The sequence below is a fragment of the Pseudomonas fluorescens genome (assembly GCF_000802965.1).
In the GTDB taxonomy this organism is placed as follows: Bacteria; Pseudomonadota; Gammaproteobacteria; order Pseudomonadales; family Pseudomonadaceae; genus Aquipseudomonas; species Aquipseudomonas fluorescens_A.
Genome location: NZ_JSAK01000015.1, coordinates 56,423 through 113,580 on the forward strand (window position 1 = coordinate 56,423; position 57,158 = coordinate 113,580).

Consider the following 57,158-nt stretch of genomic DNA (forward strand, 5'->3'; position numbering starts at 1 on the left):
ATTGCTCAAGGGTGTGCAGTTCGGTCGGTTGAAAGCCCAAGACCGAAAATTTCATAAGCAGTTTTGGGCTGCTTCCAGTCTGGATTCGGCGGCTGAGCTAGCCGAAACCCAGCCCGGCGCTGCAGCGCGGGTGGCACAGGCCGGTTATGCGGCGATCCAGGTGGGCGAGGCGCCACAGGCTGCGGACTTGAGCCAGGCGATCAATCATCAGGATCGCCTTGAGCGGGCCTTGCGCCAGCAGATCGTGCGCGAACGCCGCTCGCTGGAAACCGGGCTGGCGGTGGTCGCGAGTATTGGCAGTACGTCGCCGTTCATTGGTTTGTTCGGCACGGTGTGGGGAATCATGGAGGCGTTGAAAGGCATCAGCGCAGCGGGCTCGGCGAGCCTGGAAACAGTCGCCGGGCCGATTGGCGCGGCGTTGGTCGCCACCGGTGTGGGTATCGCCGTCGCGGTGCCGGCAGTGCTGGTTTACAACTACTTTTTGCGCCGTTTGAAGTTGACGGCGGCGGACCTGGATGACTTCGCCCACGACTTCTACAGCCTGGCACAGAAGAGTTCGTTCCGCGTGTTGATCCACCCGACGGCGCACAAAGTCACGGCATCGGGCAGCGCGCAGAAAGTGAAGGAGGCGTCCTGATATGGCCTTCTCCACGCAAGACAGTGATGAGGTGCTGAGCGAGATCAACGTGACACCGCTGGTGGACGTGATGCTGGTGCTGTTGGTGGTGTTCATCGTCACCGCGCCGCTGCTGACCAATGCGATCCCGATCAACCTGCCCAAGACCGAAGCGGTGGCGCCGGTGGAGCAGAAGGACCCGCTGGTGGTGAGCATCGACGGGGCTGGCAAGCTGTTTATCAACAAGGATGAAATCCAGCCGGATTTGCTGGAATTCAATCTACAGGCGGCCAAGGCCAAGGACCCGGAAGTGCGGGTGCAGTTGCAGGCCGATGACGGAGTGAATTACGGCGAAGTGGCGCGGGCCATGGCGTCCATTGAGCGGGCAGGGATTACCAAATTGTCGGTGATCACCGCGCGCTGACAAGTTTTCGATTTTCCGGGGCCGTCTCCTTGGCAGGGTGCGGCCCCTTTTTTATTCCGGCCAGACACAAAACCTGTAGGAGCTGCCGCAGGCTGCGATCTTTTGATCTTTTTAAAAGCAAGATCAAAAGATCGCAGCCTGCGGCAGCTCCTACATTGTTATTCGATATAGATCTTAATAAATAGCTTCTTATTCCTTAACGAATATAAATCCCGTCCCTATACTCGATCAGGAACAGACACGCAGCAGGAGAGCTCACCCATGCGCAACGAATCAATTCGCTACCTGATCGTGCCGGGCTGGCAAGGATCGCCGGAAGATCATTGGCAAAGCCACTGGCAGAACAGCCTGCCGAACAGCGCACGGGTGGAGCAGGACGACTGGCTGACGCCGCGTCGTGAAGACTGGGTGGCGGCATTGGCCGAGGCGATTGCCGCCGACAGCACCCCCGTCATCCTGATTGCCCACAGCTTGGGTTGCATCACCGTCGCGCATTGGGCGGCTACCGCGCCTGTGCAGTTTTTGCGTCAGGTACGCGGTGCGTTGCTGGTCGCTCCGGCGGACGTCGAACGCCCGGCCTGCGCGCCAGCCCTGCGCAATTTCGCACCGATTCCTACGGATCTGCTGCCATTCCCCAGCCAGGTCGTCAGCTCCGACAACGACGCCGCCATCAGCGCGCCGCGGGCTCTGGAGCTGGCACGTAACTGGGGTGCGGAAGCGGGGATCCTGGCGGGTGCCGGGCATATCAATGTGAAGTCGGGTCATCAGCGTTGGGAGCAGGGTTTTGCCTATCTCTATCGTCTGCAAAACCGCATGGAACACCACGCCCTGCGCCGCGCCTGAATCTATTATTTCTTTCAACGCCCCCGTCGTTCGGCGGTTTAGGGCGGGAGCCTGCCATGAGTTTTGAAACCTTCGGCCAGCCACTGCTGACCTTTCCCGACGCTGAAAAAAGCCCCCTGAGCATCCGCGCCAAGGCGCTGGTTTTCGTAGATCCGCGCTCGCGGCAATTGCGTCAGGAGCTGGAGCAACTGGCGCCGCGTTCGATCTCGGTGCTGATCCGTGGTGAAACCGGCAGCGGCAAGGAACTGTTGGCGCGGCACATCCATCGCGCCAGCGATCGCGGCGGATTGTTCGTCTCGGTCAATTGCGGCGCGATCAGCCCGACCTACGCCGATGCCGAATTGTTCGGCTATGCCGCCGGCAGTTACAGCGGCTCGGCCAGCAGTCGCGCCGGCTGGTTCGGTTCGGCCAACGGCGGCACGTTGTACCTGGATGAGATCGGCGACCTGCCGCTGCCGATCCAGATCAAATTGCTTGCCGCTCTGGAAAACCACGAAGTGACGCGCGTCGGTGCGCATCAGCCGAGCCCGGTGGATGTGCGGCTTGTCGCGGCCACCAGCATCGACCTGGCCCAGGCTGTCGCTGCCGGCAAATTCCATGAGCGGCTCTATCACTACCTCAGCGAAGGCCAGCTCGAACTGCCGGCCCTGCGCGAGCGGGTGGGCGACATCCTGTCGCTGGCCGAATACTTCCTCGGCATCTACAGCCAGCGACTGGATCTGCCAGTGCCGCTGATCAGCGAGGCTGCGCAAGCAGTGCTGGAGCGACACAGCTGGCCGGGCAATACCCGCGAGCTGGAAAATGTCATTCATTTTGCGTTGCTGGTGAGTACCGGCGACGAGATCCTGCCGGAGCATTTGAATTTGCCGGATGAAGGTCTGGCGCAGATCGAACAGCAGCTCAAGCGGATTCTCGACAAGGGTTCCGTCGCCGAAAAAGACGCCCTGAAACAAATCCTTAAAAACGCCGGCCTCCTGTAGGAGCAAGCTTGCTCGCGATTGGGCCTCCGCGGTTTTTCTGTTCAGACGCCATCTCTGGCAAGCCAGCTCCTACAGGGAATGCGCGAGCTAGAGCGGAATGAACAAAATGGAATATGAGAGTGAATAAAAGATATTGTTCGGGAATATAAAATCCCGGTATTGTCCGCTCCACGCCGGCGATAGCACTTCGCTGGCACTTAATATCTAGCCGTCGCCACAAGCGACTGTGATTTTCGATAAGGACACTGCATGAAAAAGGTTCTGTTGTTCACCGCACTGGCGGCTGCCCTGACTGCGGGCCTGGCCCAGGCTGGCGAGAAACTGGTGGTCGCGGCGACCCCGGTTCCACACGCCGAGATTCTTGAACTGATCAAGCCAACCCTCGCCAAAGAAGGCGTGGACCTGGAAATCAAAGTCTTCACCGACTACGTTCAGCCTAACGTGCAGGTCGACCAGAAGCGTCTGGACGCCAACTACTTCCAGACCCTGCCGTACCTGAAAAGCTTCAACGAAGGTAAAGGCACTAATCTGGTGACCGTGATCGGCGTTCACGTTGAACCGTTCGGTGGCTACTCGAAGAAAGTCAAAACCCTGGCCGAGCTGAAAGACGGCGCGACCATTGCCATTCCTAACGAAGGCAGCAACAGCGGCCGTGCCCTGATCCTGCTGCAGAAGGCTGGCCTGATCGAGTTGAAAGACCCGAAAAACGCGTTGGCTACGCCGAAAGACATCGCCAAGAACCCGCACAACTTCAAGTTCAAGGAACTGGAATCGGCCATGCTGCCGCGCGTGCTGGATCAAGTTGACCTGGACATGATCAACACCAACTACGCGCTGGAAGCGGGTCTGAACCCGGCTAAAGACGCGCTGGTGATCGAAGGTGCAGATTCGCCTTACGTGAACTTCCTGGTGGCTCGCCCTGACAACAAGGACAGCGCCGCCATCCAGAAACTGGCCAAAGCCTTGACCAGCCCGGAAGTGAAAGCATTCATCGAGAAGAAGTACAGCGGCGCGGTACTGCCGGCGTTCTGATTCGCGAGGTAAACCCCTTCAAGGTTTCCAACGCCGACGGCTGATGCAGCGTCGGCGTTTTTTTGTGTATCGATAATCTGTGGCGAGCGAGCTTTTTGTGGCGAGCGAGCTTGCTCGCGCTGGGTTGCGAAGCAACCCCAAAAACCTGTGCATGCGGTCGATCATGCACACCGCGTTGCCCAGGTTTGCGACTGCTGCGCAGCCGAGCGGGAGCAAGCTCCCTCGCCACAAAAAACCGACCTCATTCACTGATGAAATTCAGGCCACCCTGGCCTTCAACGCCCGGCGCAGCGCCACCAATAACTTCACGATGTCCTGCGGATTCATCGGTTGCAGCACTTTTGCATCTGCCATGTTCTCGTCCTTGTGAGTGATCGGCCGGGGGAGTCTGGCCAAAAGCGGTCCGTCCTTGGAGGGGCAAATCGAAAAAAAGATCCTTCCTACGGCGCAAAGGAAAATAGTCGTCTTCCGTCGCCTCGGCAAATGCCCGGGATAGTTTTTTGTGTGATATCAATATGCTTTATCGGTATTTAAATTATGATTTTTATACCTTTAAAGTTGGTGCTTGCCGGACCGTTATCCATGGCCCGTGGACTGCACCACCGTCGCTTACCGAGCGGCGTCCAGGATGTTCAATGAACTTCGATTACGCATTTATCCTCAGCACCCTGCCGGCGTTTCTCAAGGCCGTGGGCGTGACACTGCAGGTCGGATTTATCGCCATCGGCACCTCGTTGTTGGTGGCGCTGATCAACGCGACGATTCTGGTATTTCGTACGCCTTACTTGCAGCGGCTGGTTGGCCTCTATGTCGAATTGGCCCGCAACACACCGCTGCTGATCCAGTTATTCTTCGTCTATTTCGCCTTGCCTGCGTTGGGCATCAAGGTTTCGGGTTTTGCCGCGGCAATCATCACCATGACCTTCCTCGGCGGCGCTTATCTCACTGAAGTGCTGCGTGCCGGCGTGGACGCCGTGCCTCAGGCGCAACTCGAGTCCGGTCGTTCCATCGGCCTGTCCCACGGGCAATTGCTGCGTTACGTGATCATGCCGCAGGCCGGCATCCTCAGTTTGCCGTCGCTGTTTGCCAATTTCATTTTCCTGCTCAAGGAAACCACCGTGGTCTCGGCGGTGGCGGTGCCGGAAATTTTGTACACCACCAAGAGCTACATCGCCCTCTATTACAAAACCTACGAAATGCTCGCCGTGCTGACGCTGATTTGCGTGCTGCTGTTTTTGCCGCTGTCGCTGTTGCTCAGCCGTCTGGAAAGGAGGCTCCAGCATGGCCAGTTCGGGTCTTGAGTTGTTGTGGGTGTCGTTGCCGCAACTGGGCAGGGGCGCGGCGCAAACCCTGTCGATTTCATTTTTGAGCATCGCCATCAGCACCGTCGGTGGTGTGCTCTACGGCGTGTTGCGCACGCTGAATGTGACGTGGCTGAACGCAATCCTGCGGGTCTATCTGGAACTGTTTCGGGCGATCCCGGTGCTGGTCTGGTTGTATTTGCTGTTCTTCGGTTTGCCGATTTTCTTTGGCCTGAGCATTCCGAGCTTCTGGTGCGCGGTGCTGGTGCTGTCGCTGTGGGGCGCCAGTGAAGTCGGCGAGGTGGTGCGCGGTGCGTTGCATTCGTTGCCGCGCGGGCAGCGTGAAGCCGGGCTGTCGATTGGTCTGAGCGACCCGCAACTCTACGGCTACGTGCTGCTGCCGCAAGCGCTGAAGCGCATGACGCCGCCGACCATCAACGTGTACACGCGGATCATCAAGACCAGCTCCCTGGCGGTGCTGATCGGTGTGGTGGACGTGATCAAGGTCGGCCAGCAGATCATCGAACGCACCTACGAATCTGTGCTGATCTACGGCGCGCTGTTCCTGTTTTTCTTTTTCATTTGCTACCCGTTGTCGGCCGCCTCGCGCGTGCTGGAACGGCGCTGGACGCAAGCATGAGCGCATTGATCGAGTTCAAGGGTTTCAACAAGTTTTTCGGTGAGCATCAGGTGCTCAAAGACATCGACCTGAGCGTGAAGCCGGGCGAAGTCATCGTCATCCTCGGCCCCAGCGGCTGCGGCAAAAGTACATTGCTGCGTTGCCTCAATGGTCTGGAAGTCGCCCACGGCGGCAGCCTGAAATTCATTGGCCGAGAGCTGCTGAACAAGTCCACCGATTGGCGCGAAGTGCGACAGCAGATCGGCATGGTGTTCCAGAGCTATCACCTGTTCCCGCACATGAGCGTGCTCGACAACTTGCTGCTCGGCCCAGTGAAAGTGCAGAAACGCGACCGCCGCGAAGCGCGCGATCAGGCTGAAGCGTTGTTGGCGCGGGTAGGTTTGCTGGACAAGCGCGATGCGTTTCCAAGACAGCTCTCCGGCGGCCAGCAACAACGTATCGCCATTGTCCGTTCGCTGTGCATGAACCCCAAGGTCATGCTCTTCGATGAAGTCACCGCCGCCCTCGACCCGGAAATGGTCAAGGACGTGCTGGAAGTGATTCAGGGTCTGGCCCGTGAGGGCATGACGCTGTTGATCGTCACCCACGAAATGGCCTTCGCCCGCGCCGTGGCTGACCGCATCGTGTTCATGGATGCCGGGCGAATCCTTGAGCAAAACCCTCCCGAGATTTTCTTTACGAACCCGCAAACCGCACGAGCGCAGCAGTTCCTGGAGAAGTTCTCCTACGTCGCCGCACTACCCAAAACGACTCAAACAAAGGAACTGGAACTGCCATGAAAACTGCCAAGTCTTCACTCTTGCTTCTGCCACTGCTGGGCCTTGCACTGCTGGCCGGCTGCAACAAAACCGAAGAGCCCGCCAAGCCGAAAGTTGCCAGCGAAAGCACGGCGCCAGCCAGCTATCTGGAAAAGATCAAGGCGCGGGACAAACTGATCGTGGGCGTCTTCACTGACAAGCCGCCGTTCGGTTTTGTCAATGAAGCCGGGCGCTACGTCGGTTTCGATACCGACATTGGCCGCCAGTTTGCCAAGGACCTGCTGGGCGATGAAAACAAGGTCGAGTTCGTTGCCGTGGAACCGGCAAGCCGTATTCCGTTCCTGCAAAGCGACAAGGTCGATCTGATCCTGGCCAACATGACTGTCACGCCGGAGCGCAAGGAAGCGGTGGAATTCACCAACCCTAACCTCAAGGTCGCCGTTCAGGCATTGGTGCCGCAGGACAGCGCGGTGAAAAACCTCGATGACCTGGCGACCCGCACGACCATCGTCACCACCGGCACCACCGCCGATATCTGGCTGACCAAGAATCATCCGGACTGGAAACTGCTGAAGTTCGAGAAAAACTCCGAGTCCCTGCAAGCCCTGGCCAACGGTCGTGGTGATGCCTATGCACAAGACAATCTGGTGCTGTTCAGCTGGGCCAAGCAGAACCCTGGCTACCGCGTGCTGAGCCAGACCCTGGGCGCTGAAGCGCCGATCGCGCCGGCGGTGAAAAAGGGCAACATCGAACTGCGCGACTGGGTGAACGCCGAGTTGGCGAAGTTGGGTGAAGAGAAATATCTGCTCAAGCTGTACGACCAATACGTGCGTAAAGAGCTGAGCGATGACACCAAGCCTGAGAGCGTGATTGTCGAGGGTGGGAAGTGGCAGGGGTGACTCTCTAGTTTTTGTATCGATTTTTCAGCCGTCATCGCCAGCAAGCCGGCTCCTGCAGGGATCACCTCAATCCTGTAGGCGCTGGCTTGCCAGCGATTGGATTTCTCGGGCACCGCCTAATCCGGCCAATACCACGCCGGCTCATCCAGCATCCGCTGCCCGACGATCCCGGTCTGGCCGAGGTTTTTCTCCAGCACAATGCAATTGCATTGCGGATCTTGCTGCAACGCCGAAATCAATCGCCGCGCGTGGGACACCACCCACACCTGACACTCTCCGGACGCGCGGATGATCAAGCGTGCCAGCGCCGGCAGCAGGTCCGGATGCAGGCTGGTTTCCGGTTCGTTCAGCACCATCAATGTCGGTGGTCGAGGCGTCAGCAGCGCCGCTATCAGCAGCAAGTAACGCAAGGTCCCGTCCGACAATTCCGCCGCCGACAACGGCCGCAACAATCCTTCCTGATAAAACTCGATTGCAAAGCGTCCACCCACCAGCGGCTCGATATGCAGTCGTGCACCAGGAAAAGCGTCGCTGATTGCGTTCTGCAATGCCTCGGGGTCGCCGATTTCGATAATGGTTTGCAACGCTGCCGCCAGGTCTCTGCCGTCGTGGTGCAGCACCGGCGTGCGCGTACCCAGTTGTGGCTGACGCACCGGTGCATCGGCGTCGCTGCGAAAGTGATCGTAGAAGCGCCAGCGGCGGATGAACTCACGCGTCTCCAGCACCTCCGGCGAGTTACGCAGGCTGCCGACCTGATCGAACAGGCTGTCGAAATTCGGCGTGTGTTGTGCCAGCACGTCCCAGCTACGGTTGGCGCGCGCACGGATCAGCGGGCCGTCACGGTCCACCAGCAGGCTCGCCGGACGATAGAACGGCCCAGCCCACAAACACTCGCGCTTGATTTGTGGGTCGAGGCTGAAACGTGACGGAATAGGGGCGCTGTACCCGGGCAACATGAAATGACCGTTGGAATCGGGGAGCCCAAGGCTGATCGAGTAACCGAAGTCTTCCCCGTTAAACCCTAACCGCAGGCGCTTAACCCCGTGTCGTACCGTCGCTTCGATTGGCACTTCACCGTTGCGCATGCGCCGGGTGATGGTTTCCGGACCGGCCCAGAAGGTCGAATCCAGTCCACCCTCACGGGCCAACGCATTGACCACGCCGCCCTGAGCGGTTTCTGCCAGCAGTCGCAAAGCACGGTAGAGATTGGATTTGCCGCTGCCATTGGGGCCAGTGATCAGGTTCAGCCGACCCAGCGGGATAACCAGTTTGTTGATTGAGCGATAATTGGCCACCGCGAGGGTTTTAAGCATGGAAGACGTTCTCTGTGACCCGCATAGATAGCGGAGCATTGTAGGAGCTGCCGCAGGCTGCGATCTTTTGATCTTGATCATTTAAATACAAAAGATTGCAGCCTTCGGCAGCGCATACAGAGGAAATGGCAAATTTGCGTGGGCGAAGGTTAAAGCCTGTTCTAAGCTGACAGACGAATCGCGCCCGTTAAACGCAAAGGAGTCTGCATGGCTGGTCCCGGATTGAAAATTGCGCTTGGCCTGAGCCTCCTGGCTTTGCTGAGTGCTTGTGAAAAAGAACAACCGGTCGAGAAGGACCGGCCACGGGTCTTCGTGCAAGAGGTCAAGCCGGCCGAGTACGCCGCCAACATCACGCTGACCGGCGATGTGCAGGCAAGGGTGCAGACCGAACTGTCGTTCCGCGTTGGCGGCAAGATCATCCAGCGTACGGTGGATGTCGGTGACCGGGTTTCGGCCAAGCAGGTGCTTGCCCGTCTTGATCCCAAGGACCTGCAAACCAACGTTGACTCGGCGCTGGCTCAGGTTGTCTCCGAGCAGGCCAAGGTCAAGCAGAACGCCGCCTCCTTCGTACGCCAGCAAAAACTGCTGCCCAAGGGCTATACCAGCCAAAGCGAATACGATTCCGCCCAAGCCGCATTGCGCAGCAGTCAAAGCTCGCTGGCGGCGGCCCAGGCGCAATTGGCCAACGCCCGTGAACAATTGAGTTACACCGCGTTGATCGCCGATGCGCCGGGTGTGATCACGGCGCGGCAGGCCGAGGTTGGCCAGGTCGTGCAGGCCACGGTGCCGATTTTCAGCCTGGCCCGGGACGGTGAGCGGGACGCAGTGTTTAACGTCTACGAATCGCTGTTGGCCGAGCCGCCGTCTGATAGAGCGGTGGTGGTCAGCCTGCTGGATAATCCGGCGATCAAGACTACCGGGACCGTTCGGGAAGTCACCCCGGCCGTCTCCGAGCAAACGGGTACGGTGCAGGTCAAAGTCACTCTCGACGGGTTGCCCCAAGGCATGCAGTTGGGCTCGGTGGTGAGTGCCACCGCCAATACCCGGGGTAAATCTGCCGTGGAACTGCCGTGGTCGGCGCTGACGAAAAATGTCAGCAAGCCGGCGGTGTGGATGGTGGACGGTGAGGGCAAGGCGCAATTGCACGACGTTACGGTGGGCCGCTACCTGACCGGTAAAGTCATCATCAGCGCCGGCCTGACGGGTGGCGAAAAAGTCGTCGTCGCTGGCGGCCAGTTGCTGCACCCCGGGGTGAAGGTGGAGATCGCCGAAAACACCTACAAGGAACTGTCCGAGGGGGCTCAGCCATGAAGCGTCTTTTACTGCTTTTGGCCGGTGTGATGCTGGTGGCCTGCTCGAAAAAAGAACCGCCGCCTGAGCCGATTCGTCCCGTGCTGTCGATCAAGGTCGAGGCGCTGGGCGAGCAAAACCTCGGGCGCTTCGCCGGTAGCATCCAGGCCCGATACGAATCCAACGTCGGTTTCCGGGTGCCGGGACGTATTGCCAGCCGCAGCGTGGATGTCGGTGCCGAAGTCGAGAAGGGTGCTTTGCTCGCTACGCTCGACCCCACCGACCAGCAGAACCAGTTGCGCTCTGCCGAGGGCGATCTGGCGAGTGTCCAGGCGCAATTAATCAATGCCCAGGCCACCGCCCGGCGCCAGCAACAATTGTTCGATCGTGGCGTGGGTTCGCAGGCGCAACTGGACGCCGCGCAGACGGACTTGAAAACCACTCAGGCCTCGCTCGATCAGGCCAAGGCTGCTGTCAGCCAGGCCAAGGACCAGCTCAACTATGTTGAATTGCGCTCCGATCACAAGGCCGTGGTGACGGCGTGGAATGCCGAAGCCGGGCAAGTCGTTACCGCCGGCCAGCAGGTGGTGACCCTGGCGCAACCGGACATCAAGGAAGCGGTGATCGACCTGCCCGACACCCTGGTCGATCAATTGCCCCCAGGCGTGGTCTTCCAGGTCGCCTCACAACTGAACCCGGACATCGCCACAACCGCCACCGTGCGTGAAATCGAACCCCAGGCCGAAAGCGCAACCCGCACCCGGCGCGCGCGCCTGACCCTGAGCGAAACACCGACCGCGTTTCGCCTCGGTACGGCAATCAGCGTGACCTTGAGCTCGGCGATCACGCCGCGTATCGAACTACCCTTGAGCGCATTGCAGGAGGTCGATGGCAAAGCGCGCATCTGGATCGTCGACACGCAGGCGCAAACCGTATCCCCGCGAGACGTCAGCATCGTCAGTCGCACCGACACTACGGTGGTGGTGGCCAATGGGGTGAAGTCCGGCGAACGAATTGTCAGTGCCGGTGTGAACAGCCTCAAACCGGGGCAAAAAGTGAAAGTCGATGAGGGCAGCCCGCAATGAAAGGGAGTTTCAACTTATCCGAATGGGCGCTCAAACATCAGTCGTTTGTCTGGTATTTGATGTTTGTCTCTCTGCTGATGGGCGTGTTCTCGTACATCAACCTGGGCCGCGAGGAAGACCCGTCGTTCACCATCAAGACCATGGTGATACAGACTCGCTGGCCCGGTGCGACTCAAGAGGAAACCCTCAAGCAGGTCACCGACCGTATCGAGAAAAAACTCGAAGAGCTTGATTCCCTCGATTACGTGAAAAGCTACACCCGCCCCGGCGAATCCACGGTCTACGTGTACCTGCGCGACACCACTAAGGCCAAGGACATTCCGGAAATCTGGTACCAGGTGCGCAAGAAGATCACCGACATTCGCTACTCGTTCCCCCAGGGTATTCAGGGGCCGTCGTTCAACGACGAGTTCGGCGACGTGTTCGGTTCTATCTATGCCTTTACCGCTGACGGCCTGTCGATGCGCCAGTTGCGAGACTACGTTGAGCAGGCACGTGCCGATATCCGGGGTGTGCCGGGGTTGGGCAAGATCGAGATGATCGGCCAGCAGGACGAAGTTCTCTACCTGAACTTCTCGACCCGCAAACTGGCGGCGCTGGGTATCGACGAACAGCAAGTCGTACAAAGCCTGCAAACCCAGAATGCCGTCACTCCGGCCGGGGTGATCGAGGCCGGTCCCGAGCGGATTTCCGTGCGCACTTCCGGGCAGTTCATCTCCGAGAAGGATCTGGCCAACGTCAACTTGCGGCTCAATGATCGCTTCTATCGTCTGGCCGACATTGCCGATATCCGCCGTGGCTACGTCGACCCGTCGACGCCGGAGTTTCGCTATAACGGCCAGCAAGCCATCGGTCTGGCCATTGCCATGCAAACGGGCGGCAACATCCAGGCCTTTGGCAAGGCACTGCATCAGCGCGTGAGCGAACTGACGGCCAATCTGCCGGTGGGCGTTGGCGTGCACAACGTGTCCGACCAGTCTGTCGTGGTGGAAGCAGCCGTCGGTGGCTTTACCAGCGCGCTGTTCGAAGCCGTGGTGATCGTGTTGGTGGTCAGCTTCATCAGCCTCGGCGTGCGCGCCGGGCTGGTGGTGGCGTGCTCGATCCCGCTGGTGCTGGCGATGGTCTTCGTCTTCATGGAATACAGCGGCATCACCATGCAGCGGATTTCCCTCGGCGCGTTGATCATCGCCCTCGGCCTGCTGGTGGATGACGCGATGATCACGGTCGAGATGATGGTCTCGCGGCTGGAACTGGGCGATACCAAGGAGCAGGCGGCAACTTTTGCCTATACCTCCACGGCGTTCCCGATGCTCACCGGGACCCTGGTGACTGTCGCCGGCTTCGTGCCGATTGGCCTGAACGCCAGCTCGGCCGGCGAGTACACCTTCACCCTGTTTGCGGTGATCGCCGTGGCCATGCTCGTTTCGTGGATTGTCGCGGTGTTGTTCGCCCCGGTGATCGGCGTGCACATCCTCAGCGCCAAAGTGAAGCCGCACTCGGCTGAGCCGGGGCGTCTGGGGCGCGCCTTCAACAGTGGCCTGCTGTGGAGCATGCGCAACCGCTGGTGGGCGATCGGCTTCACCGTGCTGCTGTTCGCGTTGTCGGTGGTCGGTATGCGTTTTGTGCAGAACCAGTTCTTCCCGTCCTCGGATCGCCCGGAAATCCTCGTGGACCTGAACCTGCCGCAGAACGCCTCCATAGATGAAACCCGCAAGGCCGTGGACAAGCTCGAAGCGACGCTCAAGGGTGACCCGGATATCGTGCGCTGGAGTACTTACGTCGGCCAGGGCGCGATTCGTTTTTATCTGCCTCTCGACCAGCAACTGCAGAACCCTTATTACGCGCAACTGGTGATCGTCGCCAAAGACTTTGAAACGCGTGCAGCGCTCAGCGATCGCTTGCGTGAGCGTTTGCGCAAAGACTTCGTCGGCATCGGCAGTTTCGTGCAAGCGCTGGAAATGGGTCCACCCGTGGGGCGGCCGATCCAGTACCGCGTCAGCGGCCCGGACATCGACCAGGTGCGTAAGCACGCCATCGATCTGGCCAGCCAACTGGACAAGAACCCGCACATCGGCGAAATCATTTTCGACTGGAACGAGCCAGGCAAGGTGCTGCGCATCGACATCGCCCAGGACAAGGCGCGGCAACTTGGTTTGTCGTCCGAAGACGTGGCAAACCTGATGAACAGCATCGTCAGCGGCTCGACGGTGACTCAGGTTGACGATGACATTTACCTGATCAACGTGGTCGGCCGCGCCGTGGATGCCGAGCGCGGTTCGCCGGAAACCCTGCAAAACCTGCAGATCCTCACCCCGGGCGGCACCTCGATTCCGCTGCTGGCGTTTGCTTCCGTGCGCTACGAACTGGAGCAACCGCTGGTGTGGCGCCGCGACCGCAAACCGACGATCACCATCAAGACCGCAGTGGTCGGTGATATTCAGCCGACCGATCTGGTGACACTGCTCAAGCCGGATATCGAAAAATTCGCCGCGGCGTTGCCGGCAGGGTACAAGGTCGCCACGGGCGGTACGGTGGAGGAAAGCGCCAAGGCCCAAGGGCCGATTAACCAGGTCGTGCCGTTGATGGTGTTCCTGATGGCCACCTTCCTGATGATTCAGTTGCACAGCGTGCAGAAGATGTTCCTGGTGGCCAGCGTCGCGCCGCTGGGCTTGATCGGCGTGGTGCTGGCGCTGGTGCCCACCGGAACGCCGATGGGCTTCGTGGCGATCCTCGGCATCCTCGCACTGATCGGCATCATCATCCGCAACTCGGTGATCCTGGTGACCCAGATCGAGGAGTTCGAGGCTCAAGGGTCTTCACCGTGGGATGCCGTGGTGGAAGCCACAGAACACCGTCGGCGACCGATTCTGCTGACGGCGGCAGCCGCGAGCCTGGGCATGATCCCGATTGCCCGGGAAGTGTTCTGGGGGCCGATGGCCTACGCGATGATCGGCGGGATCATCGTCGCGACCCTGCTGACGCTGCTGTTTTTGCCGGCGTTGTATGTGGCCTGGTACAGGATTCGCGAGCCTAAGAAAGAGTCGGCATAACCCAAAAGCAAAAGATCGCAGCCTCTGTAGGAGCTGCCGCAGGCTGCGATCTTTTGATCTTCAACCGATATCGGCGCGACGCCAGACACTCGCCAACCAAGGCTGCTGCTCCCGTGGCAGCCCCGCCGGCCGGTAGTAATGCTCCAGCTCCTCAAATCCCGCCTCGGTCAGCAACTGCTGCCACGCCTGAAGATCGTGATACGCCCCATAGCGCGGCCCGTTCCAGCCTTCCTGATTCTCGCCACGAGGATTGGAACTGAACAACGCACCGCCCGGTTTCAGCGCCTCGCGCAGCTCCTTCAACACCCGAGGCAATTCCTGGCGCGGGATGTGAAACAGCACCGCATTGGCGAAAATCCCGTCAAAGCGTTCGACCGGAAGATCGAGTTTCAAAAAGTCCTGCTGCCAGACCTCGCAACCGCTGTCCTCACGGGCCATCTGCGCAAACTTTTCCGAGCCGTCGAGGCCGACGGCCCTGTGGCCCATCCCGGTAAAAGTTTGCAGGTCACGCCCGGGACCGCAGCCAAAGTCGAGAATGTCGAACGGCGCCTCGCCCTGAATGTGTCGCAACAGCGCATCGATGTTCTGGCTGACATCGTGATCGCGCGTCCCTTCGCGAAAACCTTCTGCCACCGAGTTGTAATGGCCCAGGGTGGTGGAAGTGATTTGGTCGAGATCGGCGGGGGTTTGTTTCATGGTCGGCTGCGCAGGCAATTGGGATTTGCCGAATATACGCCATGAGAATTGTGGCAGTGCAATCTGTGGCGAGGGAGCTCGCTCCCGCTGGGCTGCGAAGCAGCCCCAAAACCATCAATGAGGTGTGTCAGAGAAATTTATGTGTCTGGTTTTGCGATTGCTGCGCAATCGAGCGGGAGCAAGCTCCCTCGCCACAAAGGCTCCTGACGCACCAAGGATCTAGCGCTTGTTCAATCCCCGAGCCAACCGATCCCCACCCAACTGAATCACCGCCACCAACGCCACCAGCAACACAATCACTGTCAGCATGATCTGGCTATCAAACCGCTGGTACCCATACCGATACGCAATGTCCCCCAGACCCCCGGCACCAATCGCCCCGGCCATCGCCGACGAGTTGATCATGGTGACCAAGGTGATGGTGAACCCACCGACAATCCCCGGCAGCGCTTCCGGCAACAGCACATGCCAAACGATATGCCCACGCCGGCAACCCATGGCTTGCGCCGCTTCGATAAGTCCGTGATCGACCTCGCGCAGACTGACTTCGGCAATGCGCGCAAAGAACGGCGTCGCCGCGATGGTCAATGGCACCACGGCGGCCCACACACCGTACGTGGTGCCGACAATCAACCGGGTGAAGGGAATCAACGCCACCATCAAAATCAGAAACGGAATCGAGCGGAACAGGTTCACGAACGCACCCAATACGCGGTTCAGCGCCGGCGCTTCATAGATGCCGCCCTTGGAGCTGGTGACCAGGATTACAGCCAACGGAATGCCCGCCAGCAGCGCGATCAGAGAAGACACACCAACCATCAAGAACGTATCGATGAAGCCTTGCAGCAAACGATCAAACCACATAACCCAGCACCTCCACTTGTTGCGCCCATTGCCCGGCGCGTTGACGCAACTCTTCGGCGCCAAGGGACGATCCCGTCACGGCCAGCAGCAGTTGCCCGAGGGCGTGGCCCTGAATCCGTTCGACGCCACCTTGCAGCAAGCGCACTCGGCCTCCGAGGGCGCTGAACAGGGCGGCGACGTCGGGTTCGTCGTGCGCTGTCCCGGTGAATTGCAGACGCAGCACGACGGCGTCATCCGGGGACTTGGGTTGAGCCTGCAAACGACTTTGCAGCTCTGACGGCAGCGCATGCTGCAACGGTGCGAGCAAGGTCTTGCTGACTTCATGCTGCGGGTTGCCAAAGACCTCCCACACTGGGCCTTGCTCGACGATTCGCCCATGTTCAAGGACAACGACGCGATCGCAGATTTCGCGGATCACCGCCATCTCGTGGGTGATCAAAATGATGGTCAGGCCCAGGCGTTGATTGATCTCGCGCAGCAGGCCGAGAATCGATTGCGTGGTTTCCGGATCCAGCGCCGAAGTGGCTTCGTCGCAAAGCAAAATCGCCGGGTCGTGGACCAGTGCGCGAGCGATGCCGACGCGCTGTTTCTGCCCGCCGGACAGTTGCGCCGGGTAAGCCTTGTGTTTGCCTTGCAGGCCGACCAGTTCCAGCAGTTCGCGGACTTTCTGCTCGCGCTTTTGCTTTGGGACACCGGCGACTTTCAGCGGCAATTCGACGTTTTGCCAAACCGTCTTGGCCGACATCAAATTGAAGTGCTGAAAGATCATGCCGATGCGCCGACGCAGCGCCACCAGGCGGTCTTCATCGAACTCGCCGATGTCGACCTGATCGATCAACACGCGCCCAGACGTCGGTTGTTCGAGACGGTTGATGGTGCGGATCAGCGACGACTTGCCCGCACCACTGCGGCCGATGATGCCGAACACTTCGCCACGCTGGATCGCCAGGTCGATGCCTTGCAGGGCGGCGACCGGACCTTGCTGGCCTTCGTAGGTTTTGCCCAGGCCGATGAAGCGCACGTGGGCACGATTGAGCTCTGGGTGCAGCTCGGTCTGTTCAGCATTCCTGTGCTCTGGAATGTCCAGTCGCCGTTGCGTGGCGGCCGTCATCCTCAGCTCTCCCAACCAGCTTGGTAGAGCTTGCCGTGGGCTTTATCCAGCGCGGCGCGAACGGCCGGCGAGTGTTGGTAGATGTCGACGAACTTGATCAGGCGCGGGTCGGTTTTGCTTTTCGGCTGGATCACGAACTGAATCACGTACTCCTTGTGATCAAGGCCGTCGAACAGCAGGGCAGAGCCGGCATCAAAGGTCTTCGCCAAGCGGATATAGGCCGGGTAGCCCTGGACCAGATCGGCATCGTCATAAGCGCGTACCAGTTGCACCGCTTCGACCTGCAGGATTTTGATTTTCTTCGGGTTGGCGATGATGTCTTCTTCGGTGGCTTTGTAGCCCACGCCCGGTTTGAGCGTGATCAGGCCAGCCTTGGCCAATAGCTGCAAACCACGACCGCTGTTGATCGGATCGTTGGCGATGGCGACGCTCGCGCCTTGCGGCAGTTCGTCGAAGCTTTTGTATTTCTTCGAGTAGAGGCCGACGTTGTTGATGATCCCCGGTGCGAAGGGCACCAGGTCAAACCCGGAGGCGTTCTTGGCGTTTTCCAGGAAGGGGATGTGCTGGAAGTAGTTCACGTCAATGTCGCCGGCGGCGAGGCTGACGTTGGGCGCGATCCAGTCGGTGAACTCGACGAGCTCGACTTTCAGGCCTTGTTTGCCGGCTTCTTCGACTGCCGCTTCCAGAGGAATGGCGAAGGCGGCGGTTGTGCCGATTTTCAGTGGCGCATCGGCGGCGAAAACCGCAGAGCTGAACAGGCCGAGGGCCAGGGCCAGTGCTTTGACTGGGTGAGAGAGGTAGTTCTTGGTCATGATGTTTATTCCAGTCAGTGCATAAATTTGGGGTGTTTGTTAGGGCCTCATCGCTGGCAAGCCAGCTCCCACAGTGATCTGGGGTGTTCACACAATTCGGGTGTTCACTCATTCCTGTGGGAGCTGGCTTGCCAGCGATGCTTTTAGCGGCGGTAAGCCGATCCGGTGTGTTGCTCAGGCAAATGCGCCTCACCGTGAAACAGCTTTTCCCGCAAGCTGCCATTGTCGTAAGCCGTCTTGTACGACCCGCGTCGCTGCAACTCCGGAATCACCAGTTCAATGAAATCCACATAGCTTTCCGGGGTGACGATCCGCGTCAGGTTGAAGCCATCCAGGCCTGTTTCGGCGATCCACGATTCCAGCTCGTCGGCCACTTGTTCAGGCGAGCCGACCACGGTGATGTAGCGCCCGCCAAGGGCGTGTTGCTCGAGCAATTTGCGCCGGGTCCAGTCGTTGTTTTGCAGGTTTTTGGTGGCCGACTGGATCGCGTTGCTCTTCACGTACTGGATCGGTTCGTCGATGGCGTACTCGGAAAAATCGATCCCGGTGGATGCCGAGAAATGCGCCACACCGGCTTCGGCGCTGGCGTAGCTCAGGTATTCGGCGTGCTTGGCCCAGGCGAGTTCTTCGGTCGCGCCAACAATCACGTTCAAGCCCATGAACACCTTGATGTCCTCGGGATTACGCCCGGCGTCGACGGCGCTGGCGCGGACCTTGTCCACTTGCACCTTGGTCGACGCTTTGGTCTGGCCGCTGATGAACACACACTCGGCGTGCCGACCGGCGAACAGCAAACCGCGATCCGAACTGCCGGCCTGGAACAGCACCGGCGTGCGCTGCGGCGAGGGTTCGCACAGGTGATAACCCTCGACTTGATAGAACTCGCCCTTGTGCTCGACCTTGTGCACTTTCTCAGGCTGCGCGTAGATCCGTTGTTGCGGATCGTTGAGCACCGCGCCGTTTTCCCAGCTACCTTCCCAGAGCTTGTAAAGCACCTCCAGGTACTCGTCGGCCTGGTCGTAACGGCGGTCGTGCTCGACCTGCTCGCTCAGGCCCATGGCCTTGGCGGCGCTGTCGAGGTAGCCGGTGACGATGTTCCAGCCGACCCGTCCGCGACTCAAATGATCCAGCGTCGACATGCGTCGGGCGAACAGGTACGGCGGTTCGTAGGTGAGGTTGGCGGTGAGGCCGAAACCGAGGTTTCTGGTGACGGCGGCCATGGCCGAGACCAGCAGCAGCGGGTCGTTGACCGGCAACTGGATCGACTCTTTCAGCGGCACGTCGACCGAGTTCTGGTAGACGTCGTAGACACCGACAATGTCGGCGATGAACAAGCCGTCGAACAGTCCGCGCTCCAGCAGTTGCGCCAGTTCGGTCCAGTACTCAAGGGTCTTGTACTGGGTCGAGGTGTCCCGTGGATGCGTCCACAGGCCATGGTTGATGTGCCCGATGCAGTTCATGTTGAACGCGTTAAGCAGGATCTTCTTTTTCGCGTCGGCCATCAGATGGTCCCCCGCAGTGGCGGGTTTTCATCGTTGAGGTAGTAGTTGCCGACCGCGTGGTACTTCCAGCGCACCGGGTCGTGCAGGGTATGCACCCGGGCGTTGCGCCAGTGGCGATCCAGACCGTGTTCGATCAGGGTAGCCTGGCTGCCGGCCAGTTCGAACAGCGTGGTGCCGGCGGCGAGGGATATTTCGGTGCTGATGGCACGTGCTTCGGCGACGGCAATCGACGCGGCGGCAACGGTCTCGGCGTTGGTATTGGCCTGGGCCTTGTCGAGGAATTCGCCGGCGCGTTCCAGCAGCGCCTCGGTAGCGTGCAAACGGATGCTCAAGTAGCCGAAACTCTTGATCGTCAGCGGGTCATCGGTGGCTTTTTCATGGGTGGCGTCGATCCACGGCCGGGTTTTGGTGCGCACGAAATGCAGTGCATCTTCATAGGCCGCGCGAGCGATGCCGGTGTCGATGGCGGCGTGGAGAATCTGCGCCAACGGACCGACCGGAGTCGGGCGCTCGAAAGCGCTCTGGAACGGGATCACATCCTCGGCTGCGACGTAGACATCTTCGAACACCACCGAACCGCTGCCGGTGGTGCGCTGGCCAAAGCCGCTCCAATCGTCGATGACGGTCAGGCCTTTGCTCTTGCGCGGGACGAACGCCAGTTGCTGCACGCCGTTTTCATCCACCACCGAGGTCGGGATGCGTTGTGCGTAAATCGCGCCGGTGGCGTAGAACTTGCGACCGTTGATGCGATAGCCGTCGCCATCGCGCGTCAGGCTTGTGACGCGGTCGTGGGCGGTTTTGGTGCCAAGTTCCGCCAACGCGTTACCGAAGCGCTGACCGGCCAGCACTTCGGCGTACAGACGTTTTTTCTGCTCTTCGCTGCCGTTTACCCGCAGTACTTCGAGGGCGTAGAAATGGTTCTGCGGGATTTGCCCAAGCGAGCCATCCGCTTGGGAAATCAGTGCGATGACCTTGGCCAGGGTGACGTTGGAAACGCCAGCGCCGCCGTATTCCTTTGGCACGCTGATGCCCCACAGGCCCGAGCGGGAAAACACTTCCAGCTCCGGGTGTGGCAAACGGCGTTCGCGGTCGCGCACGGCGCTGTCGCGTTTGAAATCTTCGGCCAGGTCGCTGGCGACGATCAGGGCTTGCTCATCGCTGGTGATGACCGCGACGTGTTGAGAAATTGTCATGTGTTTCTCCAGATGTCTGGTCGTCAGATCCAGGAATGGCGTGCCGGCAAAGTACCGTTCAAGCGGTAGGTACCGACCGCGTGATATTTCCAGCGCACCGGGTCGTGCAGGGTGTGCACGCGGGCGTTGCGCCAGTGGCGATCGAGGTTGAATTCGGCGAGGGTGGCGCGGCTGCCGGCCAGTTCGAACAGCTTTTCGCTGGCCAGCAGCGAGATTTCGGTGGTCAGCACTTTGGCTTCGGCCACGGCAATCGAAGCGCGGGCGGCGGACTCGGCGGTCAGCGGCGCGGCGTTGACCTGATCGAGCACCTGCCCGGCCTTGCGCAGCAGCGCTTCGGCGGCATGCAGTTCGATTTTCAGTTTGCCGATGTCAGCGATCACGTACAGGTCATCGCTGGCCCGTTCGACGTTGGCGTCGATCCACGGGCGAGCGCGGGTTTTCACGAAATCGATGGCGTCGTCGATGGCACCACGGGCGATGCCGGCATCGATGGCGGCTTGAATCAATTGCGAGACGGCGCCCTGAATGTTGGGCTTGTCGTTGATCTTCCAGTTATCCACCACCAGCTCGGCGTCGACCCGCACGTTGTTGAGTAAAATGGTGCCGCTGGCGGTGGTGCGCTGGCCGAAACCGGACCAGTCATCGACGATGCGCAAACCCGGCGTGCCGCGACGCACGAAAGCCAGCACTTGCTTGCCGTCGTCATTGAGCGCCTTGACCGCGACCCAGTGCGCGAACAGCGCGCCGGTGGAGTAAAACTTCTGCCCGTTGAGGACATAACCATCGCCATCGGCGGTGATCCGGGCCTTGAGCTCCAGGGTGTTTTTGCTGCCGCGCTCCGGCCCGGCATTACCGATGCGCCAGCCTTCCAGAACGCTTTTGAACAGTTGTTTTTTCTGCGCCTCGGTAGCGCTGCCGAGCACCAGGTTGAGGATGCCGAACTGGTTCTGCGGGATCTGCCCCAGCGCCGGGTCCGCCGCGGAAATGATCGCGAAAACCTCTGCCAGGGTGACGAACGAAACCTGCGGGCCACCGTACTCGCGCGGGATGGCAATGCTGCCCAGGCCGCTGCGGGTGAACTGTTCTATTTCTGACCACGGCAGCTTGCGCTGCTGGTCACGTTTGGCCGCTTGCAGGCGGGCGACTTGCGCCAGCTCATGGGCGGCTTTAATGGCTTGTGCGTCGTTGCGCAGCACTTGCGCGGGCAACAACAACGGGGCGACGTCCAAATCACTGTGGACGATTGCATCTGCCAGACTGGACATCAGCGCCACTCCTTGGCTGCACTCAATGCCCTGGCGATCTGCACTGGGGTGATTGTGTTCCGGACCATACCTACCTCACATCTCATGGAAGCACCGCGGTGTGCGGCGTACGAAAACAAGAAGGTCCGGTGGTCCGGTGCATATACCCTAAGCGTTTATAAATAAGTTATGAACTAACTTTTAGGAATATGAATAGAAGTGTGTCTTTATGAACTGTTCATGGGGCAACAGTTGTTTCTGGGGCAACAGTTCAGGGCAGCATTGTTGCAGCCGCAAAAAAGATCGCAGCCTTCGGCAGCGCCTACAGGGTTTCGGCGTACATCCTGCAGGAGCTGCCGAAGGCTGCGATCTTTTCAGGCATCAGCGGATTTTTTGTTCGGCTGCCTTGAGCGTTTTCTTCGGCGGCACCCTGAGATAGGGATTGGCACAACTAATCTTCAACGTTCGCGCCGGCGCCCAGCGCGAGTTGTTACCCACGCGGTCGAGGATGCAGTAAGTCACTTCCAGCCGCAGGTCTTCGCCGGCCTCGATGATGATCGCCGGCGGCACCCAAACCTGAATCGGCTGGCCTAAATCGCTGGCCTTTAGCCGGGGCAGATCCATCCGCACATCGCCCCAGCGCAAGGTGATTTCGTCATCGATGGCCATGTTCAGGTAAGGCTCGATGGTCAAGGGCACGCCGCGCTTGATCTGGTTCGGATTCACCCCCTGACGGCGAATCGTCTCCGGGATACTGACCGGTGCAAGGGACTGGTTTTCGTCGCCACACAGGGCTGACGGCTGGCCACCGGGGCAATCGAGCTTGATCTGTACGTGTCTGGCGTGGGATACCGACTGCCCCTGGCCAATCTGCATGACCCGGTAGTGAAGGCGCGAGGTGCCATTGGTAATGAAACTTTCGGGGACACGAAGCTGAACGGCTTGGCCAACATCCTTGGCTGTCAGCGCTCGGGAGGCGATGTAGCAGTTGTCCCAGAACAGCTCGATCAGGTCGCCTTCGTCCATCGCGGGGTAGGGCGGCACATCGATCAGCAGATGGGCCGCCGAGGTGATGTTGATGCCGGTTTTGTGGGATTGCGCCAGGGTCGGGGCCGCAAGTTCGGTTTTATTCGAGGTACTGGTCATGGTTTCTCTCCTTGAAGCCTTGCAGTGAAGTCCGTTTCTGAAAGTTCAAAAGGCGTGGTTGAAAAGTAACAAAGCGGAAAGTTATTCCGGCTCTTAGACAGTATTTAGCGTCTGTTGTGAGCTAGATAAGAGTGCGGTCGAATAAGTGTCAATGGAAATTATTAGTTGGACGTCAGTTATTGCGTTATTCAGAAAGTTCCTACGGACTTACGTTAATAAACTGTACTGGGCTGTCGAACTAGACTGCGGGGTATTGTGGTTTTTATGCCGAAACGCCCGCAGGCGCTGTAGCAGGCTTCTGTCGGGGATTCTTGGATTTTAGGCAGGATAAATCTGATGCGGGACGTACATATGTACCGCTAGTAATAGTAAAAATTCCTGTAGCCATGGTCAGAGTGATAGTAGTGAAAAGTTGTTTTTACCGGATTGGAGCGGCTGTGGTGTAACTTCCATCCATGGAAGTTAACAGTTGTTGCGAGGGGTCGAGGGGTGTTAGTTGTGCGCGTTATTCAGAAACTTGCTAAGAAACTGTTTCGTGCGTTCTTCTTTCGGGTTGGCAAACAGGGCCTTCGCTTCGCCTTGTTCGACGATAACGCCCTTGTCGAAAAACACCACCCGATTGGCCACGTCGCGGGCAAAGCCCATTTCGTGGGTGACGATGACCATGGTGCGATTCTCTTCGGCCAGGCTGCGAATCGTCGACAGCACTTCGCCCACCAACTCCGGGTCGAGCGCTGAAGTCGGTTCGTCGAACAGGATCACTTCCGGCTCCATCGCCAGCGCGCGGGCAATCGCCACACGTTGTTGCTGACCACCGGAGAGGCGGCGCGGGTAAGCGTCCTCCTTGCCTGCCAGGCCAACCCTGGCCAACAGCTTTTTACCCAGGGCAACGGCTTCGGCATGCGGGATCTTCTTCACGATGATCGGGCCTTCGATGACGTTTTCCAGGGCAGTGCGATGGGGGAACAGGTTGAAGTTCTGGAACACGAAACCCACGTGCTGGCGCAAACGCCGCACCAGGCTTTGCTGCTGGTTCAGCGGGCGGCTGGTATCGATTTCGATATCGCCGACCTTGATCCGGCCGCTGGTGGGTTCTTCGAGGAAGTTCAGACAGCGCAGGAAGGTGGTTTTACCCGAGCCGCTCGGCCCGATGATCGCCACAACCTCGCCTTCCTTCACTTGCAGATCGATGCCGTTGAGCACGACTTGACCCTTGAACTGCTTTGTCAGTTTTTCCACGACAATCATGGGGTCAGGACTCCTGGTCGTGCCGATTGACCCGCTCTTCCAACTTGTTCTGCAGGTGCGAAAGCACCGTGGCAAGAATCCAGTAGATCAGCGCGGCGGCAAGATACATGGTGAAAACTTCGAAGGTGCGGGCGGTAATCAGCTGTGCCTGACGGAACAGCTCCGGCACCTGGATGGTGGCCGCCAGCGCGGTGTCCTTGACCAGCGAAATGAAGCTGTTGCCCAGCGGTGGCAACGCGGTGCGCATCGCCTGCGGCAGGATGGCCCGGCGCAGAGTCTGCGCACGGGTCATGCCGATGCTGGCAGCCGCTTCCCATTGGCCGCGTTCGATCGAGCTGATCGCGGCACGCAGGATTTCACAGGCGTAAGCGGCCATGTTCAGCGAGAAACCAATCATGGCCGCCGGAATTGGATCGAGTTCCATGCCCAATTGCGGCAAGCCGTAATAGATCACGAACAGTTGCACCAGCAACGGCGTGCCGCGAAAGAACGACACGTAGATGCGGGCGATCCAGCTCACCAGCTTGAAGCGCGACAGGCGCATCAGTGCCAGGCCGAAGCCCAGGATGAGGCCGAAGAACATCCCGCCGAGGCTCAAGATGACCGTGTAGTACGCGCCCTTGAGCAGAAAGGGCGCGGAATCCAGTGCGAGTTGGAAAGCTTCTTCCATTATTGAGTGACGTCAGCGCTGAAGTATTTTTCCGAAAGCTTTTTCAGCGTACCGTCGGCACGCAGCTTGTCGATGGCCTTGTTCACCGCAGCCAGCAGTTCCGGCTCGCCTTTGCGCAGGGCAATACCGGCTTCCTGGCGGGAGAACGCTGCGCCGGCGGCAACAGTGTCGGTTGCCTTCTTGGCGTATTCCAGTGCGGCGAGGCGGTCGATCAGAATGGCGTCGATGCGGCCTACACGCAGATCCTGGAACTTGGTCGGATCATCGTCATAAGTCTTGATGATGGCTTTCGGCTGATTGTCCTTGAGCCATTGTTCGTAGTTGGTGCCCAGGCCCACACCGACTTTCTTGCCGGCCAGGTCATCGGCGGACTTGATGGAGCCTTCGTTCTTTTTCAGAACCAGCGCTTGAATCCCGGAAACGGTGTAAGGCTCGGAGAAGTCGTACTTCTTCTTGCGCTCTTCGGAGATGGTCACCTGGTTGATCACAGCGTCCAGACGCTTGGACTCCAGGGCGGCGAGGATGCCGTCCCATTTGGTCGGTTGCAGTTTGACCTTGACGCCCAGCTCTTTGGCCAGGGCTTCGGAGAACTCGACTTCGAAGCCGGCCAGTTTGCCGTCGGCATCGACGAAACTGAACGGAGGGTAAGTGCCTTCCAGGCCGACGTTGATCACGCCTTTGTCCTTGATTTGTTGCAGTTGCTCACCGGCCACTGCCTGGCCGATCAGGCCGGCGCTCAGTGCCAGGCCCAGCGAACCCACCAGCAGATTTCGACGTAGTGCGGAAAAATTCATGACAAGCCCCTGTGTTTTCTTATGGAAGACGCTTAAGGAAAGTTGGCAAATTCGGGATTTCAACGTCAGCGATATCCTGCCCTAAAGCAGCGTATGCGTCTCGCTGCAAATTCGCCTGCGGCGTGACTATAAGACGACGCTTTTAGATTAGAAAATAATAAATTCTATTTTTGTTATGCAATTAGTGAATATGTGTTGAGCCCTGAAAAGATTGCAGCCTTCGGCAGCTCCTACAGGGTCGGCGTACACCTGTAGGAGCTGTCGAAGGCTACGATCTTTTGATCCTCAGTCCTTCAAAAAGCTCGTATAGGCAAACAACGCCGGCGCCCCACCGGTGTGCAGGAAGATGATCGGGCCTTCATCGAAACGCTGACGCCCAATCCCGTCGAGCAACCCGGCCATCGCCTTGCCAGTGTAGACCGGGTCAAGCAACAGGCCTTCCTGCCCCGCCAGCAACTTGACCGCCGCCAGCGTCCCGGCATTCGGCTCGCCATAGCGCGGCGCGAAATACTCGTCCCACAGTTCGATCTTGAAACTCGCCGGCAACGTCACGCCCAACAATTCGGCCGTTCGCTCAGCCAGGCCCTGGACTTTCGGGCGCTGGTCCTCGTCACTGCGGGACACCGTGACGCCAATCACTGGCAAATCCGGCAGTGCTTCACTCAACGCCAACGACAGACCGCTATGGGTACCGGCGCTGCCGGAGGCCAGAACCACAGCGGCGAAATTCAGCCCGGTGTCCTTGATCTGTTCGGCCAGTTCCAAGCCTGCACGCACATAACCCAAAGCACCCAACGCGTTGGAACCCCCGATCGGCACGAGATACGGTTTCTTGCCATTGCTGCGCAGGCGTTGCGCCAAGGCATGCAGTTGATCGTCAGCGTTGTCGAGGTTTTCCACCAACTCGACTTTGGCATCAAACAAGTCGAGCAACAGTCGATTGCCGTTGCCAACATAGTTGGCGTCATCGGTGCCCAGGGGATTTTCCAGCAGGGCTACACAACCAAGGCCGAGCTTGGCGGCGATGGCGGCGGTCTGGCGCACGTGGTTGGACTGAATTGCGCCAGCAGTGATCAAGGTGTCGGCACCTTGCGCCAAGGCATCGGCGGCCAGGTATTCGAGTTTGCGCAGTTTGTTGCCGCCCATGGCCAGCGGTGTCAGGTCATCGCGTTTGACGTACACGTCACGGCCCAGCCAGGTCGACAGGCGTTCGAGTTTTTCCAGGGCGGTGGGCTGATTGAGCAGGTCGAGACGGTTGAAGCGGGCAAGCTGCTGTTTGATCGGCTCTTGATTGGACATAGTTCCGTACTGGCGGTGGAAGATGAAGGGACTATAGGCACGCAAAAAAGCCTGGGCAACCGCCAATCGCTTATAGCCAATGATACTTACCACAGCACAATTGGTTCTTAATTTGGCCCGCGGACCATGCCGTAAAGTATTCGCCGTTGACGCGGCCAGACTCTCGGGCCGCTCGTGAGGAGTTTTTACCGTGAGTGAGCGTTCCAGCCATTGGCAATTGCAGACCATCGTCAGCCAACTGCGCACGGCGCGTGACCAGTGGCGTGCGCAAAACGGCCGCGCCAGCACCGAACAGGGCGGTCGCGAGTTGCCTTCCCGAGCCGCCATGGCGGAGATTCTCGAAGCCCTCTGCGGTGCGCTTTTCCCGATGCGTCTGGGACCTGTGGACCTGCGTGAAGAGAGTGAAGACTTCTACGTCGGTCACACGCTCGACGTCGCGTTGAATGCGTTGCTGGCGCAGGCGCGACTCGAATTGCGCTACGCCGCTCGCCACAGCACCCAGGCCGACACTGAAGTTGAAGCCAAGACCATTCAGATCATCCAGGACTTCGCCCTCGCGTTGCCGGGGCTGCGCAGCCTGTTGGACACCGACGTTCTGGCGGCCTATCACGGCGATCCGGCAGCACGCAGCGTCGATGAAGTGCTGCTCTGCTATCCGGGCATTCTGGCGGTGATTCACCATCGCCTGGCTCACCATTTGTACCGCGCCGGGTTGCCGTTGCTGGCCCGAATCAGCGCGGAAATCGCCCACTCGGCCACCGGCATCGATATTCACCCGGGCGCGCAGATCGGCCGCAGTTTCTTCATCGACCACGGGACTGGCGTGGTGATCGGCGAGACGGCGATCATTGGCGAACGGGTGCGGATTTATCAGGCCGTAACCTTGGGCGCCAAGCGCTTCCCGGCAGACGAAGACGGCCAGTTGCAGAAGGGCCAGCCGCGGCATCCGATTGTCGAAGATGACGTGGTGATTTATGCCGGTGCGACGATTCTGGGGCGGATCACCATCGGCCAGGGCTCGACCATCGGCGGTAACGTCTGGCTGACCCGCAGCGTGCCGGCGGGCAGCAACCTGACCCAGGCTAATTTGCAGCATGATGATGGGACGCAGAAATAGGTCCGGCGATGCGCAGTGCTTTTGTGGCGAGGGAGCTTGCTCCCGCTCGGTTGCGCAGCAGCCGCATAAGCCGGTCACCTGGACTTATCTGAAAAAAACGGGGTGCATGTTTTAAGGCTGCTTTGCAGCCCAGCGGGAGCAAGCTCCTTCGCCACATTTGATTTGTGCAGGTGCCGAATCAATCTTCCAAATTCCACCACATAGCTTTCCCTGAGCTAGCGTACAACCACGACCGCCGAGCCTTGGGATTAGTCCTTAGCGCCCTATCCATGTTTAACTTGAACGTTCATTCAAGTTAAACCGGTGGTTCGCCGCCCGCTCACAACAGGAGGCTTGCCTTTGCTGAGTCAGATTTCTACAGCCACGTTTTACCCCCTCGAGGTGCACCGATCATGAGTGCATCGTCCATTCCTTCAAGCGGCCTGGTCCGCATGAATCCGCCGGTGTTTTACTTTGCGGCGAGTTTCATTTTGTTGTTCGGCGTCGTTGTCATCGCCATGCCCGAGCAGGCCGGCGCGTGGTTGCTGGCGGCGCAAAACTGGGCGGCCAATACGGTCGGCTGGTATTACATGCTCGCGATGACGCTGTATCTGGTCTTCGTGGTGGTCACCGCCTTGTCCGGCTACGGCAAGATCAAGCTCGGTGCCGACCACGACGAGCCCGAGTTCAGTTACTTGTCCTGGGCCGGCATGCTGTTCGCCGCCGGGATCAGCATTACGCTGTTTTTCTTCTGCGTGTCCGAACCGCTGACCCACATGCTCCAGCCACCGCAAGGCGAGGCAGGCACGGCGGAGGCGGCGCGTCAGGCGATGCAGATTCTGTTTCTGCATTGGGGCCTGCATGGCTGGGGCGTGTTCGCCTTCGTCGGCATGGCGCTGGCTTATTTCGCCTATCGCCACAACCTGCCGCTGGCGTTGCGCTCGGCGCTGTACCCGCTGATCGGCAAGCGCATCAATGGCCCGATCGGTTACGCAGTGGACGGTTTCGGCATCATTGCCACGGTGTTCGGCCTCGGTGCCGACATGGGTTTCGGCGTGTTGCACCTCAACTCGGGCCTGGATTATCTGTTTGGCATCGCCCACACCCAGTGGATTCAGGTCGGTCTGATCACGCTGATGATGGGCGCGGCGATCATCGTCGCCGTATCCGGCGTCGACAAAGGCGTGCGGGTGATGTCCGACATCAACATGCTGCTGGCCTGCGCGTTGCTGCTGTTCGTGTTGTTCGCCGGCCCGACGCAGCACCTGCTCAACACCTTGATCCAAAACGTTGGTGACTACCTCGGCGCGTTGCCGATGAAGAGTTTCGACCTCTACGCCTACGACAAACCCAGCGACTGGTTGGGCGGCTGGACGGTGTTCTATTGGGCCTGGTGGATTGCGTGGTCGCCGTTCGTGGGCCTGTTCATCGCACGGATTTCCCGTGGGCGCACCATCCGTGAATTCGTCTTCGGCGTGCTGTTGATCCCGCTCGGTTTCACCCTGGCGTGGATGTCGATCTTCGGCAACAGCGCCATCGACCAGGTGCTCAATCACGGCATGAGTGCGCTGGGCATGTCGGCCATCGACAATCCATCGATGACCCTTTACCTGCTGCTGGAAACCTACCCGTGGAGCAAAACCGTTATCGCGGTCACGGTGTTCATCAGCTTTGTGTTCTTCGTCACCTCGGCCGACTCTGGCACGGTGGTGTTGTCGACCCTGTCCGCCAAGGGCGGCAACCCCGATGAAGACGGACCGAAATGGCTGCGGGTGTTCTGGGGCGCGATGACCGCGCTGGTGACCAGTGCGCTGCTGTTTTCCGGCAGCATCGATGCGCTGAAGTCCGCAGTGGTGCTGACCTCGTTGCCGTTCTCGCTGATTCTGCTGTTGATGATGTGGGGCCTGCACAAGGCGTTTTATCTGGAATCGCAAAAGCAGATCGCGCAACTGCATTCCCTCGCGCCGGTGTCAGGCTCGCGGCGCGGTGGCTGGCGTCAGCGTTTGAGTCAGGCCGTGCATTTTCCATCGCGGGACGAGGTTTATCGCTTCCTCGACTCGACGGTGCGTCCGGCCATCGAAGAGGTTTCGGCGGTGTTCGTTGAGAAGGGCTTGAGTGTCATCACTCACCCGGAGCCGGTGAATGACAGCGTCAGCCTGGAAGTTGGTCACGGTGAAGAGCATCCGTTCATCTATCAAGTGCAGATGCGCGGTTATTTCACGCCGTCATTCGCCCGTGGCGGCATGGGCTCCAAGGAGCTCAACAACCGTCGTTATTACCGGGCCGAAGTGCATTTGAGCGAGGGCAGTCAGGACTACGATCTGGTGGGCTACACCAAGGAGCAGGTAATCAACGACATCCTTGATCAGTACGAGCGACACATGCAGTTCTTGCATCTGGTGCGTTGATTCAGGTCTCGGTGGTCAGCACCATGAACAACACCAGCGCCGCCACCGGGATACCGAACACGGCGCTGCCAACGGCCAGCTCCGTGCCCAATGGCTGGCCGGCATGCACCATGCCGACGGCGCCGTTGATCAATGTCAGGGCCAGCCACAGCACGATAAAACTGTAGGCCAGGGTTTGGCGGGTGAAACCGATTTTCTCGCCGATGAACAGCATCAGCGCCAGGAGGATCAGGCCGAAGGTGATGATGATGGATGTGTGCATGGCGGATTTCCTCCAGTGGGGTGCTGCTTTTGAGGCCGCCTTCGCCGGCAAGCCAGCTCCTACAGGTTTTGTGTTCAACCCTTGTAGGAGCTGGCTTGCCAGCGATGGCGTCGAGCCTGCCTCCACAGCAGCTTAAACCAACCCGCCATTGACCCGCAGAATCTGCCCATTGACCCAAGCCGAATCCGGTCCCGCCAGAAACGACACAACGCGAGCAATATCTTCTGGCTGACCCAGACGCTCCAGCGGCGCCATCTTGGCGAACGTCTGGATCTGCTCTTCGCTCTTGCCGTGCAGAAACAGATCAGTCGCCACCGGCCCAGGTGCTACTGCATTGACGGTGATATTGCGCCCTCGCATCTCTTTGGCAAACACCTGGGTCAGCGATTCCACCGCCGCCTTGCTGGCGATGTACACCGCATAGCCCGGCAGGTTCAGGCCGACGGTGCTGCTGGAAAAATTAATGATCCGCCCACCATCGTTCAGGCGCGTGGCGGCTTCGCGCAGGGTGTTGAAGGTGCCACGTGCATGGATATTGAAAGTTTGCTCGAACAGTTCATCACTGTGCTGCGCCAACGGCAGCACCTTGAGAATGCCGGCGTTGTTGACCAGCACATCGACCTTGCCCAGTTGCGTTTCGGTCTCGTCGAACATCCGCCGCACGTCGTCGGCGTTGGCCACGTCAGCCTTGATCGCTAAAGCCTGATGACCCGCCTGACGCAGTTCCACCACCAGCTTCGAGGCTTCGGTGGCGCTGCTGGCGTAGTTGATGGCGACGGCGAAACCTTCGCTCGCCAGTTGTTTGGCAATGACTGCGCCGATGCCGCGGGCGGCGCCGGTCACGATGGCAACTTTCGAAGTTTGATGAGTCATGGCGGTGATCCTGTTGATTGGGTGTGAAGCCAATTTCACATGTTTACTCAGGCCGATAAATGCACCAGAGTTGCCTTGACTGTTCAAAAATCGCCAACAATCGAGTGCTCGCCGTGGATCAAGTCAAAGCGATGAAAGTGTTTGTGCGGATCTACGAGCGCTCGAGTTTCACCCTGGCGGCGGACGACCTGAACCTGCCACGAGCCACGCTGACCCACACGCTCAATCAATTTGAAGCCTGGCTCGGCACACGACTACTGGAGCGCAGCACACGCAAGGTACGTCCGACGCTGGATGGCGAGGCGTACTACCAGCGGTGTGTGCAGTTGCTGGCGGAACTGGAAGAAGCCGAACTGGCGTTTCGCAGCGTGGCGCCGAAAGGGCGCTTGCGGGTGGATTTGCATGGCACCCTGGCCCGGCATTTCGTAATCCCGGCCCTGCCGCAATTCATGGCGCGTTACCCGGACATCGAACTGTCCATCAGCGAGGCCGACCGCCAGGTCGACCTCATCAGCGAAGGCATCGATTGCGTGCTGCGCGCCGGCACCTTGAGCGATTCCACGCTGATCGGCAAACGCGTCGCCAACCTGCGCCAGATCACCTGTGCCAGCCCGGCCTACCTGCGCAAATACGGCGAACCGAAAAACCTCGACGACCTGAAAAACCATCGCGCGGTGAATTACGTTTCTCGCACCACCGCCAAGTTGTTCCCGTTCGAATTCATGGTCAATGGCGAGCTCAAGGAAGTCGCCATCGATGGCGCCGTTTCCGTATTCGGCGCGGAAATCTACGCCGCTTCGGCGATAGCCGGATTGGGCCTGATCCAGTGCCCGCATTACCGGATGGAAACGCAGATCGCCCAAGGCCTGATCAAGGAAATCCTCACCGAGACACCGCCACCGCCCATGCCTGTTTCAGTGCTGTACCCACACAACCGACACATGTCGCCACGGGTCCGGGTGTTCGTGGATTGGTTGGGGGAGGTGTTTGCTAAAGCGCGGTAGCCGCCGGTCCGAGAGAAAAAGTCGACTCCGTCCTGAGCGGCTATTATTTTGCCAAGTGTGTATTGTGTGTATTGTGTGTATTGCTATCGCTTCGACCTACCTAAAGTACGCAGCCATTGCTGTCGAAAAAGGGCGAAGGAAATGCGAAGTAGGGAAATGATCAGGATGATCGAGGAGGATGGTTGTATCCGGTGGCTGTAAAAGGCAGCCACCATCAATACAAGCATTTGCATAAGCCAGGCAGGGTGACAATCAATCACCCTGATTCTGATCTTCCAAAGGGAACGATCAACAGCATATTGAAACAGGCAGGTCTGTAATGAGGCCTGTCATCGGATACGAGAGTCCCGATGCGGACTTGTCTCAGGAAGGATTCATCTACATGAAATTTCCGGTTGTTCTGCACAAGGATGCCGACTCAGACTACGGAGTGATCGTCCCGGATGTACCGGGTTGCTTCTCCGCAGGCGGCACAGTTGCCGAGGCGTTCGAAAACGTGAAAGAGGCATTGTCCCTGCACTACGAAGGTCTGGTCGCCGATGGGGATCCGCTGCCTCAGGTACGCGAGATCGATGCCCATATCGAAAACCCCGAATATGCTGGCGGTGTGTGGGGCGTGGTGGATTTCGATATCACACCTTATTTCGGCAAGTCGATACGTTTCAATGCAACGTTGCCTGAGCAGCTGCTTGAGCGAATTGACCAGACCGTCAGACGGGACCAGCGTTACAGCTCAAGATCTGGTTTTTTGGCGGCGGCAGCTTTGCGCGAGTTATCAGCCTGACACCGAAGCTGGGCTGATCAATGAAGGTTGCTTATTGTTCAAGCACTCTCCCGCTCAATCACCCGGCACTCCAGCAGATTCAAACGCTGCACCTCATCCGCCACCGGCAACACCCCTAGGCTTTCCAGCACTCGGGTGGCGGCGAGGACGCCGATCTCCAGTGCCGGTGGCTTGATGGTGCTAAGGCTTGGCAGGAGCATTTCGGCGAAGGGGTAATCGCCAAACCCAAGTACCGCGCAGTCTTGCGGGATGTTCAGGCCGGCCCGTTGCCCGGCCAGCAAACCGCCGGCGGCGAGGTTGTCGTTGGCGAAGATGATGGCGTCGGGGCGTGGTGAGGTGTTCATCAGGGCTTGCATCGCTTGCTTGCCGGCTTCGAACGGTGGGCGATCGGCATTCGGGGCAAACACCCAGGGCTCCAGCCCCAACTCACGCACGGTGGCCGCGTAGCCGTCACGCCGCTCCAGCGCACTGAAGTCCCCCGGCGCGCTGTTCTGTACAAAAGCAATCCGCCGGTAACCCTTGCCGTGCAGGTAACGTGCGGCTGTTACGCCTACTTCAAAATGCGAAAACCCGATCTGCAGCGGTTCGCGCTCGGGTTGGTAGTCCCAGGTTTCGATCACTGGGATATCCGCTTCGGCAATCATCTTTTCGGTGCCAGCGCTGTGGAAGTGACTGGTCAGCACCAGCGCTGCCGGCGACCAGCCGAGAAACGCGCGCACGGCGCTTTCTTCCTGCACGGCATCGAAGTAACTCGACGCCAGCAACAGCTGATAACCATGGCGACTGAGGGTGTCGCTGAAACCCTGAATGGTGTTGGCGAAGATCGGCCCGGAGATGTTCGGGATCACCATGCCGACGATCTTGCCACGGGCCGACGCCAGCCCCCCGGCCACCAGGTTGGGGACATAACCCAGCGCTGCCACCACGGCGGCGATGCGCTCGCGTCGTTCCGGCGACACCTGGTCTGGCTGATTGAAGTAGCGCGACACCGTGATCGCCGACACACCCGCCTGCCGAGCCACGGTATTGAGGGTGACGCGGCCGGCACCACGGCGTTTGCGGGGCTTGTCTTCATTCAACGGGCGATTCCTCTTAAAAACCAAATGGCATATAAAAGTAATTTTTCAGTATTGGACGCTCTATGTGGGGGTTGCCAATACTGGCGATGTTAGCGCTAACAAAGCGTTCTGTCTGCTACTCGCTCGAGCGAATGCCCAAGACAACTTCACAGGCGCTGTCGACGCAGAACGGCAGCGGATCAGGGCAATTTTTCGAGCGGGCAGACCATGCATTTCATTCTTGGGGAATCACAAAAACTGGCGCAGTCGATTCGCGCCGCCACACCACGCCGCAAGCATCTGGGCTGGCTGCTCGCCGGATTGGCCGCGCTGCCCGTGCCGGGCGCTTTCGCCGCTGACAGCAGCGATCAAGAGCCCACCCTCAAATCCGTGACAGTCACTGCGACCCGCCGCGAAGAGTCGCTGCAGAAAATCCCGGTGGCGGTAACTGTGCTCGATGGCGAGCAACTTGAACGCGACAACCGCACCAGCGTATCTAGCATCGTCCAGGAAGTGCCATCGCTGAATTTCCGCACCGGCGCGTCGAACAAAGACACGTCGCTGTTCATCCGGGGCGTCGGCACCATTTCCACCTCGCCGGGCGTCGAGCCGACCGTGGCCACGGTGATCGACGGCGTGGTCTATGCCCGTCCGGGCCAATCGACCCTGGACCTGCTGGATCTGGAGCGCGTCGAAGTGCTGCGCGGCCCGCAAGGCACGCTGTTTGGCAAGAACGCTTCGGCCGGCGTGCTCAACATCACCAGCCGGGCCCCGACCGCAGAAACCCACGGCTACATCGATCAGTCGTTCTACAGCGGCAACGAAAGTCGCACCCGTTTCGGCCTCGGCGGCAGCCTGATTCCGGACACGCTCAAGGGCTCGATCACCACGCTGTTCGGCACCTACGACGGCAATGTCGACAACGAATACAACGGTCAGGAGGTCAACGGCTACAACCACAAAGGCGCGCGCGGCAAACTGGAGTTCACCCCGAATGACGACGTGACCTTCACCCTGATTGCCGACTACATGCAGTCCCACGACGACGCGCCCAATGGCGTGGTCAGCCAGTCCCTGACCCCGGCGTTCGCCAATGCCCTGAGCCCGGTGCGGGCTTCCAGCGACAACCGCGACATCAACACCGAGACCCGCACCCACGTCGATGACATCAACAAAGGCTTGTCCGGCCAACTCGACTGGCAACTGGGCGATTACACCCTGACCTCGATCACCGCATGGCGCGGCTGGGACAACACCCAGTATCAGGACGGCGACCGTTTGAGCACGGTGACCGCGGCGTTCCCCGGCACGGCCGACAAGGGTGACCTGGCCTTCGACCAATACTCGCAAGAGCTGCGCCTGGCTTCGCCGAAAGGTGAGTTCCTCGAATACGTCGGCGGTTTGTTCTACATGCACGGCAAGGACGACGAGACGTACCAGCGGACCTTGACCACGCCCACCAGCGTTAACCGTGGCGTCGCCGATTACAGCACCACCAGCGACAGCTACGCGGTGTTCGGTGAAAGCACGCTCAATTTCACTTCGGATTTTCGCGGCATCGCCGGCCTGCGCTACACCCACGACGAACTGGAATACGATCACCGCCGGGTCTCGACCTCGGCCGTCGCTGTCAGCGGTATTCAGCCGGGCACCAGCAGCTCGGGATCAGTGGATGAAGACGGCTGGTCCGGACGGCTCGGCGTGCAGTACGACTTGAGCGACGCCGTCACCACCTACCTGACCTACTCGCGTGGCTACAAAGGTCCGGCCTACAACGTGTTCTTCAACATGCAGCCCCGGGACACCGAGGCGCTGAAACCGGAAACCTCAAACACCTGGGAGGCTGGTATCAAGGCCACCAGCTGGAACAATCGCCTGACCACCAACCTGGCGGTGTTCCACAGCGACTACGACAACTACCAGGCGAACTTCTTCGACACCGTGGCAGGGCAAGTGGTGACCCGCCTGATCAACGCCGGCAGTGTCAGCACTGAAGGCGTCGAACTCGATTACGCGTTGCAGGCCACCCAGCAACTGAAGTTCTCCGGCGCCCTGGCCTACACCCGCGCACGCATCGACGAATTCGCCTGCCCGGCCGGTGCGGCGGCCTCGTGCAACGTCGACGGCAAGCCACTGCCGTACAGCCCGGACTGGAAAAGCTACGTGCGTGCCGATTACAGCATCCCGCTGGATAACGGCCTGGATATCGAGCTGGGTACCGATTTCAGCTGGCAGAGCGAAGTGCAGTACGACATCAGCCAGAACGTCGACACCAAACAAGGCGCCTACGGCATCTGGAACGCCAGCGTCGCCCTGGCCGACTACAACAACGGCTGGCGTGTGGCGCTGCTAGGCAAGAACCTCGCCGACAAGTCCTACTCACCGCTGCTGGCCAGTGGCGGCAACTACATCTACCGCGCCGTGCCCCGTGACGACGAGCGCTACTTCGGCGTGCAACTGCGCAAGGATTTCTGACCATGACTCGTCAGCTCAAGCTCGGCGCCTTCCTGATGGCGACCGGGCACCACGTCGCCGCCTGGCGTCATCCGCAAGTGCCGGCTGACGCTGGCCTGGATTTCGCCCACTACAAGCGCCTGGCGCAGATTGCCGAAGCGGCGAAATTCGACGCATTGTTCCTCGCTGACAGCATCGCCGCACCGACCGGGGACATTGCCAGCCGCATGGCCCGTTCCGACCACTTCGAGCCGCTGACGCTGCTCTCGGCGTTGAGCGTCGTGACCGAGCGTATCGGACTGATCGCCACGGCCACCACCAGCTACAACGAGCCGTACCACCTCGCACGCAAATTCGCTTCGCTGGATCATCTTTCAGGGGGGCGCGCGGGGTGGAATCTGGTGACGTCCGACAATGCTGCCGAAGCGCAAAATTTTGGTCGCGTCGAGCATCTCGGTCACGCTGAGCGCTACAGCCGGGCGCGGGAGTTTCATCAGGTGGTCACCGGGCTCTGGGACAGTTGGGAAGACGACGCTTTTGTCCGCGATAAAACCAGTGGTACGTACTACGATCCGGAAAAAGTCCACGCACTGGAGCATGTCGGCGAACATTTCCGGGTCAAAGGCCCGCTAAACGTGGCGCGCTCGCCGCAGGGGCAACCGGTGATCGTGCAGGCCGGTTCTTCTGAAACCGGTCGTGAACTGGCGGCGCAAACGGCCGAAGTGGTGTTCACCGCGCAGACGTCGCTGGCCAATGCCCAGGCGTTTTATAACGACTTGAAGGGACGTTTGAGTCGATACGGTCGCAGCGCCGACTCCCTGAAAATCATGCCCGGTGTTTTTGTGATCGTCGGTCAGTCCGAGAGCGAAGCGCAGGAAAAGTGTGAAACGTTTCAGCAATTAGTCGAACCCGAGGTTGGCGTGGCCTTGCTTGGGCGTATGCTGGGCAACTTCGATTTATCGAAGTACCCGCTGGACGGGCCGTTGCCCGACTTGCCGCTGACGGAAAGCGGGCAGCAAAGCCGTCAGAAACTGCTGACGGAACTGGCCGGCAAGGAGAACCTCAGCCTCGCCGAATTGGGTCGCAGGATTGCCGGTGGGCGCGGGCATTACAGCCTGGTGGGAACGCCGGTGCAGATTGCCGACCGTTTGCAGGAGTGGTTTGAGCAGGGCGCCGCGGATGGCTTCAACGTGCTGGTGCCGCACCTGCCTGGTGGCCTGGAGGACTTCGCCCAAGGCGTGGTGCCGGAACTGCAACGGCGTGGATTGTTCAGAACCGAATACGAAGGCCGGACCTTGCGCCAGAACCTCGGGTTGGCCAGGCCTTCCAACAGATTTGTGTGAAAAAGGTTTTTTGTGGCGAGGGAGCTTGCTCCCGCTGGGGCGCGAAGCGGCCCCCGAAAGTCGTTGGCACGCTCTGTCAAGACAGCGGCTGCTGCGCACCCGAACGGGAGCAAGCTCCCTCGCCACAGGATTAATGTCTGATTCCGGATAAAAGTAACCTCAACAAGAGAGGATTCGATGACTTACACCGCTGCCGAAAACCGCTACGACTCCATTCCTTACCGCCGCGTAGGTCGCAGCGGTCTGGTGCTGCCGGCGCTGTCCCTGGGCTTGTGGCACAACTTCGGCGACAGCACGCCGATCGATACCCAACGTGCATTGCTACGCACGGCTTTCGACCTGGGCATCAACCACTTCGACCTGGCCAACAACTATGGCCCGCCGTACGGCAGCGCCGAGATCAATTTCGGCCGTTTGCTGCGTGAAGATTTCAAGCAGTACCGCGACGAACTGATCATCTCCAGCAAGGCCGGTTGGGACATGTGGCCCGGTCCTTACGGCCAGGGCGGCGGTTCACGCAAGTATGTGCTCGCCAGCCTCGACCAGAGTTTGCAACGCCTGGGTCTGGACTACGTCGACATTTTCTACTCGCACCGATTCGACCCGGACACCCCGCTGGAAGAAACCGCCAGCGCACTGGCCACGGCCGTACAACAGGGCAAGGCGTTGTACATCGGCATCTCTTCGTACTCCGGCGTGAAAACCCGTGAAATAGCGGCGCTGCTCAAAGAGTGGAAAGTCCCGTTGTTGATCCATCAACCGGCCTACAACCTGCTCAATCGCTGGGTAGAAAAGGACCTGCTCGATACCACCGACGAGCTCGGCACCGGCGTCATTGCCTTCACGCCGCTGGCGCAGGGTTTGCTCACCGACAAGTACCTCAACGGCGTACCAGCGGATGCGCGGGTCAATCGTCCGGGCGGTGGTTCGTTGCAGGCTTCGCATTTGTCGGATGCCAACATTGCCCACGTGCGAGCGCTCAATGAGATCGCCAAACGTCGCGGCCAGAGCCTGGCGCAACTGGCGCTGGCCTGGACCCTGCGCGACCCGCGCGTGACCTCGGCGTTGATCGGCGCGAGCCGGCCGGAGCAGATCATCGAGAACGTCGGGGCGTTGAAGAATTTGAGCTTCAGTGCTGAAGAGCTGGCGGAGATTGACCGGTTCGCCCAAGAGGGCGGGATCAATCTGTGGGAGAAGCCTTCTACCGCTGAGTAACGCGATCCAGTCTCTGCAGGATCCGGCTTGCTGGCGATAGCGGTGAATCAGGCGCCATCATTGCCGATTGATCCACCGTCATGGCTTTAAAGCAAAAGATCGCAGCCTGCGGCAGCTCCTACAGGGATCGGATTTCCATGTAGGAGCTGCCGCAGGCTGCGATCTTTTGATCTTAAAAAAACGGCACATCCCCCAACACCGTCGCACGCTGCATCACCCGCCGCGCCGGGCGGTAATCGTCCACCGCGTAATGCTGAGTCACGCGGTTGTCCCAGAACGCGATGTCGTCTTGCTGCCAGCGCCAGCGAATGGTGAATTCCGGGCGCGTGGAATGGGCGAACAGAAATTTCAGAATCGCCTCGCTTTCGGTTTCCGACAGTTCGTTGATCTTCGAAGTGAAGCCTTCATTGACGAACAACGAACGGCGCCCGCTCACCGGATGCGTGCGGATCACCGGATGCGACAGTGGCGGATTCTTGCGTCGAGTCTCTTCCCACTGGGCCAACGCTTCAGGCGTATTGCCATAGCGCTCCAGCGGAAATGAACGGGTGAAGTCATGGGTGGCGGTCAGGCCTTCGAGCAAGGTTTTCATCGGTGCCGACAACGCTTCATACGCCGCAATCCCGCTGGCCCACAACGTATCGCCACCAAACGCCGGCAACAGCTTGGCGCTGAGCACCGCGCCCATGGCTGGGGTCGGCAGGAAGGTCACGTCGGTGTGCCAGATCGCGTTGTCGCGCACGTCGGTGACGGCGGTATCGAGGATCAGCACTTCCGGTTGTTCCGGCACGTTCGGGTAGATCGGATGAATGTGCAGGTCGCCGAAATTAGCGGCGAATCGCGCTTGCTGCTGCGGGGTGATTGGCTGGTCGCGGAAGAACAGCACCTGATGCTTGAGCAGGGCTTGTTCGATGGCGTCACGCTGTTCCAGGTTCAGCGGCTGGCTGACATCGACGCCGCTGATCTGGGCGCCGAGGGCAGAGCTTAGAGGGACGATGGTCAAGTTGCTCATGTTGGATCTCTTCAATTCTGGGTGTCGTACATCAATTTTGTGAACAACACTGCCCCTGTAGGAGCTGCCGCAGGCTGCGATCTTTTGATCTTGCTCTTCAACCGAAAAGCAAAAGATCGCAGCCTTCGGCAGCTCCTACAGGGTTGATTCAAAAAAGGGGGGCATCAAGGTAGCTGATCCCACATTGAAAAAAGCTTCAGTGTGCCTGGCCGTGCCATGGCACCAGTTTGCGCTGCAATTTACGCAAGCCCATCTCCATGGCGAAGGCAATCAGCGCGATTACCAGAATCCCCAGCACCACCACATCGGTGACCAGGAATTGCGCGGCCGACTGCACCATGAAACCCAGGCCGCTGGTGGCGGCGATCAATTCTGCGGCGACCAGTGTCGACCAACCGACGCCGAGGCCAATGCGCACGCCGGTCAAAATGTCCGGCAGGGCGCTGGGCAAAATTACGTGACGAATCAACTGCGCCCGGGTCGCACCCAGCGACTGCGCAGCGCGCAATTTCGCCGGGTCGACCGTGCGCACACCGGTAGCGGTAGCGATGGCAATCGGGGCGAAAATCGCCAGGTAGATCAGCAGCACTTTCGACAATTCACCGATGCCGCACCAGATCACGATCAGTGGCAGATAAGCCAGCGGTGGAATAGGACGGTAGAACTCGATCAGCGGATCGAGAACGCCGCGAGCGATGCGGTTGTGGCCGATGGCGATACCGACGGGAACGGCCGTCAGTACGGCGAAGCCAAGCCCCAAACCGATGCGGCTGAGGCTCGCGCCCAGGTGCTGCCACAGAGTCGAATCCATGTAGCCTGTGGTCACCAGCAGCCAGCCTTTTTGCAGAACGGCAGACGGTGGTGGCAGGAACAGCGGTTCAATGAGTCCGGTCGCCGTAACGGCCCACCAAAGGGACACGAGCGCGATGAGCGTCAGCACACTGATCCAGCGAGTGCTCAAACGGCGGCGCACCGGGATGACCGTAGAACCTGTTTTTACCGCTGTGGCAGGAATTTCGTAGCTGCTCATGCGCGCTCCTGCCGCTGGGCGGCGCTGCGTTGGGAGAACACTTTGGCGAGTACGTGTTCGCGGGTTTCGATAAAACGTGGGTCGGACTTGATCGAGCGCGCCGACTCACCGGCGGCGTAACGCTGACCGAAATCCAGGCTCAGCCGCTCGACGATCTGCCCCGGATTCGGTGCCAGCAAAATCAGATCCGTGGCAAGAAACACCGCTTCTTCAATGTCGTGGGTTATCAGGAACACCGGTTTGGCAGTGCGGCGCCAGACTTGCAGCAGCAGCTCTTGCATCTGTTCGCGGGTGAAGGCGTCGAGGGCGCCGAAGGGTTCGTCCATCAGCAAAACGCGAGGGTCGGCGGCGAGCGCACGGGCCAGGCCGACACGCTGCTTCTGTCCGCCAGAGAGTTGCCAGATGCGACGGTTTTCAAAACCGGAAAGGTCCACCAGTGCGAGCATTTCCCTTGCACGGATTTCGCGTTTGTCCCGAGCAATGCCAGCCAACTCCAGACCAAAACCAACGTTGGCCAGCACGTCTTGCCACGGTAGCAGGGCGTCGTCCTGGAACACTACGCCGCGTTCGGCGCTTGGGCCTTTGACCGGCACACCGTCGAGGGTAATGCGCCCGGCGCTGGGCTCGACGAAACCGGCAATCAGGTTCAACAGCGAAGTCTTGCCACTGCCGGACGGGCCAAGGGCGACCAGCAATTGCTGGGGCCCCAGGGTCAGGGAAATATCCGCCAGCACAGGTTCTGCTGCACCGGGGTACTGTGCGCTGATGCGCTCCAGCTGTAGCAAGGCCATCGCGGTTAACTCCCGATCAGTTGGTGATGAACTTGGCGCTGACGTAAGGGGCGTAGTCCGGCAGCACGGCTTCGACCTTGCCTTGTTCCTTGAGAAATACGGCGGTGTCGGTGATCGCTTTGGTGGTCGGTGCGCCGAGGGTGGTTACTTGATCAGCCGCCAGCGGGTAGACGTTGCCTTGTAGCAGCAGTGGAATGTCGCTGGCCTTGGCGCCGGACAGTTTTACCAATTTGTCGACGTTGCTTTGATCGGCGAGCCAGGCTTTCGGGTCTTTGCGGTAATCGGCGTAGGCATCCAGGGTCACTTTGGCGAACGCGGTGACGATGTCCGGGTGCTTCTCTGCGAAGTCTTTACGCACGATCCAGGCGTCGAAGGTCGGCGCACCGAACTTGGCCAGTTCGCCGGAGGTGATCAGCACTTTGCCGTTTTCCTTGGCCACACCGAGCGCCGGGTCCCAAACGTAGGTGGCGTCGATATCACCGCGTTTCCACGCAGCGATGATGGCTGGCGGGGCGAGGTTGAGGACGGTGACTTTCGATGGGTCGATGTTCCAGTGCTTCAGCGCGGCCAACAGGCTGTAGTGGCCGGTGGATACGAATGGCACGGCGATTTTCTTGCCGATCAGGTCTTGTGGCGTCTTGATCCCCGAACCGTCGCGAGCGACCAGCGCTTCGGCGGCGCCGATCTGGGTGGCGATGAGGAAGGTTTCCACCGGTACTTTTCGGGTGATTGCCGCTGTCAGGGGACTGGAACCGAGGTAGCCGATCTGCACGTCACCGGAGGCGATGGCGGCGATGATGTCGGCACCGTTGTCGAACTTGCGCCAGCTGATGTCGGCCTTGGTGGCTTTTTCGTAAGCGCCGTCGGCCTGGGCGACTTTCGCCGGGTCAACGGTGGTCTGGTAGGCGACAGTCACGTCAGCCGCCTGGGCAAACAAACTCGCCGCAGCCAAAGACGCGGCCGCCAGCAAGCGAAGAGGGAAATGCAGTTTCATTGGGAAGCTCCTTGTCAGGCGACCGAGAGTCGGCGTGAAAGGAGACTAAATGATCTAAGAATCCGAAAATAAATAACTTTTTCGAATGAGCTTATGAGCGGAAAATTCTAAGAACCAGATCGCTTTTGTGGCGAGGGAGCTTGCTCCCGCTGGAGGCCGAAGGACTCCCATTCCAGACAATCAAATTCTTCGGTCGTCTGATTTTGCGGCTGCTGCGCAGCCGAGCGGGAGCAAGCTCCCTCGCCACAGGGGATAGCAGCTAGTTACTGATCGCCAGAATGCTCGCCTGATACGACCCGACAAACACATCGAAGTCGCCGACTTCATTCTGTTCCAGCTCGGTCTGTTGAGCCAGCGACGAACGCGCCAGTTCTTCAAACTTGGCCTGTTCCTCGGCCGGCAACGGCTCGCTACGGAAAAACTCGGCATGGGCGCGGCTCTGGCGCAGGGAGAACTCGGCGAAGCTTTCCTTGTGCTCGGCCATCGCCGCCAACACTTGGGCCGAAGGCGTCAAAGACGGGTCCTTGACCTTGGCCAGCTGCGCATCCAGCGCTTTGCTGTGAGCATCACCACCGTGGCTCTGATCCAGCAACGCCGCCAGTGGCGCGATGTTTTCCAGCAATTCGCCTGCCCACTCTTTCAGGTCGACCGGTTGCCCGTTGCGTTGCAGTTGCAAGCCGGGACGACGACCTTCCTTGACCACGCTGAGGAAGTTGGAGGTCGCATTGTTGCAGCTGGTGTTGGTCAATAACGGGCTGTCGTTCAGCGCGCAATACAGCAAGAAGGCGTCGAGAAAACGCGATTCGGTGAGGTCGATGCCCGTCGGCAGGAACGGGTTGATGTCCAGGCAGCGTACTTCGACGTACTGGATGCCACGGGCCATCAGCGCCTGAATCGGCCGCTCGCCGGTGTAGGTCACGCGTTTCGGGCGGATGTTGGAGTAGTACTCGTTTTCGATCTGCAGGATGTTGGTGTTGAGCTGAACCCACTCACCGTCCTTGTGGGTGCCGACTTCGACGTAGGGCGCGTACGGCGTGGCCACCGCTTTGCGCAGGCTGTCGATGTAGCTGGTCAAGTCGTTGTAGCACGGCGTCAGGCCAGCCTGGGCGTTGCTCTGGTAACCCAGATCGCTCATGCGCAGGCTGGTGGCGTACGGCAAATACAGGGTGTGCGGATCGAGTTGTTCCAACTGATGCGAGCGACCGCGCAGGAAACCGGCGTCCAGCGCGGGCGACGCGCCGAACAGGTACATCAGCAGCCAGCTGTAGCGACGGAAGTTGCGGATCAGTGCGATGTAGGACACCGACTGGAAGTCGCGATCGGTGCCGACAAAGCCTTCGGCCTCTTTAAGCAACGGCCAGAGTTTTTCCGGCAGGGAAAAGTTGTAGTGAATCCCGGCGATGCACTGCATGGTCTTGCCATAACGCAGGGCCAGGCCCTTGCGGTAGACGTACTTGAGCTGACCGATGTTGGACGTGCCGTAATAGGCGATCGGGATATCTTCCTCGGCCGGCAACGGGCACGGCATCGATGGACTCCACAGGTACTCGTTGCCGAGCTTGCTGTAGGCAAAGCGGTGAATGCTGTCCAGGCTCGCCAGCGTATCGGCAGGATCGGGCAGGGCCGGGGTGATGAACTCCAGCAGCGACTCGGAATAGTCGGTGGTGATTTGTTCGTTGGTCAGCGCGGAACCCAAAGCTTCCGGGTGCGGCGTTTGCGCCAGGCGACCTTCATCGGTCACGCGCAGGCATTCACGTTCGATGCCGTGAAGGCACTGTTCGAGCAGAGAGAGGTTAGCGCGCTCGCCGAGCAGAGCCAGGCGGCGGTTGAGAAGTTCGCTCAAGTTGGATTCCTTCACGCGTCAGTCGCCCCAATATGGGGGTGGGCAAGACGGTCTACAAGGGTGAAGTTAAAACTGGCGTTTTCGCCTGGTTTTGGAGCCGCTCAGGCCATATGCCGGTCAGTCAATAACCGCACAATCCCTGTGGGAGCGAGCTTGCTCGCGATGAGGGAGTGTCAGGCAATATTTTTGCCGTCTGACACACCGCCATCGCGAGCAGGCTCGCTCCCACAGGATTCATTGCGCCGAAATTAACTCAAATCGGTGGCGACTAGCTACAGGACAGCGAACGTGCCTTGTGCTTTTGCGACCAGTTTGTCGCCTTGCATCACATCAGCTTCGACCACCAGCGTGCGACGGCCCGGGTGAATCACCCGCGCCGTGCACATCACCTCGCCGTCAGCGACGGCGCGGATGTAGTTGATCTTGCACTCGATAGTCGCGCTCTGCTGGTCAAAGCCGTGGGTGCTGGAACAGGCCAGCCCCATGGCAATGTCCACCAGACTGAACAAGGCCCCGCCGTGCATCTTGTTGGCGCGATTGCGCAGCTCCGGTTCCAGCGCCAGGGCGACTTGCGCCACCCCGGTTTCCAGGCTGTGCAGGCGACAGCCCAGCAGCTTGAAAAAAGCGCTTTCGGTATACCCGGCAGGGATCTCCATCAACGCTTCTTCAACTGCTTGGCGTTGGCGAACAGCGAAGCCATGGCATTGTTGGCCGGAGCCGCCGCCGTGGTTTCCATGCGCGGTGCAGTGTTTTGGGATTGGCGTGGCGCCGAACCCGGACGTGCACCGCGAGCGCCGTCGATTTTCTCGCCCGGGGTGTCGCTCATGCGCATCGACAGGCCCACGCGTTTACGCGGGATGTCGATTTCCATGACCTTCACTTTCACCACATCACCGGCCTTCACCGCTTCCCGTGGATCCTTGATGAATTTCTCCGAAAGCGCAGAGATGTGCACCAAACCGTCCTGATGCACGCCGATGTCGACGAACGCGCCAAAATTGGTCACGTTGGTCACCACGCCTTCGAGGATCATGCCCAGTTGCAGGTCCTTGAGGTCTTCGACGCCTTCCTGGAACTCGGCGGTCTTGAACTCGGGACGCGGGTCGCGACCCGGCTTTTCCAGCTCTTGCAGGATGTCGGTTACGGTCGGCAAACCGAACGTTTCGTCGGTGTATTTTTTCGGATCAAGGCGCTTGAGGAACGCGGCGTCACCAATCAGCGAGCGGATGTCGCGGTCGGTTTCAGCGGCAATGCGCTGCACCAGCGGATAGGCTTCCGGGTGAACCGCCGACGAATCCAGCGGGTTGTCACCGTTCATGACACGCAAGAAACCGGCAGCCTGTTCGAAGGTTTTTTCGCCCAGACGCGCGACTTTCTTCAACGCAGCGCGGGTTTTGAAAGCGCCGTGTTCGTCGCGGTGGCTGACGATGTTTTGCGCCAGGGTCGCGTTGAGGCCAGAGATCCGTGCCAGCAGCGCCACGGAAGCGGTGTTCACGTCCACGCCCACGGCGTTCACGCAATCCTCCACCACCGCATCCAGGCCGCGCGCCAGTTTCAATTGCGACACGTCGTGCTGGTACTGGCCGACACCGATGGATTTCGGATCGATTTTCACCAGTTCCGCCAACGGGTCTTGCAGGCGACGGGCAATCGACACCGCGCCACGGATCGACACGTCGAGGTCCGGAAATTCCTTGGAAGCCAGCTCCGATGCCGAGTAAACCGATGCGCCGGCCTCGGAAACCATGACCTTGGTCATCTTCATCGCTGGGTATTTTTTGATCAGCTCGGCAGCGAGCTTGTCGGTCTCACGGCTGGCGGTGCCGTTGCCGATGGCGATCAGGTCCACCGCATGCTTGGCGCACAGGGCGGCAAGAATCGCGAGGGTCTGATCCCACTTGTTGTGCGGTACGTGCGGGTAAACCGTGGCGTGATCCAGCAGTTTGCCGGTGGAATCGACCACGGCCACCTTGCAACCGGTGCGCAGGCCCGGGTCGAGGCCCAGGGTGGCGCGAGGGCCGGCCGGGGCGGACAGCAGCAGGTCGTGCAGGTTGTGGGCGAACACATTGATCGCTTCGGTTTCCGCGCCATCGCGCAGCTCGCCCAGCAGGTCGGTTTCGAGGTGGGTGTAGAGCTTGACCTTCCAGGTCCAGCGCACCACTTCACCCAGCCATTTGTCAGCGGCGCGATTCTGGTTCTGGATGCCGAATTGCTGGCCGATCATGCCTTCGCACGGGTGCATGGTGCCTGGCAGTTCATCGCCGACTTTCAGCGCGGAGCTGAGAATGCCTTCGTTGCGGCCACGGAAAATCGCCAGCGCACGGTGCGACGGCATGCTTTTCAGCGGTTCGTCGTGTTCGAAGTAGTCGCGGAACTTGGCGCCTTCCTCTTCCTTGCCGGCGATCACGCGGGCACTGAGGGTGGCTTCCTGCTTGAGGTAGTTGCGTAGTTTGTCGAGCAGGCCGGCGTCTTCGGCGAAGCGCTCCATGAGGATGTACTTGGCGCCTTCGAGGGCGGCCTTCACGTCAGCCACGCCTTTTTCGGCATCGACGAAGCGAGCGGCTTCGGATTCCGGGCTCAGGCTCGGGTCGTTGAACAAGCCGTCAGCCAAGTCGCCGAGGCCGGCTTCCAGGGCAATCTGGCCCTTGGTGCGGCGCTTCTGCTTGTACGGCAGGTACAAGTCTTCGAGGCGGGTCTTGGTGTCGGCGAGTTTGATGTCGCGTTCGAGTTGCGGGGTCAGCTTGCCTTGCTCCTGGATGCTGGCAAGGATGCTGATGCGCCGTTCGTCGAGTTCTCGCAGGTAGCGCAGACGCTCTTCCAGATGACGCAGCTGGGTGTCATCGAGGCTGCCGGTCACTTCTTTCCGGTAACGGGCGATGAAGGGAACGGTAGAGCCTTCATCGAGTAGCGCGACGGCCGCTTCGACCTGTTGTGGGCGTACACCGAGTTCCTCGGCGATGCGGCTGTTGATGCTGTCCATAAAACCACCTGACAAATTGTGAAAGCAGGCTCGCAGGCGCAGAGATAGAGGCTTGGCGAGTCTGGTTGAGCGGCCCGGGCTGCGCCGCTACCTGGGTCAACAGGCACTCCGTTGACCCGTGAAATCGAACAATTACTGCCGACGCCATGAAAATAAATGGCGCCTGTCTGTAGTACCTGTCTGATGTTGCCTGACACAAATGGCCGCGCATTATAACCAGCGTTCTGCCGTTCGGGGGCATCGCAGGCTGCGGGCACAATGGCCGGTTTTCTGGCGGTAAAGGAAAAATCTGCTAACAATGCACACGGTGCGTATAACGGCAGCTACGCCATAATGCGCGCCGAGATCAAAGGAGCATCCAATGAGCAGCACTGCAAACATTGCTGAAGGCGAAAAAATTCTAATTGTTGACGACGATCCGGGCCTCAGCAGCCTGCTGGAGCGTTTTTTCGTCAGCAAGGGCTACCGTGCCCGCGCCGTACCGAACACCGAGCAAATGGATCGCCTGCTGGCGCGCGAAGTGTTCAACCTGGTCGTCCTCGACCTGATGCTGCCCGGCGAAGACGGCCTGACCGCCTGCCGCCGCCTGCGCGGCGCGAATAATCAGATTCCGATCATCATGCTCACCGCCAAGGGCGACGAGCTGAGCCGCATCAAGGGCCTGGAGCTGGGCGCCGACGATTACCTGGCCAAGCCGTTCAACCCGGACGAGCTGATGGCTCGCGTCAAAGCGGTGTTGCGTCGTCAATCGGCCCCGGTGCCAGGCGCCCCGGGCAGCGAAGACGAAAGCGTGACCTTCGGTGATTACGAGCTGTCACTGGCCACCCGCGAGCTCAAGCGCGGCGAAGAAGTGCACATGCTCACCACCGGTGAGTTCGCGGTGCTCAAGGCCCTGGTGATGAACGCCCGTCAGCCATTGACCCGTGACAAGTTGATGAACCTGGCCCGTGGTCGCGAGTGGGATGCCCTGGAGCGTTCCATCGACGTGCAGATCTCCCGCCTGCGCCGGATGATCGAACCTGATCCGTCCAAGCCGCGTTACATCCAGACTGTCTGGGGCGTGGGTTACGTATTCGTGCCGGATGGCGCCGCCACCAAGTGATCGGCGATTTGTAGGAGCGGGTCGTGCGGATGACATTGTCCGCAGACTCGCGATCCGCAATATGCGAGCATCGCTCGCTCCTGCAAGTGTGTAGCGGTTATCCATGAAAACCCCGGTTTGGTTCCCCCAGAGCTTCTTCTCCCGCACCCTGTGGCTGGTGCTGATCGTCGTCCTGTTCTCCAAGGCACTGACGCTGGTTTATCTGCTGATGAACGAAGACGTGCTGGTGGACCGCCAGTACAGCCACGGCGTCGCCCTGACGCTGCGCGCCTATTGGGCCGCCGACGAACAGAACCGCGACAAGATTGCCGACTCCGTACCTTTGATACGCGTAGTAGGCGCCGGTGTGCCGGAAGGTGAACAACACTGGCCTTACAGCGAGATCTACCAACGGCAGATGCAGGCCGAGCTGGGCGCGGACACTGAGGTGCGATTGCGCATGCATGCACCGCCGGCGTTGTGGGTGCGAGCGCCAAGCCTGGGTGAAGGCTGGCTGAAAGTACCGCTATACCCGCACCCATTGCGCGGTCAGAAAATCTGGAATGTCCTCGGCTGGTTCCTCGCCATTGGCTTGCTGTCCACTGCCGCGGCATGGATCTTCGTCAGCCAGCTCAACCAACCATTGAAACGTCTGGTGTATGCCGCACGGCAACTCGGTCAGGGTCGCAGCGTGCGTCTGCCGATCAGCGATACGCCGAGTGAAATGACCGAGGTTTATCGCGCCTTCAACCAGATGGCCGAAGACGTCGAACAGGCCGGTCGCGAGCGTGAGTTGATGCTGGCCGGGGTTTCACATGATTTGCGTACGCCGCTGACCCGTTTGCGGTTGTCTTTGGAGTTGATGGGCGACCGCAACGACCTCACCGACGACATGGTCCGTGACATCGAAGACATGGATGCGATTCTCGACCAGTTCCTGGCGTTCATTCGCGATGGCCGCGATGAGACAGTGGAAGAGGTGGACCTGAGCGATCTTGTTCGTGAAGTCGCCGCGCCGTACAACCAGACCGAAGAAAAAGTGCACTTGCGTCTGGAGCCTATCCAGCCGTTTCCGCTGCGCCGGGTGTCGATGAAGCGACTGCTGAATAACCTGATCGGCAATGCGTTGCATCACGCAGGCAGTGGCGTGGAAGTGGCCGCCTATGTTTCGGGTGACACTGCCGCGCCGTACGTGGTGCTAAGCGTCATGGACCGCGGCGCCGGTATCGATCCGTCGGAGCTGGAAGCCATCTTCAACCCGTTTACCCGGGGTGATCGTGCCCGGGGCGGCAAGGGCACTGGATTGGGCTTGGCGATTGTGAAGCGGATTGCTTCGATGCACGGCGGCAACGTTGAGCTGCGCAACCGTACCGGTGGAGGTCTTGAAGCGCGGGTGCGCTTGCCACTGGGTCTGATGTTGCCTAGAGACGCGGTTTAGGAGTCGTCCTTGTGGCGAGGGAGCTTGCTCCCGCTCGGTTGCGTAGCAGCCGCGAGACCTGGCAACCGTATTTCAATGAAACAACACGGTTGCCGGAATCGGGAGTCCTTCGGCCTCCAGCGGGAGCAAGCTCCCTCGCCACAAAAGCTTTGCGTTAACCTTTCCCTTTGGTCCGGGTCATATTCGGCCCGCCATTCTTCTCCAGATGCTCGATGATGATCCCCGCCACGTTCTTGCCAGTGGTGGTCTCAATCCCTTCAAGTCCTGGTGACGAGTTCACTTCCATCACCAATGGCCCGTGATTGGAGCGCAGGATATCCACACCCGCCACCGCCAACCCCATGACCTTCGCCGCACGCAGTGCGGTCATGCGCTCTTCCGGTGTGATCTTGATCAGGCTGGCGCTGCCGCCGCGATGCAGGTTGGAGCGAAACTCCCCAGGTTTGGCCTGGCGCTTCATCGCTGCAATCACTTTGTCGCCCACCACGAAGCAACGAATGTCGGCGCCACCCGCTTCCTTGATGTATTCCTGAACCATGATGTTTTGCTTGAGGCCCATGAACGCCTCAATCACCGATTCTGCAGCCGTAGCGGTTTCGCACAGCACCACGCCGATACCCTGGGTGCCTTCCAGCACTTTGATCACCAGCGGCGCGCCGTTGACCATCGCAATCAGGTCGGGAATGTCGTCGGGGGAGTGGGCAAAACCGGTGACCGGCAAACCGATCCCGCGGCGAGACAACAATTGCAACGAGCGCAGTTTGTCCCGCGAACGGGCGATGGCCACTGATTCGTTGAGCGGAAATACCCCCATCATTTCAAACTGGCGCAATACCGCGCAGCCATAAAACGTCACTGATGCACCAATCCGCGGGATCACTGCATCGAAACCTTCCAGCGGTTTGCCGCGATAATGGATCTGAGGCTTGTGGCTGGCGATGTTCATATAGGCGCGCAGGGTATCGACCACCACCATTTCATGGCCGCGTTCGGTACCGGCTTCGACCAGGCGACGGGTGGAATACAGACGCGGGTTCCGCGACAGCACAGCGATCTTCATGCAACACCTGTGGAGGAGGTAGATACCGGGAACACCGGCTTGTCTTGTACATATTTAATGCCTGGATTGACCACCAACTGGCCGTCGATCAGGGCTTTGGAACCCAATAGCAGGCGATAACGCATGGACTTGCGGCAGGCGAGGGTGAACTCGACCCGAAAGACCCGGTCACCGAGGGCCAGGGTGGTGCTGATCACGTATCGCACCTGCGCGTGACCGTTAGAGCTTTTAATGGTTTTTCTCGTCACCAGCGGTGCCTCGCAACGGCGGTGCCGCAACTGCACCACCGTGCCCAGGTGCGCCGTGAAACGCACCCACTGCTCGCCATCGCGATCGAATGTCTCGATATCGGTGGCGTGCAGGCTGGAGGTGCTGGCGCCGGTGTCGATTTTTGCCCGAAGGCCGGCGACTCCCAAATCCGGGAGCGCCACCCACTCGCGCAGACCGACAACGGTCAAATGGTCAAATGTCTTCAAAATTGCTCAACCGGTAGATACCGCGTTGGCCGCAGGGGGCCGATTTCGCGGTATTCACGCAGAATAATGGTTAAAAGGCGACAGATATCTACGGCCCGGATTTCCAGCCCCGCAAGGCGGTTCTGGAATGTCAGCATTGTAGTCCGGGACGGAGTAATTCTTGGTACGACAGAACGGTAGTACAGTTCACTAATATTTCAGAGCGAGGAAATCCCATGGCACAAAAAAACGATGAGGACGACAAAGTCCGCCTCGATAAATGGTTGTGGGCTGCGCGGTTTTACAAAACCCGCGCCTTGGCCAAAGCGGCGATTGAAAGCGGCAAGGTGCATTGTCGGGGCGAGCGCTGCAAACCTGGCAAGGAGCCGCGCATTGGCGATGAATTCGTGATCCGCACCGGTTTTGAGGAACGCACCGTGGTGGTCCAGGCGCTGTCGATCGTGCGCCGTGGCGCGCCGGAAGCGCAGACGCTGTACGCCGAAACCGAAGCCAGCATCGCCAAGCGCGAAAACGCCGCCGCTGAGCGCAAGGCAGGCGCCCTGGGTGTGAGCACCGATGGCAAACCGAGCAAGAAACAGCGCCGCGATCTGTTCAAGTTTCGAGGCGGCAGCAACGAATGATTCACCGGGGCCGCCGATCACATCAATCCGCCCAAGACTTGTAATTGCGCCTTTGCGTAGCCATATGAGGTAATTCGCCTGCCGTGCATGTGCCGTTCGTCGTAAAGCGCACACAGTCACTGGCCTGTAAGCCATAACCAGACAGCGAAACTCTGTGGCTAAGGCGTAACTTCGAATTCTGTCACCACTTTTGTCACCACTTCAGATACCCAGACTTATGACCGACCTACCGGATAACGACTTCACCCAACGCTTCATCTTCGATGACAGCGACACCCGCGGCGAGATGGTTTCGCTGGAACTCAGCTACGCTGAAGTCCTGGCCAAACACGCCTATCCGGAGCCGGTTGCGCAACTGCTCGGCGAACTGATGGCGGCTGCGGCGTTGCTGGTCGGCACCTTGAAGTTCGATGGTCTGCTGATTCTTCAGGCCCGTTCCGAAGGCCCGATCCCGTTGCTGATGATCGAATGCTCCAGCGAGCGCGACATCCGTGGCCTGGCCCGTTACGAGGCCGACCGGATCGCCCCCGACGCCACCCTGGCCGACCTGATGCCCGACGGTTCGCTGACTTTGACCATCGACCCGAAACAGGGCCAGCGCTACCAGGGCGTGGTCGATCTGGATGGTGAAACCTTGTCCGATTGCTTCACCAACTACTTCGTCATGTCCCAGCAGATCGGCACGCGCATCAAGCTCTGCGCCGATGGCCGTCGCGCCCGTGGCCTGTTGCTGCAGCAACTGCCCGCCGACCGCTTGAAAGACGAAGAAGAACGCGCCGCCAGCTGGCAGCACCTCACCGCGTTGAGTGGGACGTTGACCGCCGACGAACTGCTGAGCCTGGACAACGAAACCGTGCTCCATCGCCTCTACCACGAAGAGCAGGTGCGACTGTTCGATGTGCAAAAACTGCGTTTCCGTTGCAGCTGCTCGCGCGAACGCTCGGCCAATGCGCTGGTCAGTCTGGGTATGGAAGACGCGCAGAACCTGGTGGTCGAGCACGGTGGAAAAATCGAGATCGACTGCCAGTTTTGCAACCAGCAGTACCTGTTCGACGCCGCCGATGTCACTCAATTGTTCGCCGGCGCGGGTGTCGATACGCCGTCAGTTACCCGTCACTAAAACGTTTCAGCGCAGGTAGATTCACTGGTTAGCGCCGGAATAACGCCGTTACGACAGGAGGGGCCTACTCTTTTTGGGCTTTTCTGGCATAATCCGGGCCACTTTTTTCGCGGTAGTAGTGCACGACTTTCTACTACAAAAACGTTTGGAGCACTCGGCCACTGGCCGACGGGGAACCTCATGACGCAAGCCAATAACGCCGTGTACACCGATCTGAGTGTTGATGATCTGGTTAAAGAAGCCCTCAACCGCGGTGAAGGCGAGCTTGCCGATACCGGCGCACTGGTTGTTCGTACCGGTCACCGTACCGGCCGTTCGCCAGTCGATCGTTTCATCGTTGATGAGCCGAGCACCACAGGCGCTATCGCCTGGGGCCCGATCAACCGCAAGTTCCCGGCCGACAAGTTCGATGCCCTGTGGAACCGCGTTGAGGCTTTCAACAACGCGCAAGAGCACTTCGTTTCCCACGTGCATGTAGGTGCGGCTTCCGAGCACTACCTGGCCGTGAAGATGACCACCCAGACTGCCTGGCAGAACCTGTTTGGTCGTTGCCTGTTCATCAATCCGGCCCAGTACAACCCGGCTGGCCGTGAAGAATGGCAAGTGCTTAACGTCGCCAACTTCGAGTGCGTGCCTGAGCGTGACGGCACCAACTCCGACGGTTGCGTGATCCTCAACTTCGCTGCGAAGAAAGTGCTGATTGCCGGCATGCGTTACGCCGGTGAAATGAAGAAAGCCATGTTCTCCGTGCAGAACTTCCTGCTGCCGGCCGCCGATGTGCTGCCGATGCACTGCGCTGCCAACATCGGCGAAGAAGGCGACGTGACCCTGTTCTTCGGTCTGTCCGGCACTGGTAAAACCACCCTGTCCGCCGACGAAAGCCGTTACCTGATCGGTGACGACGAACACGGTTGGGGCGAAGGCGTGGTGTTCAACATCGAAGGCGGTTGCTATGCCAAGTGCATCGACCTGTCCGAGAAGAACGAGCCAGTAATCTGGAAAGCCATCAAGCACGGCGCAGTCCTGGAAAACGTCGTCATCGACGATGCCAAGCACGCCGACTACGCTGATGTCAGCCTGACCCAGAACAGCCGCGCCGCTTACCCGCTGGAGCACGTTGCCAAGCGTTCCGAGAAGAACCTGGGCGGCGAGCCGAACGCTGTAATCTTCCTGACCTGCGACCTGACCGGCGTGCTGCCGCCAGTGTCGATTCTCAACGAAGAACAAGCGGCCTACCACTTCCTGTCCGGCTACACCGCTCTGGTGGGCTCGACTGAAATGGGTTCGGGCACCGGCATCAAGTCGACCTTCTCCACCTGCTTCGGCGCACCGTTCTTCCCGCGTCCGGCCGGCGAATATGCTGAACTGCTGATCAAGCGCATCCGCGGCTTCGGCTCCAAGGTCTACCTGGTCAACACCGGCTGGACCGGCGGTGGATACGGCGTCGGCAAGCGTTTCAACATCCCGACCACCCGTGCGGTGATCGCAGCGATCCAGAGCGGCGCGCTGATCGGCACCGAGACCGAGCACCTGGACACCATCAACCTCGACGTGCCACTGGCCGTACCGGGCGTTGAGACTGGCCTGCTGAACCCACGCAACACCTGGGCTGATAAAGCCGCCTACGACGAAGCCGCCAAAGCACTGGCCGGCCTGTTCATCGAGAACTTCAAGAAGTTCGAAGTGAGCGACGCGATCAAGGCTGCGGGCCCTAAGTTGTAAGTGTTGGTTTGATGCAATGAAAAAGCCGCCCTTCGGGGCGGCTTTTTTGTGCGCGGGGGTTTCAGGTTTTAAGGTGCAATACAAACGCTCCGACCAGCACCAGCATGACCCCCAGCACCTGCACCTTGCCCAGTCGCTCCTTGAAAAATACATACCCCAGAATCGCCGCAATCCCGCCCGACAAGGTGCTGATGACGGTCACCACCGACACCGAGCCGGCTACCGCACCCCAGGCAAACGATGAAAAACCGCCGAGGTTCATCAGGCTGGCACCCGTCAGTGTCAGGCAGTTTTTCAGCGGTGGTATTTTCAGGCCGTCGTGGATCCTTACTACGATCACCACCAGCACCATCAGCCCGACCAGATACGCTAGCCAGAGCATCGTCACCGGCCCAAGTATCGGCAGTACAAAACGACCTTGTAGCCAGAAACTGATGCCGTAGAAGACCGCCGCCAGCAACGCATAGGCAATGGAACTGCTTGCCTGCGTGGTGTGTGGCACTTTCGGGTCGGAATGAGTGCTGGAGAGGATCACACCAATGACGCACAGAACGATGCACAGTAACTGGAGCAGGCTGATCTGCTCGCCGCCAGCCCAGGACAACAACGTGGTGACTACGCCGTAAGAGGTCACCAGCGGCGCCACAATGGAGGCTTTGCCGAGGGCGAAGGCCTTGGATAAGGCCAGCGCGCCGGACACGGTTAGCACGGCGGCAGCGACGCCAATCAACCAGACATCAAGCGGTGCGGCCATCGATCGCAGAATGAATACGGGGAAGGCGATCAGCAGCAGGCTCATAATGGCGAAGCCCAGCGCCTGACCGAAATACACGGCGCGTTTGACGCCTACAGCGCGGGCGTTCAAACCCACCAGAAAATCCGTGCCGCCCCATAACAAGGCAGCCAACAAGCCCATCAGTACGTCCACGCAATGTCCTTATCGTTATGCGCCGGGGACGTTATAGGCCTTCTAGCCATCCGTGTCCCAGCGCAGGGCCTTGATAGCCCGGTAGAGCATGCCGATGGTCAATGGCACCTTCTCGCCGCGTCCCTTGGCTTTTCGCTTTAGATTCACATCGTAGCCGTCGGGCTGGAAATAGCGATAGCTGTCGAAATCCACGAAGTCGATGGTGAAGTGTTCTTCCAGGGTTTCGATCAGGTGTTGTGCGTCGGCACCGTTGCAGCCGAGGTCGAAATTGATCGAGGTGCTGAGGCTGATGGCTTTGCGCTCGGGGAAGCCGAGTTCTTCGTGCAGGAGCTGGATGAGCTGGTGGAGGGTTGGGTCGTCGGGGAGGTTGGGGGCGAGGTTCATTGCGGGGTGTCCGGGTAGGCTTGGACTGATCTTATTGGTCGTTGGAATAGAGTGGAAGGATCGGAGCAGACTTTCGTTCCGCAGAATCTCATTCATCTGTTGCACGCTTTCCATTAGGTCATAAAAAAATCTGCTCATGGCTATCTCCAGCGTTCGACGACTTTGTTTCCCATCGGAGCAAATCTTGTTACTTGATCGCTCCTGCGCAGTGCGTGGGAGCGATCTGAAGTTGATGTTAGATCGGAGCTTTCCAGTTGAGCATGCGTTGCTGGGCGACTTTGAGCAGGTCGCAGCCGTCCTGGGTTAGCAGGTAGAGCGCGTGGGTGATGTGCGGGATGTCTTCGATGTCGCCGTCGAGGAAGCTTTGGCAGT

Annotated in this window: 52 protein-coding genes and 1 pseudogene (2 of these 53 running past the window's edge); 25 read left to right on the top strand and 28 right to left on the bottom strand. The window is 59.6% G+C overall.

Annotation, left to right across the window (positions count from 1 at the left end; genetic code table 11):
- The 9 genes from NL64_RS12765 to NL64_RS12805 all read left to right on the top strand — a co-directional run.
- Window positions 1-637: the 3' portion of a MotA/TolQ/ExbB proton channel family protein gene (locus tag NL64_RS12765; protein WP_034148435.1), read on the top strand. It extends 89 nt beyond the left edge of the window; only the last 637 of its 726 coding nucleotides appear in the window; its start codon lies beyond the left edge, outside the window; the stop codon is at window positions 635-637.
- Window position 638: 1 nt separating this feature from the next.
- Window positions 639-1,040, top strand: a complete 402-nt coding sequence (locus NL64_RS12770; RefSeq protein ID WP_034148436.1) for an ExbD/TolR family protein — start codon at window positions 639-641, stop codon at window positions 1,038-1,040.
- Window positions 1,041-1,301: 261 nt separating this feature from the next.
- Window positions 1,302-1,883, top strand: a complete 582-nt coding sequence (locus NL64_RS12775) for an alpha/beta hydrolase (RefSeq protein WP_034148437.1) — start codon at window positions 1,302-1,304, stop codon at window positions 1,881-1,883.
- A gap of 56 nt (window positions 1,884-1,939) precedes the next feature.
- Window positions 1,940-2,863 (top strand): sigma 54-interacting transcriptional regulator, encoded by a 924-nt coding sequence (locus NL64_RS12780; RefSeq protein ID WP_034148438.1) that lies wholly within the window; start codon window positions 1,940-1,942, stop codon window positions 2,861-2,863.
- Window positions 2,864-3,112: 249 nt separating this feature from the next.
- A complete protein-coding gene (locus tag NL64_RS12785) occupies window positions 3,113-3,895 on the top strand; it encodes a MetQ/NlpA family ABC transporter substrate-binding protein (protein WP_034148439.1) in 783 nt (260 codons plus the stop codon).
- A gap of 635 nt (window positions 3,896-4,530) precedes the next feature.
- Window positions 4,531-5,196 (top strand): amino acid ABC transporter permease, encoded by a 666-nt coding sequence (locus NL64_RS12790; protein WP_034148440.1) that lies wholly within the window; start codon window positions 4,531-4,533, stop codon window positions 5,194-5,196.
- Window positions 5,177-5,836: an amino acid ABC transporter permease gene (locus NL64_RS12795; protein WP_034148441.1), complete on the top strand. Its 660-nt coding sequence runs from the start codon at window positions 5,177-5,179 to the stop codon at window positions 5,834-5,836. Before NL64_RS12790 ends, NL64_RS12795 begins: the two co-directional genes overlap by 20 nt.
- Complete coding sequence (locus NL64_RS12800) at window positions 5,833-6,615, top strand: amino acid ABC transporter ATP-binding protein (RefSeq protein ID WP_034148442.1); 783 nt, start codon at window positions 5,833-5,835, stop codon at window positions 6,613-6,615. The genes NL64_RS12795 and NL64_RS12800 overlap by 4 nt, the downstream gene beginning before the upstream one ends.
- Complete coding sequence (locus NL64_RS12805) at window positions 6,612-7,493, top strand: transporter substrate-binding domain-containing protein (protein ID WP_034148443.1); 882 nt, start codon at window positions 6,612-6,614, stop codon at window positions 7,491-7,493. Before NL64_RS12800 ends, NL64_RS12805 begins: the two co-directional genes overlap by 4 nt.
- A gap of 116 nt (window positions 7,494-7,609) precedes the next feature.
- On the opposite strand, the gene NL64_RS12810 is transcribed toward NL64_RS12805, so the two are convergent.
- Window positions 7,610-8,806, bottom strand: coding sequence for an AAA family ATPase (locus NL64_RS12810; RefSeq protein ID WP_034148444.1), 1,197 nt, complete (start codon window positions 8,804-8,806; stop codon window positions 7,610-7,612).
- Window positions 8,807-9,013: 207 nt separating this feature from the next.
- Here NL64_RS12810 and NL64_RS12815 point away from each other — a divergent pair, with 207 nt between their 5' ends.
- The 3 genes from NL64_RS12815 to NL64_RS12825 are packed head-to-tail and all read left to right on the top strand — an operon-like array spanning window position 9,014 to window position 14,231.
- The gene (locus NL64_RS12815; RefSeq protein ID WP_034148445.1) at window positions 9,014-10,117 is read left to right on the top strand and encodes an efflux RND transporter periplasmic adaptor subunit; all 1,104 of its coding nucleotides are present in this window, start codon (window positions 9,014-9,016) and stop codon (window positions 10,115-10,117) included.
- On the top strand, window positions 10,114-11,181 hold the full coding sequence (locus NL64_RS12820; RefSeq protein ID WP_034148446.1) for an efflux RND transporter periplasmic adaptor subunit: 1,068 nt from the start codon (window positions 10,114-10,116) through the stop codon (window positions 11,179-11,181). Before NL64_RS12815 ends, NL64_RS12820 begins: the two co-directional genes overlap by 4 nt.
- Window positions 11,178-14,231 (top strand): efflux RND transporter permease subunit, encoded by a 3,054-nt coding sequence (locus tag NL64_RS12825; RefSeq protein ID WP_034148447.1) that lies wholly within the window; start codon window positions 11,178-11,180, stop codon window positions 14,229-14,231. Before NL64_RS12820 ends, NL64_RS12825 begins: the two co-directional genes overlap by 4 nt.
- A gap of 60 nt (window positions 14,232-14,291) precedes the next feature.
- On the opposite strand, the gene NL64_RS12830 is transcribed toward NL64_RS12825, so the two are convergent.
- The 12 genes from NL64_RS12830 to NL64_RS12885 all read right to left on the bottom strand — a co-directional run bounded on the left by NL64_RS12830 (window position 14,292) and on the right by NL64_RS12885 (window position 26,810).
- Window positions 14,292-14,927 (bottom strand): class I SAM-dependent methyltransferase, encoded by a 636-nt coding sequence (locus tag NL64_RS12830; RefSeq protein ID WP_034148448.1) that lies wholly within the window; start codon window positions 14,925-14,927, stop codon window positions 14,292-14,294.
- 219 nt (window positions 14,928-15,146) lie between these two features.
- A complete protein-coding gene (locus NL64_RS12835) occupies window positions 15,147-15,791 on the bottom strand; it encodes a methionine ABC transporter permease (protein ID WP_034148449.1) in 645 nt (214 codons plus the stop codon).
- The gene (locus NL64_RS12840; RefSeq protein ID WP_034148450.1) at window positions 15,781-16,902 is read right to left on the bottom strand and encodes a methionine ABC transporter ATP-binding protein; all 1,122 of its coding nucleotides are present in this window, start codon (window positions 16,900-16,902) and stop codon (window positions 15,781-15,783) included. The genes NL64_RS12835 and NL64_RS12840 overlap by 11 nt, the downstream gene beginning before the upstream one ends.
- Window positions 16,903-16,904: 2 nt before the next feature.
- Window positions 16,905-17,714 carry a MetQ/NlpA family ABC transporter substrate-binding protein gene (locus tag NL64_RS12845; RefSeq protein ID WP_034148451.1) on the bottom strand — a complete coding sequence of 270 codons (810 nt, stop codon included), beginning with the start codon at window positions 17,712-17,714 and terminating at the stop codon, window positions 16,905-16,907.
- Window positions 17,715-17,857: 143 nt separating this feature from the next.
- Window positions 17,858-19,216: an LLM class flavin-dependent oxidoreductase gene (locus tag NL64_RS12850; protein ID WP_034148452.1), complete on the bottom strand. Its 1,359-nt coding sequence runs from the start codon at window positions 19,214-19,216 to the stop codon at window positions 17,858-17,860.
- Entirely contained in the window at window positions 19,216-20,409 is a 1,194-nt protein-coding gene (locus tag NL64_RS12855; protein ID WP_034148453.1) for an SfnB family sulfur acquisition oxidoreductase, read from the bottom strand. Before NL64_RS12855 ends, NL64_RS12850 begins: the two co-directional genes overlap by 1 nt.
- Before the next feature lie 23 nt (window positions 20,410-20,432).
- Window positions 20,433-21,674 (bottom strand): SfnB family sulfur acquisition oxidoreductase, encoded by a 1,242-nt coding sequence (locus tag NL64_RS12860; RefSeq protein WP_034148454.1) that lies wholly within the window; start codon window positions 21,672-21,674, stop codon window positions 20,433-20,435.
- A gap of 360 nt (window positions 21,675-22,034) precedes the next feature.
- The gene (locus tag NL64_RS12865; protein ID WP_034148455.1) at window positions 22,035-22,799 is read right to left on the bottom strand and encodes a hypothetical protein; all 765 of its coding nucleotides are present in this window, start codon (window positions 22,797-22,799) and stop codon (window positions 22,035-22,037) included.
- A gap of 492 nt (window positions 22,800-23,291) precedes the next feature.
- Window positions 23,292-24,047 carry an L-cystine ABC transporter ATP-binding protein TcyN gene (gene tcyN / locus NL64_RS12870; protein WP_034148456.1) on the bottom strand — a complete coding sequence of 252 codons (756 nt, stop codon included), beginning with the start codon at window positions 24,045-24,047 and terminating at the stop codon, window positions 23,292-23,294.
- 4 nt (window positions 24,048-24,051) lie between these two features.
- Entirely contained in the window at window positions 24,052-24,717 is a 666-nt protein-coding gene (tcyL, locus tag NL64_RS12875) for a cystine ABC transporter permease (protein ID WP_034148457.1), read from the bottom strand.
- Window positions 24,717-25,511, bottom strand: a complete 795-nt coding sequence (gene tcyJ, locus NL64_RS12880; protein WP_034148458.1) for a cystine ABC transporter substrate-binding protein — start codon at window positions 25,509-25,511, stop codon at window positions 24,717-24,719. The genes tcyL and tcyJ overlap by 1 nt, the downstream gene beginning before the upstream one ends.
- A gap of 285 nt (window positions 25,512-25,796) precedes the next feature.
- The gene (locus NL64_RS12885) at window positions 25,797-26,810 is read right to left on the bottom strand and encodes a D-cysteine desulfhydrase (RefSeq protein ID WP_034148459.1); all 1,014 of its coding nucleotides are present in this window, start codon (window positions 26,808-26,810) and stop codon (window positions 25,797-25,799) included.
- A 190-nt stretch (window positions 26,811-27,000) separates the two neighbouring features.
- On the opposite strand from NL64_RS12885, the gene epsC reads away from it, so the two are divergent.
- Both epsC and betT read left to right on the top strand, forming a co-directional pair.
- Complete coding sequence (gene epsC / locus NL64_RS12890) at window positions 27,001-27,927, top strand: serine O-acetyltransferase EpsC (RefSeq protein ID WP_034148460.1); 927 nt, start codon at window positions 27,001-27,003, stop codon at window positions 27,925-27,927.
- Between the two features lie 431 nt (window positions 27,928-28,358).
- Complete coding sequence (gene betT, locus NL64_RS12895; RefSeq protein ID WP_172668672.1) at window positions 28,359-30,314, top strand: choline transporter BetT; 1,956 nt, start codon at window positions 28,359-28,361, stop codon at window positions 30,312-30,314.
- Between the two features lies 1 nt (window position 30,315).
- Here the strand turns inward: betT and NL64_RS12900 are convergent, their stop codons facing one another.
- Window positions 30,316-30,576: a hypothetical protein gene (locus tag NL64_RS12900; RefSeq protein WP_034148462.1), complete on the bottom strand. Its 261-nt coding sequence runs from the start codon at window positions 30,574-30,576 to the stop codon at window positions 30,316-30,318.
- Between the two features lie 132 nt (window positions 30,577-30,708).
- Complete coding sequence (locus NL64_RS12905; protein WP_034148463.1) at window positions 30,709-31,449, bottom strand: SDR family oxidoreductase; 741 nt, start codon at window positions 31,447-31,449, stop codon at window positions 30,709-30,711.
- 113 nt (window positions 31,450-31,562) lie between these two features.
- Between NL64_RS12905 and NL64_RS12910 the strand changes: the two genes are divergently transcribed.
- The 3 genes and pseudogenes from NL64_RS12910 to NL64_RS12915 all read left to right on the top strand — a co-directional run bounded on the left by NL64_RS12910 (window position 31,563) and on the right by NL64_RS12915 (window position 33,237).
- Window positions 31,563-32,453 carry a LysR family transcriptional regulator gene (locus tag NL64_RS12910; RefSeq protein WP_034148464.1) on the top strand — a complete coding sequence of 297 codons (891 nt, stop codon included), beginning with the start codon at window positions 31,563-31,565 and terminating at the stop codon, window positions 32,451-32,453.
- Between the two features lie 141 nt (window positions 32,454-32,594).
- A pseudogene (locus NL64_RS29585) lies at window positions 32,595-32,773 on the top strand (type II toxin-antitoxin system HicA family toxin).
- Entirely contained in the window at window positions 32,773-33,237 is a 465-nt protein-coding gene (locus tag NL64_RS12915) for a type II toxin-antitoxin system HicB family antitoxin (RefSeq protein WP_411741303.1), read from the top strand. Before NL64_RS29585 ends, NL64_RS12915 begins: the two are co-directional and overlap by 1 nt.
- 38 nt (window positions 33,238-33,275) lie before the next feature.
- On the opposite strand, the gene NL64_RS12920 is transcribed toward NL64_RS12915, so the two are convergent.
- Complete coding sequence (locus NL64_RS12920) at window positions 33,276-34,316, bottom strand: LacI family DNA-binding transcriptional regulator (RefSeq protein WP_034148466.1); 1,041 nt, start codon at window positions 34,314-34,316, stop codon at window positions 33,276-33,278.
- A 207-nt stretch (window positions 34,317-34,523) separates the two neighbouring features.
- Here NL64_RS12920 and NL64_RS12925 point away from each other — a divergent pair, with 207 nt between their 5' ends.
- The 3 genes from NL64_RS12925 (at window position 34,524) to mgrA (ending at window position 39,307) form a co-directional block, all read left to right on the top strand.
- Window positions 34,524-36,770, top strand: a complete 2,247-nt coding sequence (locus NL64_RS12925; protein WP_034148467.1) for a TonB-dependent receptor — start codon at window positions 34,524-34,526, stop codon at window positions 36,768-36,770.
- 2 nt (window positions 36,771-36,772) lie between these two features.
- On the top strand, window positions 36,773-38,092 hold the full coding sequence (locus tag NL64_RS12930) for an LLM class flavin-dependent oxidoreductase (protein WP_034148468.1): 1,320 nt from the start codon (window positions 36,773-36,775) through the stop codon (window positions 38,090-38,092).
- 177 nt (window positions 38,093-38,269) lie between these two features.
- Window positions 38,270-39,307, top strand: a complete 1,038-nt coding sequence (gene mgrA, locus NL64_RS12935) for an L-glyceraldehyde 3-phosphate reductase (protein ID WP_034148469.1) — start codon at window positions 38,270-38,272, stop codon at window positions 39,305-39,307.
- Between the two features lie 172 nt (window positions 39,308-39,479).
- Here mgrA and tauD read toward each other — a convergent pair whose 3' ends face one another.
- The 7 genes from tauD to NL64_RS12970 all read right to left on the bottom strand — a co-directional run bounded on the left by tauD (window position 39,480) and on the right by NL64_RS12970 (window position 47,957).
- Window positions 39,480-40,319 carry a taurine dioxygenase gene (gene tauD, locus NL64_RS12940; RefSeq protein ID WP_034148470.1) on the bottom strand — a complete coding sequence of 280 codons (840 nt, stop codon included), beginning with the start codon at window positions 40,317-40,319 and terminating at the stop codon, window positions 39,480-39,482.
- A gap of 196 nt (window positions 40,320-40,515) precedes the next feature.
- Window positions 40,516-41,349, bottom strand: coding sequence for a taurine ABC transporter permease TauC (gene tauC / locus NL64_RS12945; protein ID WP_034148471.1), 834 nt, complete (start codon window positions 41,347-41,349; stop codon window positions 40,516-40,518).
- Window positions 41,346-42,140: a taurine ABC transporter ATP-binding subunit gene (gene tauB, locus NL64_RS12950; protein WP_034148472.1), complete on the bottom strand. Its 795-nt coding sequence runs from the start codon at window positions 42,138-42,140 to the stop codon at window positions 41,346-41,348. The genes tauC and tauB overlap by 4 nt, the downstream gene beginning before the upstream one ends.
- Window positions 42,141-42,156: 16 nt before the next feature.
- Entirely contained in the window at window positions 42,157-43,134 is a 978-nt protein-coding gene (tauA, locus tag NL64_RS12955; RefSeq protein WP_034148473.1) for a taurine ABC transporter substrate-binding protein, read from the bottom strand.
- 259 nt (window positions 43,135-43,393) lie between these two features.
- Window positions 43,394-44,977 carry a glutamate--cysteine ligase gene (gene gshA / locus NL64_RS12960; RefSeq protein WP_034148474.1) on the bottom strand — a complete coding sequence of 528 codons (1,584 nt, stop codon included), beginning with the start codon at window positions 44,975-44,977 and terminating at the stop codon, window positions 43,394-43,396.
- 272 nt (window positions 44,978-45,249) lie between these two features.
- Window positions 45,250-45,633, bottom strand: coding sequence for a PaaI family thioesterase (locus NL64_RS12965; RefSeq protein ID WP_034148475.1), 384 nt, complete (start codon window positions 45,631-45,633; stop codon window positions 45,250-45,252).
- Window positions 45,633-47,957, bottom strand: coding sequence for a Tex family protein (locus tag NL64_RS12970; RefSeq protein WP_034148476.1), 2,325 nt, complete (start codon window positions 47,955-47,957; stop codon window positions 45,633-45,635). The genes NL64_RS12965 and NL64_RS12970 overlap by 1 nt, the downstream gene beginning before the upstream one ends.
- A gap of 361 nt (window positions 47,958-48,318) precedes the next feature.
- On the opposite strand from NL64_RS12970, the gene ompR reads away from it, so the two are divergent.
- Window positions 48,319-49,059, top strand: a complete 741-nt coding sequence (ompR, locus tag NL64_RS12975; RefSeq protein ID WP_020795794.1) for an osmolarity response regulator transcription factor OmpR — start codon at window positions 48,319-48,321, stop codon at window positions 49,057-49,059.
- Window positions 49,060-49,162: 103 nt separating this feature from the next.
- Window positions 49,163-50,476 (top strand): ATP-binding protein, encoded by a 1,314-nt coding sequence (locus NL64_RS12980; RefSeq protein WP_034148477.1) that lies wholly within the window; start codon window positions 49,163-49,165, stop codon window positions 50,474-50,476.
- A 154-nt stretch (window positions 50,477-50,630) separates the two neighbouring features.
- On the opposite strand, the gene rimK is transcribed toward NL64_RS12980, so the two are convergent.
- Window positions 50,631-51,536: a 30S ribosomal protein S6--L-glutamate ligase gene (rimK, locus tag NL64_RS12985; RefSeq protein WP_034148478.1), complete on the bottom strand. Its 906-nt coding sequence runs from the start codon at window positions 51,534-51,536 to the stop codon at window positions 50,631-50,633.
- Complete coding sequence (locus tag NL64_RS12990) at window positions 51,533-51,994, bottom strand: ATP-dependent zinc protease family protein (protein WP_172668673.1); 462 nt, start codon at window positions 51,992-51,994, stop codon at window positions 51,533-51,535. The genes rimK and NL64_RS12990 overlap by 4 nt, the downstream gene beginning before the upstream one ends.
- A gap of 233 nt (window positions 51,995-52,227) precedes the next feature.
- Here NL64_RS12990 and NL64_RS12995 point away from each other — a divergent pair, with 233 nt between their 5' ends.
- From NL64_RS12995 to NL64_RS13005, 3 genes are all read left to right on the top strand, one after another.
- Window positions 52,228-52,632 carry an RNA-binding S4 domain-containing protein gene (locus NL64_RS12995; RefSeq protein ID WP_034148480.1) on the top strand — a complete coding sequence of 135 codons (405 nt, stop codon included), beginning with the start codon at window positions 52,228-52,230 and terminating at the stop codon, window positions 52,630-52,632.
- Between the two features lie 217 nt (window positions 52,633-52,849).
- Window positions 52,850-53,752, top strand: a complete 903-nt coding sequence (hslO, locus tag NL64_RS13000; protein ID WP_034148481.1) for an Hsp33 family molecular chaperone HslO — start codon at window positions 52,850-52,852, stop codon at window positions 53,750-53,752.
- Between the two features lie 180 nt (window positions 53,753-53,932).
- Complete coding sequence (locus NL64_RS13005; protein ID WP_034148482.1) at window positions 53,933-55,474, top strand: phosphoenolpyruvate carboxykinase; 1,542 nt, start codon at window positions 53,933-53,935, stop codon at window positions 55,472-55,474.
- A 61-nt stretch (window positions 55,475-55,535) separates the two neighbouring features.
- Here NL64_RS13005 and NL64_RS13010 read toward each other — a convergent pair whose 3' ends face one another.
- The 3 genes from NL64_RS13010 to NL64_RS13020 all read right to left on the bottom strand — a co-directional run.
- Entirely contained in the window at window positions 55,536-56,390 is an 855-nt protein-coding gene (locus tag NL64_RS13010; protein WP_034148652.1) for a DMT family transporter, read from the bottom strand.
- Between the two features lie 54 nt (window positions 56,391-56,444).
- Window positions 56,445-56,786 carry a DUF1493 family protein gene (locus NL64_RS13015; RefSeq protein WP_034148483.1) on the bottom strand — a complete coding sequence of 114 codons (342 nt, stop codon included), beginning with the start codon at window positions 56,784-56,786 and terminating at the stop codon, window positions 56,445-56,447.
- A gap of 235 nt (window positions 56,787-57,021) precedes the next feature.
- Window positions 57,022-57,158 carry the end of a hypothetical protein gene (locus NL64_RS13020; RefSeq protein WP_034148484.1) on the bottom strand. Its footprint extends 160 nt past the window's final position, so 137 of the gene's 297 nt are visible here — the last part of the coding sequence; the start codon falls outside the window, past its right edge — the gene reads right to left on this strand; it ends in the stop codon at window positions 57,022-57,024.

Bases quoted from the DNA above. Each gene is read 5' to 3' on its own strand.
- NL64_RS12770 (WP_034148436.1), top strand. From the start codon at position 639: ATGGCCTTCTCCACGCAAGACAGTGATGAGGTGCTGAGCGAGATCAAC.
- NL64_RS12775 (WP_034148437.1), top strand. From the start codon at position 1,302: ATGCGCAACGAATCAATTCGCTACCTGATCGTGCCGGGCTGGCAAGGA.
- NL64_RS12780 (WP_034148438.1), top strand. From the start codon at position 1,940: ATGAGTTTTGAAACCTTCGGCCAGCCACTGCTGACCTTTCCCGACGCT.
- NL64_RS12785 (WP_034148439.1), top strand. From the start codon at position 3,113: ATGAAAAAGGTTCTGTTGTTCACCGCACTGGCGGCTGCCCTGACTGCG.
- NL64_RS12790 (WP_034148440.1), top strand. From the start codon at position 4,531: ATGAACTTCGATTACGCATTTATCCTCAGCACCCTGCCGGCGTTTCTC.
- NL64_RS12795 (WP_034148441.1), top strand. From the start codon at position 5,177: ATGGCCAGTTCGGGTCTTGAGTTGTTGTGGGTGTCGTTGCCGCAACTG.
- NL64_RS12800 (WP_034148442.1), top strand. From the start codon at position 5,833: ATGAGCGCATTGATCGAGTTCAAGGGTTTCAACAAGTTTTTCGGTGAG.
- NL64_RS12805 (WP_034148443.1), top strand. From the start codon at position 6,612: ATGAAAACTGCCAAGTCTTCACTCTTGCTTCTGCCACTGCTGGGCCTT.
- NL64_RS12810 (WP_034148444.1), bottom strand. From the start codon at position 8,806: ATGCTTAAAACCCTCGCGGTGGCCAATTATCGCTCAATCAACAAACTG.
- NL64_RS12815 (WP_034148445.1), top strand. From the start codon at position 9,014: ATGGCTGGTCCCGGATTGAAAATTGCGCTTGGCCTGAGCCTCCTGGCT.
- NL64_RS12820 (WP_034148446.1), top strand. From the start codon at position 10,114: ATGAAGCGTCTTTTACTGCTTTTGGCCGGTGTGATGCTGGTGGCCTGC.
- NL64_RS12825 (WP_034148447.1), top strand. From the start codon at position 11,178: ATGAAAGGGAGTTTCAACTTATCCGAATGGGCGCTCAAACATCAGTCG.
- NL64_RS12830 (WP_034148448.1), bottom strand. From the start codon at position 14,927: ATGAAACAAACCCCCGCCGATCTCGACCAAATCACTTCCACCACCCTG.
- NL64_RS12835 (WP_034148449.1), bottom strand. From the start codon at position 15,791: ATGTGGTTTGATCGTTTGCTGCAAGGCTTCATCGATACGTTCTTGATG.
- NL64_RS12840 (WP_034148450.1), bottom strand. From the start codon at position 16,902: ATGACGGCCGCCACGCAACGGCGACTGGACATTCCAGAGCACAGGAAT.
- NL64_RS12845 (WP_034148451.1), bottom strand. From the start codon at position 17,714: ATGACCAAGAACTACCTCTCTCACCCAGTCAAAGCACTGGCCCTGGCC.
- NL64_RS12850 (WP_034148452.1), bottom strand. From the start codon at position 19,216: ATGGCCGACGCGAAAAAGAAGATCCTGCTTAACGCGTTCAACATGAAC.
- NL64_RS12855 (WP_034148453.1), bottom strand. From the start codon at position 20,409: ATGACAATTTCTCAACACGTCGCGGTCATCACCAGCGATGAGCAAGCC.
- NL64_RS12860 (WP_034148454.1), bottom strand. From the start codon at position 21,674: ATGTCCAGTCTGGCAGATGCAATCGTCCACAGTGATTTGGACGTCGCC.
- NL64_RS12865 (WP_034148455.1), bottom strand. From the start codon at position 22,799: ATGACCAGTACCTCGAATAAAACCGAACTTGCGGCCCCGACCCTGGCG.
- tcyN (WP_034148456.1), bottom strand. From the start codon at position 24,047: ATGATTGTCGTGGAAAAACTGACAAAGCAGTTCAAGGGTCAAGTCGTG.
- tcyL (WP_034148457.1), bottom strand. From the start codon at position 24,717: ATGGAAGAAGCTTTCCAACTCGCACTGGATTCCGCGCCCTTTCTGCTC.
- tcyJ (WP_034148458.1), bottom strand. From the start codon at position 25,511: ATGAATTTTTCCGCACTACGTCGAAATCTGCTGGTGGGTTCGCTGGGC.
- NL64_RS12885 (WP_034148459.1), bottom strand. From the start codon at position 26,810: ATGTCCAATCAAGAGCCGATCAAACAGCAGCTTGCCCGCTTCAACCGT.
- betT (WP_172668672.1), top strand. From the start codon at position 28,359: ATGAATCCGCCGGTGTTTTACTTTGCGGCGAGTTTCATTTTGTTGTTC.
- NL64_RS12900 (WP_034148462.1), bottom strand. From the start codon at position 30,576: ATGCACACATCCATCATCATCACCTTCGGCCTGATCCTCCTGGCGCTG.
- NL64_RS12905 (WP_034148463.1), bottom strand. From the start codon at position 31,449: ATGACTCATCAAACTTCGAAAGTTGCCATCGTGACCGGCGCCGCCCGC.
- NL64_RS12915 (WP_411741303.1), top strand. From the start codon at position 32,773: ATGAGGCCTGTCATCGGATACGAGAGTCCCGATGCGGACTTGTCTCAG.
- NL64_RS12925 (WP_034148467.1), top strand. From the start codon at position 34,524: ATGCATTTCATTCTTGGGGAATCACAAAAACTGGCGCAGTCGATTCGC.
- NL64_RS12930 (WP_034148468.1), top strand. From the start codon at position 36,773: ATGACTCGTCAGCTCAAGCTCGGCGCCTTCCTGATGGCGACCGGGCAC.
- mgrA (WP_034148469.1), top strand. From the start codon at position 38,270: ATGACTTACACCGCTGCCGAAAACCGCTACGACTCCATTCCTTACCGC.
- tauD (WP_034148470.1), bottom strand. From the start codon at position 40,319: ATGAGCAACTTGACCATCGTCCCTCTAAGCTCTGCCCTCGGCGCCCAG.
- tauC (WP_034148471.1), bottom strand. From the start codon at position 41,349: ATGAGCAGCTACGAAATTCCTGCCACAGCGGTAAAAACAGGTTCTACG.
- tauB (WP_034148472.1), bottom strand. From the start codon at position 42,140: ATGGCCTTGCTACAGCTGGAGCGCATCAGCGCACAGTACCCCGGTGCA.
- tauA (WP_034148473.1), bottom strand. From the start codon at position 43,134: ATGAAACTGCATTTCCCTCTTCGCTTGCTGGCGGCCGCGTCTTTGGCT.
- NL64_RS12965 (WP_034148475.1), bottom strand. From the start codon at position 45,633: ATGGAGATCCCTGCCGGGTATACCGAAAGCGCTTTTTTCAAGCTGCTG.
- NL64_RS12970 (WP_034148476.1), bottom strand. From the start codon at position 47,957: ATGGACAGCATCAACAGCCGCATCGCCGAGGAACTCGGTGTACGCCCA.
- ompR (WP_020795794.1), top strand. From the start codon at position 48,319: ATGAGCAGCACTGCAAACATTGCTGAAGGCGAAAAAATTCTAATTGTT.
- NL64_RS12980 (WP_034148477.1), top strand. From the start codon at position 49,163: ATGAAAACCCCGGTTTGGTTCCCCCAGAGCTTCTTCTCCCGCACCCTG.
- rimK (WP_034148478.1), bottom strand. From the start codon at position 51,536: ATGAAGATCGCTGTGCTGTCGCGGAACCCGCGTCTGTATTCCACCCGT.
- NL64_RS12995 (WP_034148480.1), top strand. From the start codon at position 52,228: ATGGCACAAAAAAACGATGAGGACGACAAAGTCCGCCTCGATAAATGG.
- hslO (WP_034148481.1), top strand. From the start codon at position 52,850: ATGACCGACCTACCGGATAACGACTTCACCCAACGCTTCATCTTCGAT.
- NL64_RS13005 (WP_034148482.1), top strand. From the start codon at position 53,933: ATGACGCAAGCCAATAACGCCGTGTACACCGATCTGAGTGTTGATGAT.
- NL64_RS13010 (WP_034148652.1), bottom strand. From the start codon at position 56,390: ATGGGCTTGTTGGCTGCCTTGTTATGGGGCGGCACGGATTTTCTGGTG.
- NL64_RS13015 (WP_034148483.1), bottom strand. From the start codon at position 56,786: ATGAACCTCGCCCCCAACCTCCCCGACGACCCAACCCTCCACCAGCTC.